Raw genomic sequence first — 42,345 nt, forward strand, 5'->3', positions numbered from 1 at the left:
TGGCCAGATCGCTCAGGAAGCCGATCACCTGCTCCGGGCTTTCCGCCATCTTGGTCGCCAGCGACTTGTCGGCGTAGGTGTCAAAGCCCAGCAGCTGAGCCAGCTCATGGCGCAGCGCCAGCGTTTCCGCCATCACTTCGCTGTTATCCCATTTGCCGGCGTTCGGCCCCTGATCGGAGGCGCGGGTGGCGAAGGCGCGGTACATCTCTTCGCGCAGCGCGCGGTTGTCGGCGTAGGTCAGCACCGGCAGGTAGCTCGGCATGTCCAGCGTCAGCAGCCAGCCGTCCTGCTCTTTGGCCTGCGCCATCGCCTGGGCCTGCGCCAGGGCGCTTTCCGGCAGGCCGCTCAGCTCGGCTTCGTCGGTAATCAGTTTGCTCCAGCCCATGGTGGCGTCGAGCACGTTGTTGCTGTAGGTAGAGCCCAGTTCGGACAGGCGCGCGACGATCTCGCCGTAGCGCTGCTGTTTGTCCGCCGACAGGCCGATGCCCGAGAGTTCGAAATCGCGCAGCGCGTTGTCCACCGCCTTGCGCTGCGGCACGCTCAGCGTCTCGAACGCCGCGCCCTCTTTCAGGCTGCGGTAGGCCTGGTACAGCCCTTCGTGCTGGCCGACCCAGGTGCCGTACTCGGACAGCAGCGGCAGCGCCTGCTCATAGGCGGCGCGCAGCTCCGGGCTGTTTTTCACCGAGTTCAGGTGCCCGATCGGCGACCAGATGCGCGACAGGCGATCGTCCGACTCCGCCAACGGCTGACACAAATTGTCCCAGGTGAACGGCCCCGGCTGCGCGACCACGCGCTCTACCGCGGCGCGGCAGTCCGCCAGCGCGGATTGCACCGCAGGCACGATATCTTCAGGGCGGATCGCCGAGAACGGCGGCAGGGAAAACGGGGTCAGCAACGGATTTGTCATAGGGCAGTCCTGATTAGCGTTGGGGCCCGCCGCGAGGGCGAGCCTTAAAATGCGTATGAATCTCTAACATGGAGCCGGACAACAGGAAAATCAATGCCCGGCGTTGATCGTTCGTGCCTTAAACGGCGCATTGGCGAATGCGGGCGGCCAGCGCCGCCAGCTGTTCGTCGTCGGCGCGCACGGCGTCGTGGGAGGAAATGTAGCCTTCGTAACGCGTGAAAAACTTCGGCGAGGTCGATTCGATCGGCCGCCACTGCTCCAGCGACGCAGTGCCGTGCAGCGGGATCAGTTTGGCGTGCACATGGTCGACGCCGTAGCCCTCGAACACCATGCCGCAGCGGCCGACGTCGTCGAACGCGCGATCCAGCTGCTTTGCTACCCGCTTGGTCGCCAGCATCAGCGCGCTCAACACCTCGTCCGGCAGGTCAAACGCGTAGCTCGGGTGGTGCGCCTTGGGGATCACCACGCTGAAACCGTCGGTGTTGGGAAAGATGGACAGGAACGCCAGATGGTCGTCGTCTTCCCAGATTTTATGGCACGGCGCCTTGCCCGCCACGATGTCGCAAAAAATGCAGCTCATCCTTTCTCCTTGTGATTCACAGCGTTTCAACCCGTTCGAATTCTTCGAATACCAGCCACATGTCCGGCGCAAAGCTCCCCTCGCGGGTAAAGAATGCCTGATGCCCCTCGCGCCAAAACGCCAGGCTTTTGTCGCCTTCGCCCTCTTTGGCCGCCATCTCGGCGGTCACCTGGTCGTAGCGCACCAGGCGCAGCGCCAGGGTTCTGATCACGCAGGCCGGTTCGCCGCGGCCATCGAGAACGATGCTGTAATCGCCGATCCTCGGGGTTTGTTCCCGACGATAGCTCGCATAGGAACTGCAGGTGGCGGTTTTATCCCCGCTCAGCACCAACCCCAGCAGTTCGTCGGCTAACGCGGGGCCGTCGCCGAACGCCCAGCGCGCCGCGTCGGGGTAATTCGCCAAAATCGCCTGTTTGCTCATCGTCCTGTCCCTTTCTGTTAACGTCTGCGGCAACGGAGTCCGGTTTTTCCCGGCCAGACAGTTTATACTGTGCAGATTATAAGCCTTATTGCATTGAATGCTCCGTCTGCGGAGCACAAGGAACCGCCACCCGTCATGTTAAGTTATCGCCACAGTTTCCACGCCGGCAACCACGCCGACGTGCTCAAACACACCGTTCAGAGCCTGATCATCGAGTCGCTGAAGGAAAAAGAGAAGCCGTTCCTGTATCTGGATACCCACTCGGGCGCGGGCCGTTATCAGCTCAGCGGCGAACACGCCGAGCGCACCGGCGAATACCTGGAAGGCATCGGCTTGCTGTGGCAACGCGACGATCTGCCCGAGGAGCTGGCGGCCTACATGAGCGTGGTGCACAACTTCAACCGTTCCGGCACGCTGCGCTACTACCCCGGTTCGCCGCTGATCGCCCGCCAGCTGCTGCGCCCTCAGGATAAAATTCACCTGACCGAGCTGCACCCGAGCGATTACCCGCTGCTGCGCAGCGAGTTCCAGAAAGACGAGCGCGCCAAAGTGCAGCGCGCCGACGGCTATCAGCAGCTGAAATCCCAGCTGCCGCCACCGTCGCGCCGCGGCCTGATCCTGATGGACCCGCCGTATGAAATGAAGACCGATTACCAGGACGTGGTCAAAGGCATTCAGGAAGGCTACAAGCGTTTCGCCACCGGCACCTACGCGCTGTGGTACCCGGTGGTGATGCGCCAGCAGATCAAACGCATGCTGCGCGATCTGGAAGCCACCGGCATTCGCCGCATCCTGCAGATCGAGCTGGCGGTGAAACCCGACAGCGATCAGCGCGGCATGACCGCCTCCGGCATGATCGTCATCAACCCGCCGTGGAAGCTGGAACAGCAGATGAAAAACGTGCTGCCGTGGCTGCACAAGGTGCTGGTGCCGTCGGGCATCGGCCACCATCTGGTCAACTGGGTGGTACCGGAATAATCCCCGGCAGGGCGCGGTTTACCGCGCCCTGCGTCCGCCTATCGCAGCCATCGACGCAATCTTTGCGACAAACCCCGGTCAGGCGTTAAACTCTTACCCTCTTCAAATTCACAACTCATGGAAATCCCAGATGACGAAACATTACGATTATCTAGCAATTGGCGGCGGCAGCGGCGGTATCGCATCGATCAACCGGGCAGCCATGTACGGCCAAAAGTGTGCGCTGATTGAAGCCAAAGAGCTGGGCGGCACCTGTGTAAACGTGGGTTGTGTACCGAAAAAAGTCATGTGGCACGCGGCGCAGATCGCCGAGGCCATCCATCAGTACGGCCCGGACTACGGCTTCGACACCACCGTCAACGCCTTCGACTGGAAAAAGCTGGTCGCCAACCGCACCGCCTATATCGACCGCATCCACAACTCCTACGATAACGTGCTGGGCAAGAACAAGGTTGACGTGATCAAAGGATTCGCGCGCTTCGTGGATGCGCACACCGTGGAGGTGAACGGCGAAACCATCACCGCCGATCACATCCTGATCGCCACCGGCGGCCGCCCAAGCCATCCGGCTATTCCGGGCGCGGAATACGGTATCGACTCCGACGGCTTCTTTGAGCTGGACGCCATGCCGAAACGCGTCGCCGTGGTGGGCGCCGGCTATATCGCCGTAGAGATCGCCGGCGTGCTGAACGCGCTGGGCGCGGAAACGCACCTGTTCGTGCGCAAGCACGCGCCGCTGCGCACCTTCGATCCGATGATCGTCGACACCCTGGTGGAAGTGATGAATACCGAGGGGCCAAGCCTGCACACCGAATCGGTGCCGAAAGCGATCGTCAAGAACGCCGACGGCAGCCTGACGCTGCAGCTGGAAAACGGCAAGGCATTCACCGTCGACTGCCTGATTTGGGCCATCGGCCGCGAACCGGCGACCGACAACCTGAACCTCGGCGTGACCGGGGTGAAAACCAATGAGAAAGGCTACATCGACGTCGATAAGTTCCAGAACACCAACGTCAAAGGCATCTACGCGGTGGGCGACAACACCGGCGCGGTAGAGCTGACCCCGGTCGCCGTGGCCGCCGGCCGCCGCCTGTCCGAGCGCCTGTTCAACAACAAGTCGGACGAGCACCTGGACTACAGCAACATCGCCACCGTGGTGTTCAGCCACCCGCCGATCGGCACCGTCGGCCTGACCGAGCCGGAAGCCATCGAGAAATTCGGCGCGGACAACGTGAAGGTGTACAAGTCCTCCTTCACCGCCATGTACAGCGCCGTGACGCAGCACCGCCAGCCGTGCCGCATGAAGCTGGTGTGCGCGGGTAAAGAAGAGAAAATCGTCGGCCTGCACGGCATCGGCTTCGGCATGGACGAGATCCTGCAGGGCTTCGCGGTGGCGGTGAAGATGGGCGCCACCAAGAAGGACTTCGACAACACCGTGGCTATCCACCCGACTGCGGCGGAAGAGTTCGTCACCATGCGCTAAGCGCTACGTTTATCCCACTCTCAGGCCGGGGTAAATACCGGCCTGTTCTTTTTGTGCGGTTTACTATTCCCTTCGCACCCGCCTGCTTTTTCTGCCATTATTCTGCCTGATAAATTAGCGGGACTGATACAAACCTCCCCGCGCCTCTGGAGAACGCCGATGCTGTTCAAACTATGCAAAACCCTTGCGATGGCCTGCGTGGCCCTGATTATCGCCCAGAGCAGCGCGCTCAGCTTTACCCTGGAAGTGGCGGGCAAGATCGACAACGTGACCGATCCGGTCAACAAAAGCTATCTGTTCACCGATAAACAGCTGTTGGCGATGCCGGTGCACAGCATCACGACCTCCACCTCCTGGACGCCGCAGAGGAAGTTTGAAGGGATTTCGGTGGCCGACATCCTGGAGCGCGTCGGCGCCAAGGGCGAGACGCTAACCTTCTACGCGCTGAACGATTATTACATCGACGTGCCGTTGTCCGACGTCAAGAAGTACAACATGATCCTGGCCTACAAGATGGACGGGGAGATGCTGAAGCTCAGAAACTTCGGCCCGCTGTTCCTGGTTTACCCGCGTGACGCCGCCGGGCCTGAGCTGAACTCGCCGTTGTACAACTCGCGCTTTATCTGGCAAGTCGACAGGATCGTGATCAAATGAAGCTGACGACCTTTAAGAACGGCAGCAGGCTGGCGATACCGGCCATCTTCGCCGCGCTGTTTCTGGTGGCTTCGACCGTCACGCTCTATTACTACAGCGCCACCCTGTCGAAGAAAGGGCTGTATGCCATCGCCGGCACGCAGGAGAACTACTCCTGGTCGATCGCCAAGTTCTCCATCAAGCTGGCGGAATTCGACACGTTCGTCGAGCAGCAGAGCCACGCGCCGCAGGTGGACAACGACAACCTGCGGCTGCGGTTCGAAATCCTCTATTCGCGCTTTTACGTGCTGGAAACCGTCTCCGAATCCACGCAACCGCTGTACGCCGAGCCGGGCTACCCGGAAGTGGTCAAGCAGATGCGCCTGCAGATGGATCGCATCGATAAACTGCTGGATAACCCGAAAATCGACTTCAATCAGGTTTTCGCGGCCATGAAGGCCATTAAGCCTTACGCCATCGAAATGGCCAACCTGACCGACCACGCCGAGGTGAAGCAGCGCACCGCCGCCTATGAGGACTACATCGAGAAACGGCACATCATTTTCTATGGGCTGGTGATTGTCATGTTCTCGGTGATCGCGCTGATCGCCATCACCCTGATCGTGTTCCGTCAGCAGCGGCTGACCATTCGCCAGCAGGCCAAGGCGATCGAGGCGGAGAAAGCGACCCGCACCAAAAACGCCTTCCTCGGCGCCATCGGCCACGAACTGCGCACCTCATTGCAGAGCGTGATGTCGGCCATCGACGTGCTGGTGAATACCCGGGTATCGGCGGAGCATGCGGACACCTTCCAGCGGCTGGAGACCGCCGCGCAGCAGATCGAAAGCCAAATGAAAGATCTGACCGACTACGCGCACCTCGACAGCGGCATGATGGAGCTGCGTATCGTGCCGTTCGACGCGCAGAAGCTGATCGCGGAGACCGCCAACGAAATCGCTACTTTGACCCGCAAAGAGCAGGTCAAGCTGAGCTGCGAGGTGGAGTGCAGCCACCTGTTGGTGCATTCCGACCCGCTGCGCATCCGGCAGATTATCGTCAACCTGCTGACCAACGCCTACAAATACACCGAAAGCGGCAGCATTACGCTGCACAGCTGTCTACGCCGTCAACCCGGCGGCAGTTCGTTGATTATCGAAGTGACCGACACCGGCATCGGTATCGAAAAAGACCAGCTCGATCAGATCTTCAAACCCTTTACCCAGTTGGATCAGTCGCATACCAAGCAATATGCCGGCGTGGGGATGGGGTTAGCGATCGTGCACGGCCTGGTGACGCTGCTCGACGGCACCATCACGGTGTACAGCGAAATCAAGAAGGGCAGCACCTTTATCGTCAGCATTCCGGTGCAGATCAGTGAAGAAGAACGCGCCGACGAGCCCGCCGCCGCCAATGCCTCTCTGCAGCAGAAACCGCAGCAGGTGCTGGTGGTGGATGACAACAAGTCGGTGGGTGACGCCTTTGCGGCGTTGCTGGATAAGCTGGGTTACCAGCACGAACTGTGCGACTCGCCGGAACGCGCGTTGCAGAAACTGCTCAGACGCCCTTACGACGCGCTGTTGCTGGATCTGCAGATGCCGGGCATCGACGGCGCCGCCCTGGCCAGGCAGCTGCGCAACCGTCGCGGCCCCAACCGCCATGTGCCGATCATCGGCATCAGCGCCTACACGCCGGAGCAACTCACGGCGGATCAGCGCGCGCTGTTCGACAACTACCTGATGAAGCCGGTTCGGCTGGATGCGCTGTCGAACGCGCTGGCCGAGGTGTTCCCCGCTAAAGATTAAAACAGCGTTGCAGTGCGGCTTCGATCACATGGAGCCGCACCGGTTTTTCATAAGGGCCGAGTACATCGTACTCGCGCATCGCCTGAGCGATTTCCGATTCGCGTCGATCGGTGCCCAGCTCACCGGTCAGCACCAGTACCGGCGCGTCCGGGTTGTCGGAGGCGCGGATGGTGGCGATACAGCGATCCGCCGTTTCTTCACCGATCAGCCAGTCCACCACGTAACCGTCGAACAGGCTTTGCTGCAACGCCTGACAGAAGCTGTCGACGTCGTAAAACGCCACCGCGTTGAAACCGCAGCCGCCAAGATACTTGGCCAACTCATCGGCCGCCTGATGCGAATCGTCCAATACCGCAATGCTCAGACGCTCGTCGTCGCCATAGCCGGGCCGGATTTCGATCAGCTCGACGCCATAACGCGGCCCTGCCGGCGCCTCATCGGCGCGATAGATATGCCATTGCCCCTCGATGCGCAGCGCCACAAATTCCGCCGGCCGCCCGGCGGGAAGCTCGTCGCCGATGTGCCCGACGCAAGGCATCGCGACCCCTGCCACAAAAAAGATGGCATCGCGCGCCATGTTCGGTTCGGCCGCCTCGTGTTCGGCGCTCAAATCGGCGATCGCCGCCGGCGTTTCTCCGAGCGCGGCCGCGACGCTGTTGATCTGTTCCAGCGTCCAGGGGCTTTGCCCTTTCAATTTGCGGTGCGCATGTGAAAAACTCAGATCCAAGATGCGGCTGAGCTCTCGGGCATGCTGACGTTTTCCAATCCCGTAATGTAAAAACAGCTCTCTGACCCGATTGGCAATCGACTGTGAATCGAATTTTTGGTGATTGTTATCCATTTGTTCCTTCGATTTTTTTTACTGATTTATCAGTCGTTTTGATTATTTCTGCTGAAAAAGCCACATCTAAAACTAGCATCCCATGCAATTATGCGTTAAAAACGTTGCTTGACATACCATGTTGCATCGTCAAACATGGTATCAAAAGAGACATACAGCAATACACTATAAAAAAACAACACCAGCACGTTTTTTAATAATAACCATAGTAACACCAGGGAAAATTTGTTCCGTTGCCGCTACTGAGACGATGTCCACATCGCTCGGACTGCATAAGCAAAACGGGGCTTGAGCCTTTAGCGCTAATCTGTTTTACCCACTTTTGAGCCGGGATCCGTCAGGGTCCCGGTTTTTTATTGTCCTGACGCCGCGCCATCATACGTTCTCCCCCCACCGCCGCAAATAAAAACGGAGCCGGCATGCCGGCTCCGTTGTCGTTGTAATGACCGCTGAATGTCAGAAGCGCCAGGTGAAGCCGGCGTTGACGCTGTTGTCCTGATGGTGCTGCGACAGCAGCCCGCCGTAGCCCAGCGACAGCGAGGCGTTTTCGTTCACCGCCACTTCCGCCCCCGCCTTCAGCACCATGCCGTCACGCGACACCGGCACGCTGTCCACCACGAACGGCGCGTTGCCGCCGTTGAACCGCAGCCCGGTGCCACGCGCCAGCCCGCCGTACTGGTGTTGCCATCCCAGCTCGCTACGCAGCGCCACCGTCGTGCCCGGGGTCACCTGCCACGCGGTGTCCGCACGCAGCCCCAGCGTCGACACCGTCGCATCCGTGTGCTGCTTGTCGCCGCGCAGCGCCGCCGCGCCGCCGCTTTCCGCGATGCCGTTGTTTTCGAAGTTCACGTACGCCAGGTTGACGAACGGCTCCAGGTTCAGCCACTCGCCCCGCACGCTGTAGCCCGCTTCCGCGAACAGCTGTTCGGTACGCGCGCTGTACTTCGCCGTGTCACGGTCCGACTGCATCCCGTAGTTCACCGACCGTTTGGTGTCGATGCGGTGCCAGGTGTAGCCCGCCCCGCCACGCAGCGCCAGCGCCCCGAACTGCTTGTCGCCGTACGCCGCCAGGTGGTAGTTGTCGCTGTCCGCCTTCGACCCGTAGCCGCCGTGCAGCGAGGTGCGGGTGTAGCCGGTCGCCACCCCCAGCCGCCAGTCGGCCGCCGCCGCCGAGTCCAGCCCCACCAGTACCCCGTAGGTCGAGGCCTGATAGCCGGTGGCGTTGGCGTCGCCCGACGCGTGGTCCCACGCCCCCAGCAGCTGCGCCCAGGCGCCGTCCTCGTCCGCCTTGATGGCCGACGAGCTCGCCAGCCCTTCCGCCTGACGCAGACGCCCGTTCAGCGCCTCACGCAGGTAGCGGCTGTCGTTCACCAGCGCCGACGCGATATCCGCATGGATTTGCCCCGACAGCTGACGGAACGCCTGCCGCGCCTCGCCCGCCGTGCCGCTGTTAAGAACGCTTTCGTACACCGGGTTGCCCGCCGCCAGCGCATCCGCCGCCGCCGCCACCGCCCGCTCGTTCGGCGTCTGCGCCACGCTGGCGAAGCTCGTGCCGTTGCGCCCGACGCTCAGCGTCACCCCGGCCGGCTGGTAGCTCAGCCCGGTGCCGAGGAACAGGTAGTTCGGCGCCACCGCGTCAAACTGCCCGCTCACCCCCTGCTGCGCGCTCAGGATGGTGTACTGCTGGCCCAGCAGGCTGCGCACCTCGCTTTGCGTCAGCAGGTTGGCGCTGTTCTCCAGCGTCACCGCCACCTCACCGCCGCCGATCGTCGCCGAGCCGCTGCTCTGGATCCGATCGCTCTGGCCGTTCGGCCCCACTTCCACCGCGTAGCGCGAACCCGGTTCGAAGCTGACGTTGCCCGCCACGTTCAAGGTGCCGATCGAGTTGCCCGGCGCCACGGTGCCGCCGCGGCGGGCGGTCAGCGAACCGACCGTGCCGCTGCCGCCGACGATGCCGCCGCTCTGCACGCTGACGTCCGAGGTGACCGAGCCGTTGATCGCCAGCCGCCCCTGATTGACCAGCGTCGGGCCGGAATAAGTGTTGTTACCGGTCAGCACCAGGGTGCCGATACCCTGCTTGGTCAGGCCGCCGTGGCCGGAGATATCGTTGCTCCAGACGTCCAGCCCGCACAGCACATCGCTGCAGACGCGCTCGGTCGGTTTGCCCTTGTCCAGCACCGCGCCGACGCCCGGCAGATCCACCACGAATTGGGTCGGGCCGTAGGCCACGCCCGTCGGATCCGGAATACGGAACTCCGCCGGAATATCCTCGGCGGTCACCAACATGCCTGGCCCGTTGATGGCCTTGCCCAGGTTGATCATCCCCCAGCCGTAGAGCGCATCGATGCCCGGCGCGCCCATGTCGGTGGCGGTGGTTTTCAGCACTTCCGCCACCTGTGCGCCGCTCAGATACGGGAAACGCTCCATCAGCACCGCAACGCTGCCGGCCACGTGCGGCGCCGCCATCGAGGTGCCGCTGTATTTGGCGTAGCCGGTCGTCAGATTCTCCACGCTGGTGCCTTCAATCACCGAGCTGTATACCCGGGTGCCCGGCGCCGAAACGCAGAAGCTGGCGGTGTAGCCGCAGCGGGAAGAGAAGGTGCTGATGCTGTAGTCGCCGCTATTAGAGGGGTCCTGCAAGCTGGCGACCGACAGCCAGTTCGGTGCAATCTCCGGCACGAAATAGGCCAGGCCGGCCATGGCGTCCGGGTTGTTGAGGTTGTAATCGTTACCGGCGGCGAAGATGGTGACCACGCCGCTGCGCGCCGCGTCGATCGCGCCCTGATAGGCGCCGCCGGGCTTGGTGCCCAGGATCTGTTTGATCTGATCGAACTGCTTTTGCGCATCGTTTACTGTGAAATGCGGATAAGCCGGGTCATAACCCCCCTCATCAAACTTTTCGGTAATGCCGATGCCCCAACTGTTATTGATGATGCGCGCGCCGCTGGCCACCAGCGCCTCCCAGCCGGCCTGGTAAACCGCGCCGTCGTTACCGAGCACAATGCCGTCCTCCGGGCCGGGGTCGCCGTTTTCTGCGCTGATGATCTGCGCGTTGAATGCCACCCCATGCATGGCGCCACCGTCGCGGCTGCCGGCGGCGATGCCGCCCACGTGGGTGCCGTGCGAGCCTAATTTGCCGCTGGAGTCGGTGCTTGGCGTACCGTCATAGCGGAAGTCATCGCCTTTTTTCACTGGAATATAGGGATCGGTGTATTCGCGAGTGCCATGGGTAACCAGATTGATCACCTTATCAGGGCCTGAAAATTCCGGGTGCTTGGCGTAGACTGGCTGATCGAAAATACCGAGTTTGATGCCTTTTCCGGTATAACCGGCGGCGTAGGCCTGGTCGGCGTGGATCGCCCCCAGCCCCCATTCCGCGTTGAACTCACTGCTGCGCCAGCTGGCCGGATCGCCCGCTTTGCCGTTCTCTATATAGCTGGAGGCCTGCGCGCCGCCGATCGCCGTCAGGCAGATCAGCATCGCGCTCCATTGTGCGCGATGAACTCCGATTTCAGGCCAGCCGAAGGCCGCCCGAGCGGATTTAACTCCTCTAAGTTTCTTCTCCATCCCAGATACCGTCCGTTGTTGTTTGCAAATGTTTTATAAGATTTTTTGTGTAACAGTTTGGTAACACCAAATAAATAAAGCACAACAATCTCAAGTGCGCTTAATGTGTCACTCGGCAGTTCGGTGGGCGGCGAGAACGTTTCAGGGATGAATCAGACGGGGGACGATAAGGAAAGAGAATGATCTCGCTCAGCGCTGAGGCGGCATTCATTCGCGGAGGATAATTAAATTAACACAATGATAAATAATGATATTTAATTAAAAGACAACCAAGGAAAGCGTCGCCTGAAAAGTGCTTAACAGGCGCTTTTTATCACTTTTAATTATAACTTTTTCCAATATTTACTCAGTGAATTATGCTGGTTTTTCACTCAGGCAGCGGCAAAAATTGGATTATCCTGCTGATGTTTTTTTGCTGTTCATCGCATCCTCTTCCGCCTGACGCAGGATGGCTTTGGCCATCCATTGCGTGACATCCTGGATACCCTCAAGCTCCAGCCCCCAGATATCTTTCAGCACCAGGAACACCTCAGAACCGTAAATCAGCGAGAAAGCATGAATCACTCTCTGTAAAGAATCTGGCGGCAGTTTACCCTGCAACGGCTCTACCGCCAGCGCCAGCAGCCGCTTGCGGTTGCCGCGCACGAACTTTTCGCCCGGCGTGGCGTGCGCCCACTGCTGCAAAGAGAGCTGCAATGCGGCGCGCAGCGCCCCTTCGTGTCGCTCCATCTGAGGATAGGCCAACGTCAGCAACTGCTGGATGCGCTTCAGGGCATCGTCGTCCTGCGGGCGCCACGCCAGAATAGGCCCCAGACTTTCCGCCACCACCGCAGTAATTAATGCGCTTTGGGTCGGGAAGTAGCGGTAGGCGGTCGCGCGCGATACCTGCGCATGCGCCGCCAGATCGGTGATCGATGGAAACGCGCCCTCGCCATACAGCGTCATTGCGCTGGCCAGCAACAAACGATGTGTTTTCGCCCGGGCGGAGGTCAGAGAAAGGTCGGACGGGGTGGGAAAAGCATTTATCGGCACTTAAACCTCATACATCTGTACACGCTTGCGCGACAGGCGAGACGCCACTGCCGACAGGTTGACGACAAAGGGTTGGCCGCGCAAAAAGCTCAAAAATGAGACAGGAGTCCCATTTTGCACTGAGCTGCCCTTGCAAAAATGATACTGCCGTCTCATTATATAAATACATTAATCAATTTAATTTAAATGCCAACACCAGGGCACCTAAAAAAATATAATACATTAATTTTTAAATAAAAATTAGAAACACCCCGGAAAAATCCATGAAAGATACTTCAAATTTTGTCTATATTGCTACCACAGCAGATACGAAAGGACAAGAGTTGGAGTATGTGCGGCGGCTGATTGCCAGCCTGAATTTACCCACGCGAACCGTCGATCTCTCCACCCGAAGCTTGCCGTTTGACTCCCCGGCCGATATCGGCCCAGAAGAGGTCGCTCGCCACCATCCGGCGGGCGCAGGCGCGGTCTTTCTAGCCAGCCGCGGCCAGGCAATCGCCGCCATGGCGACCGCTTTCGAACGTTTTATCCTGACGCGCCGCGATATCGCCGGCCTGCTTGGCCTGGGCGGCTCCGGTGGCACCGCCATCATCACGCCGGCAATGCAGCAGTTGCCGATTGGCCTGCCGAAATTGATGGTCTCGAGCATGGCGGCGGGAGACGTTTCCGCCTATGTCGGCGCCAGTGATATCAGCATGTTGTATTCGGTCACCGATCTCGCCGGCCTGAACCGTATCTCGCGCCGGGTGCTGGGCAATGCGGCGCGCCAGATAGCCGGCGCAGTCCGCTTCGCCGCCGTCGATCATCACGACGACAAGCCCGCAATCGGCCTGACGATGTTTGGCGTCACCACCCCCTGCATTCAGGCGCTGGTTGCCGATCTTGAGCCGCAATGGGACTGCCTGACGTTTCACGCGACCGGCAGCGGTGGCAGAGCGCTGGAAAAACTGATCGATAGCCGGCAACTGCACGGCGCCATCGATTTGACCACCACCGAAGTGACCGATTACCTGTTTGGCGGTGTGCTGCCCTGCAATGCAGATCGTTTCGGTGCTATCGCGCGTACCGGCATCCCGTGCGTACTCTCCTGCGGCGCGATCGACATGATCAACTTCGGCGCGCTGAATACGGTGCCGGCTCGCTACGCGAACCGCCTGCGCCATCATCACAATCCGCAAGTGACGCTGGTGCGCACCAGCCCGCGGGAAAATGCGCTAATCGGTCATTGGATTGGCGAGAAAATCAACGCCTGCGCGGGCGAAGTGCGCTTCGTGATACCGGCGGGCGGCGTGTCGGCGCTGGATGCCCCTGGGCAACCGTTCTGGGATCCCGCAGCGCTGGCCGCCTTTACGCAAACGCTGGAGGAGACGGTGCACGCCACCCATAAGCGCCGGTTAATAAAAACGCCTTACCATATTAACGATCCGCGCTTTGCGCAGGCCGTTGCCGAACAGTTCCGAAATATTGCCGCTGGGGAATGATAATCACTCGCTGCCGGGCCTGCCGGAGATAACGCCGAAAAAAAAGGCCAGACAAATAGTCTGGCCCTTTTTTATTTACCGCGAGCGTATATTACTGACCGGAGGACATCTGCTCCTTCATTTTATTCATATGGTCCATCATCTTTTGCTCACGTTTCTGATAATTCTCATTGTATTGTTTTTTCTGCTCAGGGGTCAGCAGGTTATACATTTTATTTTCCACCTTGGCGCGTTCCAGCATGCGTTCGGATTGCGCTTTGCCGATCGCGTCAATTTGCGCCTTCGCCTTCGCTTCATCGAAGCTGTCGGAAGCGACCAGATTATGCAGCGCCTGGCGTTCCTCTTTTATGCCCGGACCGCGTTTCGAGTGCGACTCTTTCATGATATCGCGCATTTGCTGGCGCTGCTGCTCGGTCAGGTTCAGCCCGGCGAACGGGCCGCCTTTACCTTCACCCTTGTGATGCATCATTTTCATCGGCGCCGCATCCGCAACCGGGGCCGCCGTCGTATCAGCGGCGAACGCCGCAGAAGCAGAACCCAGAGCCAGCGTGGAAGCAATAAATAAAGCCGTCAATTTACGCATAATCATTTCCTTAAAAATGTTTCTTCATCAGGAGCGCTGTACGTTAACAGGCTCATTCGTTCGTCGAAGATAATAATAGGCTGATAAAATTCAAGTAATGCGAGGGTGTGTAAACTTTTTAAAACCCGTCACGGGTTTATTCACCAATTATGAGAAAACTATGAAGAAGGCGTTTATTTGATGGAAATTTTAATTTCCCGGCAAAAATCTCCCCGACAGGGTTATTTTTCAGCCGCCCTCTCACCGCTATAATTTACTCGCCCACAAGACAACCTTGCATCAACCGTTTTTCGTTAGCGGGGAGGCCGGTACAAACTTCGCACGACCCGATGTTCTCCTCCTACACTTTAAGGCAACCGGTCGCCGGGTGGCGCGTACACCGCAAAACTAATCATTGCTTATAGAATAGTTTCCATTACCCGCCCCGCCTGTGAAAACCTGTTATATGATGCACAGACGCGCACGGCGACCACTTTCGGGCCCACAGGCCGCCAGCGGTTCTTCGTGCTGACCGGCCGCCCGTGCTCTTTTGAGGAATCATCATGTCCGCAGACCAAGGCCCTGAGCTTCTTAACGCCCACTTCGGCACCCAGAGCCCCCACTGGCGGCTGGCGTTTGACAGCAATGCCCTGGAGCTGTCCGCCGTTAAGGGCAAAGCCCACGTCGCGGTGGCGCTGAGCGCCATGGACGCGGCGAAAATTCGCCGTTTGACCGGCGTGACCGCCAGCCTTGAACTCACCATTACGCTGGCCGGCGAACCGCTGCATCTGCATCTGGTCGGGCGCCGCGTCAATAACCTCGAATGGGCGGGCACCGCGTCCGCGTTCAGCGATACCCAATCCGTGGCGCGCGATCTGGTGCATGGGCTCTCCTTCGCCGAGCAGGTGGTGTCCGAAGCCAACTCGGTGATCGTGATCGTCGACCAGCACGGCCGCATCCAGCGCTTCAATCGGCTGAGCGAGGAGTACACCGGGCTGCACGAACACGAGGTGATCGGCAAGAACGTTTTCCAGCTGTTTATGAGCCCGGAAGAAGCCGCCGCCTCGCGGCGCAACATCGCCGGCTTCTTCCGCAACGGCTCTTCGTATGAGGTGGAACGCTGGGTAAAGACGGTCAAGGGCGAGCGGCTGTTCCTGTTTCGCAATAAGTTCGTGCACAGCGGCAGCGGCAAGAACGAGGTGTTTCTGATCTGCTCCGGAACCGACATCACCGAAGAGCGTCGCGCTCAGGAACGGCTGCGGGTGCTGGCCAACACCGATATTATCACCGGCCTGCCGAACCGTAACGCCATCCAGGACAAGATCAACCACGCCATCGCCACGCGCGGCGAAGAGAGTTTCGGCCTGGTGTACCTCGATCTCGACAACTTCAAAAAGGTCAACGACGCCTACGGCCATATGTTCGGCGATCGGCTGCTGGTTGAGGTCTCGCTGGCGATCCTCGGCTGCCTGAGCCCGGATCAGGTGCTCGCCCGCCTCGGCGGCGACGAATTTTTGGTGCTGGCGCCTCAGACCGATCGCGAACGTTTGCAAACGCTGGCGCAGCGCATCATCGATCGGCTGAAGACCCCTTTCCGCATCGGCCTGATCGAAGTGTATACCGGCTGTTCGATCGGCATCGCGCTGTGCCCGGAGCACGGCAACGATCTCGACAGCCTGATCCGCAGCGCCGATACCGCCATGTACGTCGCCAAGGAGCACGGCAAACGCACCTATACCGTCTTCTCGCCGGAGATGAACAAGCGCGTCGCCGAATACATGTGGCTGGACACCAACCTGCGTAAAGGGCTGGAGCAAAATCAGCTGGTATTGTATTACCAGCCTAAAATCGACGCGCGCAGCGGTGAAGTGCACAGCGTGGAAGCGCTGGTGCGCTGGGATTCGCCGGAGCGCGGCCTGATCCCGCCGCTGCAGTTCATCTCCTACGCCGAGGAGTCCGGCCTGATCGGCCCGCTGGGCCAATGGGTGTTGCAGACCGCCGCCTGCCAGGCGGCGCAGTGGCGAGAGCGGGGATTGAATCTGCGGGTGGCGGTCAACCTCTCCGCCCGGCAGCTGGCAGACGACGGCATCGTCAACGATCTGCTCGGGGTGCTGCGCCGTCACCGCATGGCCCCTTGCCTGCTGGACTTCGAGTTGACTGAAAGCAGCCTGATTGAAGACGAAAACCGCGCGCGCGTGCTGATCACCCGGCTACGCGAGCTGGGCGCGCAGGTGCATCTCGACGACTTCGGCACCGGCTATTCGTCGCTGGCGCAGCTGGCGCGTATTCCGCTGGACGCCATCAAGCTGGATAAAAGCTTCGTGCGCGGGGTGAATTTCAACCCGGTTTCGCAATCGCTGGTGCGCGCGATCGTCGCGGCGGCGGAGGCGCTGGCCTTCCGCGTGATCGCCGAAGGGGTGGAGACCGAGAGCGAAAATCAGTTCCTCGACGAGGTCGGCGTGGACGAAAAGCAGGGCTTTCTGTTTGCGCGGCCAATGCTCCCGGAACAGCTGGAGCATTGGCTGCAGTCCTATCGCCCGCGCTCACCTTCCGCGTGAGGCGGGCGCGTTAACGTTAGCCGGCACGACGCAGGTTCAGGGTGTGGCGATCCTGCAACATCACCAGCCGCTCGATGTAGGCGCGATCTTTTTCCTCAATGGTGAAGGCCGAGTGCACCCAATCCTCGGTAATGTCCATCAGCTCGGAACGCGTCAGTTGCAGCACGCGCTGACGCGCCCGCAACATGGCGCGCATGCCGTTGAGCTTCGGCCGGATGGTATCGATGAAAGTGCGCGTCGCCATGTAGGCGTCGCCGGGCTGGAACAGCTGATCCACCAGCCCACGGCTCTCGAACCACTCTGCGGTGTGCGACTCGCCGCCCCAAATCAGTTCTTCGGCCAAGCGCATGCCCGCCTTGCGCGCCACCAGCGAGTAACCGCCCATGCCGGGAAACAGGTTGAACGCAATCTCCGGGAACCCCATGCGCGCATTGTTCTGCGCCAACACGAAATGGTGCGCCAGCGCCGCTTCAAAGCCGCCGCCCAGCGCGCTGCCTTCGACCATCGCAATGCTGACCGCGCCGGTATCGAAACCGCGCGCCGCCGCATGCACGCAGTCGATGCAGGCACGCGCGTAGGCCATCATCGCCTCGCGTTTGCGGTTCTTGATGGCTTCGGCGAAGAACTGCAGATCGCCGCCGACGTTAAACATGTTCGGCACCAGCGAGCCGGTGACCCAAAAATCGAACCGCAGCGAAGACTCTTTCGCCGCCTGCGCCAGCGTCATGATGTCTTCAATCAGCGCCTGATTAAAGCAAGGACGCGGCGCAGCGCGCAGCAGCATCCACATGATATGCCTCTCCTCTTCATAGTAGGCGGAAAGCTGCGACAGATTGCCCGCTTCGGTAAACGGACGGCAGGTGGGGTGATTAAGCAATTTCATAAGACCTTCCAGTTTTTCTGTTGATGACGGGTGAGACCGTTCCAGCCCCTACGGCTGCAGCGGAGCGGCGCTCGGCAACGCGTGGCGCCACATCATGAGTAAACGCTTTCTCGCCGACGAAACAGATAAAAATTGGAGGTAGGGAAGTGAAAAAAACCGAGGCGCGGCGGGGTTTTCATAGGAATTTTACCTATCGGCCGCCTCCTGGCATTTCATGCCGGGCGCTAACGCGTTAAGCTCGGAAAATGACCGTTTGCCGCCCCGGCGCTCAAAACGCCGCGGGGCTTTGGCTATAATCAACGCGGATACATGCCGTTTAACGTTAAGGAAATCGTGAAGTAATGCCTACAGGACCAGACCAGGAACGCCGCCAGCCCGCACAAGACACGCCGCCGAAGCCGCTTATCGCCATCAAGACCGGCCATGAAACGCTCGACCGCCGCATCAGCGGTTTTTCACGTCTGATTGAACGCATCAAAGCCTGGCCGAGCGTTGCGCACCTGCTGCGCGCCGCCGAACGCTTTAACGATCGGCTGGGCAGCCAGTTCGGCGCCGCCATCACCTATTTTTCATTCCTCTCGCTGATCCCGATCCTGATGGTGTCGTTCGCCGCCGCCGGTTTCGTGCTGGCTTCCAACCCGGATCTGCTGGCCCGTTTGATCAACCGGATCGTCGGCAGCATCAGCGATCCGACGCTGGCCAGCACGCTGAAGAACACCGTCAACACCGCCATTCAGCAGCGCACCACCGTGGGATTGACCGGCCTGGCGCTGGCGCTCTATTCCGGCATCAGTTGGATGGGCAACCTGCGCGAAGCGATCCGCGCGCAATCGCGTGACGTCTGGGAGCGCAATCCGCAGGATCAGGAGAAAATCTATTTCAAGTACACCCGCGACTTCATCTCGCTGACCGGCCTGGTGGTCGCACTGATTATCACGCTGTCGCTGACCTCGGTCGCCGGCTCGGCGCAGGCGGCGATCGTCAACGCGCTGGGGCTGGACGGCATCGAATGGCTGCGGCCGGCGCTGACGACGATCGCGCTGTCGATCTCGATTTTCGCCAACTATCTGCTGTTCCTGTGGATTTTCTGGATGCTGCCGCGCCACAAACCGAAGAAAAAAGCGCTGCTGCGCGGCACCTTGCTTGCGGCTATCGGCTTTGAGGTGATCAAGTTCGTGATGACGATGACGCTGCCGCAGGTGGCGAAATCGCCTTCCGGCGCGGCCTTCGGCTCGGTGATCGGGCTGATGGCGTTCTTCTACTTCTTCGCCCGCCTGACGCTGTTTTGCGCCGCCTGGATCGCAACGGCCGACTACAAAGGCGACAAAGCCTTGCCGGAACGCGAGCCGCCGGCGCGCTGAAGCCATGCAATCGTGCCGGTGTTATCGCACGCGCCGGCACTTTCCTCTGGTTAATGAGCAAAAAACCAGTCAATCCCTCTAAATCATGCGGCATGGCATTCGAAAAACCAGCATAACAAACTACCCAGTCACTTTTCTTTCCCGTTTTTACAGCCATTCACACTGTATGAACCCCATTTCTCAACGTTTAACGCTACAGAAAAGAAGTCAGGTAAAACATTAGTCTTTTTAACCGGTTAGCGGCGGAGCAGCCCAGAGTTCCAGCGTTGAAAAGGCGGAATGCTGTCACTAAGATGGATTTTTACCCCCTCCAACAATAAGAAATTGATATGCAAGCCACCATCGCACCCCCACTCGACGCCGACGACGCGTCTACACCGGTGAATTCCCGCGGGAAAGTCATCGTCGCCTCGCTGGTCGGCACCGCCATCGAGTTCTTCGACTTTTACATCTACGCCACCGCCGCGGTGATCGTGTTCCCGCACATCTTCTTCCCGCAGGGCGACCCGACCACCGCGACGCTGCAGTCGCTGGCCACCTTCGCCGTCGCCTTTGTCGCGCGCCCTATCGGCTCTGCGCTGTTCGGCCACTTCGGCGATCGCGTGGGGCGCAAGGTGACGCTGGTCGCCTCGCTGCTGACCATGGGGATTTCCACCGTGCTGATCGGCCTGCTGCCGAGCTATGAAACCATCGGCATCTTCGCCCCTATCCTGCTGGCGCTGGCGCGCTTTGGCCAGGGGCTGGGGCTGGGCGGCGAATGGGGCGGCGCCGCCTTGCTGGCGACGGAGAACGCGCCGGCCAAAAAACGTGCGCTGTACGGCTCCTTCCCCCAGTTGGGCGCCCCGATCGGCTTCTTCTTCGCCAACGGCACCTTCCTGCTGCTCTCGTGGCTGCTGAGCGACCAGCAATTTATGGAATGGGGCTGGCGCGTGCCGTTCATCCTCTCCGCCGCATTGGTGCTGATTGGCCTGTACGTCCGGGTGTCATTGCATGAAACGCCGGTGTTCGCCAAAGCGGCCAAGGCCGGCAAACAGGTGAAAGTGCCGCTCGGCACGCTGCTGAGCAAGCATCTGAAAGCCACCATCCTCGGCACCTTCATCATGCTGGCGACCTACACGCTGTTTTATCTGATGACGGTCTATTCGATGACCTACGGCACTGCGCCGCAGCCGCTGGGGCTCGGTTACTCCCGCAACAGCTTCCTGTGGATGCTGATGGTGGCGGTGATCGGTTTCGGCGTGATGGTGCCCATCGCCGGCCTGCTGGCGGACGCGTTCGGCCGTCGCAAGACCATGATCGCCATTACCCTGCTGATGATCGGCTTCGCGTTCCTGTTCCCGACCCTGCTGGGTTCCGGCAACCAGGCGCTGGTGATGGGCTTCCTGCTGTGCGGCCTGAGCATCATGGGGCTGACCTTTGGCCCGATGGGCGCGCTGCTGCCGGAGCTGTTCCCCACCGAAGTGCGCTATACCGGCGCATCGTTCTCCTACAACGTCGCGTCGATTCTCGGCGCGTCCGTGGCGCCTTACATCGCCACCTGGCTGGCGGCCCACTACGGGCTGTTTTACGTCGGCATGTACCTGGCGGCGATGGCCGGGCTGACGCTGCTGGCCCTCCTGCTGATGAAAGAAACCCGCCACCAGTCGCTGTGATTCTCTGCGGCCCCCTCACTGCGGGGGGCCGCACGCGTTGTTCGTTTCCTGTCATAAAACCGGGCTATGCTGGACGTTTCTCTCGGTAACAGGATCGGCCGATGTCTCTGCGTCGTGGGGTATTTGTCTGCGTAGCGCTGCTGGCGGCTCTCGCCATCGCGCTCTATTACGGGTTGAAACCCGACCATCCCGATGCGCTGTGGCGCATCGTCAGCCAGCAATGTCTGCCCAATCAGCAGGCGCATGACAACCCGGCGCCCTGCGCGCAGGTGGATGTGCAGGCCGGTTTCGTGGTGTTTAAAGATCACAACGGGCCGCTGCAATACCTGCTGATGCCCAGCGCCAAAATCACCGGTATCGAAAGCCCGGCGGTGCTGGACGCCGCCACGCCGAATTTCTTCGCCCAGGCCTGGCGCGCGCGCCACGTGATGGCGGAACGCTATGGCAAACCGATCGACGACGGCGATATTTCATTGGCGATCAATTCGGAATATGGCCGCACGCAAAACCAGCTGCACATTCATATCTCCTGCCTACTGCCGGCGGTAAAACAGCGGCTGGCGCAGATCGGCCCCCATTTCATCGAGCAATGGCAACCGCTGCCCGGCGGCCTGTTGGAGCATGACTATCTGGGGCGGCGGGTGACCCCCGCCGAACTGGAACAACAGGGCGCCTTCCGCCTGCTGGCCTCCGGCCTGCCGCGCGCCGACGGGCGCATGGGCAGCTTCGGCCTGGCGATGACCGCGCTGCCGGACGGGGATTTCCTGCTGCTGGCAACCGAGCGCAGCCTGCTGCCGTTCACCCTGGCCTCGGCGGAAGAGATCCAGGATCACGACTGCCGGCTGCTCACGCCGCCGCCGCGCACCTGATTATTTTTTGCCTTTCATCTCCCGCAGGATCTGCCCGCACTGGTTCTCCTCGCCGCCTTCACTGGGCGAGACCAGCGCCAGCAGCGCCGCCGCCGGCGTCAGCACCGCCCCCAACGCCACCGCCGCCGCGCCGCGCGCGATCAGCGGCCCGGCTTTGACCCCGGCGTTTGGATGCTTGAAGGTGCCTTTCACGTACAGCGGCGATCGCAGGGTCAGCACGCGCATGCCCTTGCTTTCCGGATCGATGGATAAATCCAGCCGTTCGGTGGCGAGGTTGGTGTTGCCGGTGATGTTGATCACCGCGTTTTCGGTGTCGAACACGAACAGTCGCGGCGCGGCGACGCCGCTGCGGATGCCGACGTCCGCCGCCGCGCAGTTGATGCCCACCACGTCGTCACCGAACAGCTGCGCCACCAGATAGTTACCGACGTTCAGACCGAGGATCTCCATCAGGCTACGGCTGATCACCCCGTTATTGATCAGCAGGCGCAGATCGCCGTTGCTGGTCGCCAGCAGCTCGGCCACCGAATTGCCGCTGCCCGTCAGCCTGGCGTCGCCGTTCATCTGCCCGAGGCTGCGCTTCATCGCCTCCACGTTCGGCAACAGCTGTTTAAGCTGAAGTTTGCGTGCATGCATATCCACCTGCCCGCGCATCGGCTTTTTGCCGCCGTCGAGGCGCACGACGGCGTTCAGGCTGCCGCCCGCCATGCCGAAGCGCAGCGGATCCAGGCGCAGTTCGCCATTGTTCAGCTTCAGGTGCGTGGCCAGATCGCTCAGCGGCAAATCGCTGCCGCGTTCAATGCGCGCGGCGGCAAACTTCACGTCCGCATCCATCTTGCTCCAGCTTTGCGTATCGAACTGTTCGACCGGCAGCACCTTATCCGCAGGCTGACGGCTTTTCTCGCCGCGCCCGGCTTTGGCGGCGTTGGAGTCGGCGCCGATCAGCGGCGCCAGATCCGCCAACCTCAGCTGCCGGGAGTTCACCGCGCCGCTCAGCGTGGGCCGCGGTTTACCGGCAACGTACTTCAAGCTGCCGTGAATGTCGCTGTCGCCGATTTTTCCGTCGAATTTCTGGTACTCAAACACCGCGCCGCCCGGCTGATGCAGACGGGCGGTCAGATGGCCATCGGTCGCATACGGCGGGGTATTCGGCAACAACACGCCGGTCAGGCCATAGAGGTTGCTCAGGCTTTCACCGGAAAATTTCAGCTGTACATCCAGGCCGCCGAGGTTCAGCGGATCGGACAAGGTGCCCGCGACCACCACCCGGGTGCTGCCGGAGCGCACATCGGCCTGCAGCGGGAACGGCAAATCGGCGCTCTGCAGCGACAGCATGCCGCCAATCTTGCCGCTGCCGCTCAACGGTTCGCCGTTATATTTGCCCTTCACCTGCCAGCCGAAAACGTAATCGGGGGTCGCGGCCTTGTCGCCGCCCTGTTTGCCGATCACTTCACTGAACGGCAACGGCTTGCCGAGCGGATCGACGACGGCGCGGAAATCCGCCTTCAGCGTGGCGTCTTTAAAGGCGATCTGCCCCTTGTCGAATACGATGTCGTGAACGGTGAACGACCAGTCGGAAGGCGGCTGCTTGGGATCCTGGCCGGCGGCCAGGTCAAACGTCCAGTTGTTGTCGCCGTTGGCCAGACGTTGCAACGAAGCATTCGGCTGCTTCAGCCAGATGCGCGGGATCAGCAGCTCTTTACCCAGCAGCGCCAGCGGCGCAATGCTGGCGTCGACGCGCTGCAGCGTCACCATGCTGTCGCCGGGCATGTTTTTCGGGTTACCCAGCCACACGTCTTCGGCGTGAATATGCGGCCAGGGCACCCAGGCGCGCCAGCCGCCCTCATCCGGATTGCGCGACCAGTCGACGCCCAGATCGCCGCGAATGGCGAACGGTCGCCGCAGTTCGGCCGACACTTTGTCGTTGATGGTGGGCTTGAGTCGATTCCAGTCGAAGGTAGCAATGAAGATCGCCAGCGCGACGATCAGCAGCAGCACAATGCCGCCCAGCCAGCTGAAAACCTTTCCTGTTCTTGTCATAGCGGCTCCCTCAGCGCATAAATCGGGCTGCCGAATGAAAGGAAAAGGAGTTAGCAGCCCCGTTTAAGCCTAGCTGAGGATAGGCCGGAGTTCACGCCGCGCGCCGGGCGCGGCGAACAGCGTCGGCACGCTGTGCAGAGTTTCAAAGCACGCCGGGCGGGAAAGGTAGTAGCCCTGAGCGGCCAACGCGCCGGAACGCTGCACCAGCCGCCACTCTTGTTCGGTTTCCACGCCCTCGACGATCACCCCGTCGCTGTGCTGGTTCATCATCTTGATCAGGGTGCCGAGCAGCTGGACGCCCTCTTCCGACTGTTTGAGCAAGGTAAACAATTCGCGCGCCACCTTGATGTATTGATAACGCCAGGCGCCGACGGCGGAGAAGTTGGCCAGCCCGCTGCCGAAATCGTCCAGCCACAGCCGCTCGCCGCCGACGATCTGCTGCAGCGGACGGTTTGACGCCGTTTCGGCGTGCTCCACCAGCTCGAAGCGCAGATAGGGCATCTCGGCGATCTGCCGTTGCAACGCGCTATGGCGCTGCAACGCTTGCAGCGCGATGCCGTCGATATTGACCGACACCATCACCGCGTGACGAATGAACAATGCCTGCCAGCGCTGCAACAGCGCCAGCTGTTCCTGGATCACCTGCAAACGCTGGGCGACGCCGAGCGAGGAAAAATAATGCTCCGGGGATTGCCGCTTGTCCGGCTCATTCGGGTGATACACCGCCGTCAGCAGTTCCACCGCCAGCAGCGCGCCGCTGGTGCGATAAATCGGCTGGAAGGTATACAAGCGCCGGCATTGCCGCCAGTAGCGCCGCGATTTGGCGCAGGCATAGAGGGCAAAACAAGGCGCCAGCAGACCAGAGATCAGATTGGTTATCATCGGTACTATCGCCGTGGCGGGGAAATGAGAGCGCTGCCGCTGTTTCTTTACCCAGCTTATCGGCAACGCGGCGTAAAACTTTAAGCCGAATTGCCGCCCGTTTCTCCTCCGTCCTGCCCGCGTTCGCCGATCGCGATCATAAAAAATTAAAACGCCGTTTTAATTTATTGACTCTCTGACCGCCTTGCGTGGAGACTGGCGGCTATTGCTTCTTCTTTAGCCAGGGCTTATTGACGATGACTATCCGAAATCTCGCCGTGATCGGCGAATGCATGATCGAGCTGTCGCAGCAGGGCGCACAGCTGACGCGCGGCTTTGGTGGCGATACCCTCAACACCGCCGTCTACCTCGCCCGCCAAATGCCGGAACAGACGCTACGGGTGCATTATGTCACCGCACTCGGCACCGACAGTTTCAGCGGCGACATGCTGCAGGCCTGGCGGCAGGAGAAGATCGAGACCGGGTTGATTCAGCAATTCGACAACAAGCTGCCGGGCCTGTACCTCATCGAAACCGACGCCGCCGGCGAACGTACTTTCTACTACTGGCGCAATGACGCCGCCGCCCGGTATTGGCTTGCGGGACCGCAGGCCGACGCACTGTGCGAACGGCTGGCGCAGTTCGATTACTTGTACCTCAGCGGCATTAGCCTGGCGATCCTCGCGCCTGCCGATCGCATGAAACTGCTGGCGCTGCTGCGCCGCTGTCGCGCCAACGGCGGCAAGGTGATCTTCGACAACAATTACCGTCCGCGTCTGTGGCAAAGCCGTGAGGAAACGCAGCAGGCCTACCGCGAGGTGCTGGCCTGTACCGACATCGCTTTTCTGACGCTGGATGACGAAGAGTTGCTGTGGGGAGCGCAGCCTATCGAACAGGCGGTAGCTCGCACGCAGGCGCTCGGCGTCGGCGAGATCGTCATCAAACGCGGCGCGCACGCCTGTCTGGTGTTCAGTATGGCAGGGGAGAAGCTTGAGGTGCCGGCGATCGCGCTGCCGCCAGAGCGTGTCGTCGACACCACCGCAGCGGGCGATTCTTTCAGCGCCGGTTACCTGGCGGCCCGCCTGAACGGCGGCAGCGCCCAACGGGCGGCGCAGCGCGGCCATCTGCTGGCCGCTACGGTGATCCAGCATCGAGGCGCCATCATTCCCGCCGCAATGATGCCGGAGGCATAAAAAAAGCCGGCATCGCTGCCGGCTCTTTCTCTTTGTGCTTTGCCTTGCGGAAAATCAGCCCGCGACGGCGATGCGTTTCATATCGGTCATGTAGCCGCGCAGTTTACGGCCGACGGTTTCGATAGGGTGGCTGCGCACCGCTTCGTTCACGTCGCGCAGCTGCGCATTGTCCACCGCCGTACCCGCCACAGCTTTGCCCAAATCGCCCGCCTGCAGGGTGGTCATGAAGTCCTTCAGCAGCGGCACCGCCGCGTTGGCGAACAGGTAGTTGCCGTACTCTGCGGTATCGGAGATGACCACGTTCATTTCATACAGACGCTTACGCGCAATGGTGTTGGCGATCAGCGGCAGCTCGTGCAGCGACTCGTAGTAAGCCGACTCTTCGATGATGCCGGCATCGACCATGGTTTCGAACGCCAGCTCTACGCCCGCTTTCACCATCGCCACCATCAGCACGCCGTGATCGAAGTACTCTTGCTCGCTGATTTTGCCTTCAAACTGCGGTGCATTCTCGAATGCGGTTTTGCCGGTCTCTTCGCGCCAGGTCAGCAGTTTCACGTCGTCTTCCGCCCAGTCGGCCATCATGCCGCTGGAGAACGCGCCGGAGATGATGTCGTCCATGTGCTTCTGGAACAGCGGCGCCATGATGGTTTTCAGCTGTTCGGACAGCGCATAGGCGCGCAGCTTGGCCGGGTTGGACAGGCGATCCATCATCAGGGTGATGCCGCCCTGCTTCAGCGCTTCGGTGATGGTTTCCCAGCCGAACTGAATCAGTTTCTCGGCGTAAGCCGGATCGGTGCCCTCAGCAACCAGCTTGTCGAAGCACAGCAGCGAACCCGCCTGCAGCATGCCGCACAGAATGGTCTGCTCGCCCATCAAATCGGATTTCACTTCGGCGACGAAGGAAGACTCCAGCACGCCGGCGCGGTGGCCGCCGGTCGCCGCCGCCCAAGCCTTGGCGATCGCCATGCCTTCGCCTTTCGGATCGTTTTCCGGGTGAACCGCAATCAGGGTCGGCACGCCGAAGCCGCGCTTGTACTCTTCACGCACTTCGGTGCCCGGGCATTTCGGCGCGACCATCACCACGGTGATGTCTTTACGCACCTGCTCACCCACTTCAACGATGTTGAAGCCGTGGGAGTAACCCAGCGCCGCGCCGTCTTTCATCAGCGGCTGCACCGCGCGCACCACGGAAGAGTGCTGCTTGTCCGGCGTCAGGTTGACTACCAGATCCGCCTGCGGGATCAGGTCTTCGTAGGTGCCGACCTTGAAGCCGTTTTCGGTCGCCTTGCGCCAGGAAGCGCGCTTCTCGTCGATCGCTTCTTTGCGCAGGGCATAGGCGACATCCAGACCGGAATCGCGCATGTTCAGACCCTGGTTCAGCCCCTGGGCGCCACAGCCGACAATCACCACTTTTTTACCTTTCAGGTAGCCGGCTTCGTCAGCAAATTCGTCGCGCGCCATAAAGCGGCATTTACCCAATTGCGCCAACTGCTGACGCAGGTTCAATGTGTTGAAATAGTTAGCCATGGTGGTACTCCGGTTTGATGTTGTCTTGCATTGTTATTTTCATTCCCCGCCCTGTCTGTGCGGAGATTCGTTAAACTCAATGTATAACAGGAAATGCGTTGCTTAAATTGATATATTGAGAACGTGATATTGCAATTTTTGCAACACTCTCACTGCGAGCGTATCGATATGGATTTACGTGATTTAAAGCTGTTCCTGCATCTGGCCGAAAGCCATCACTTCGGGCGCACCGCCAAGGCGATGCACGTCAGCCCGTCGACGCTCTCCCGCCAGATCCAGCGGCTGGAAGAGATCCTCGGGCAGCCGCTGTTCCTGCGCGATAACCGCACCGTGCAGCTCACCGACGCCGGCGAACAGCTGAAAGAATTCGCCCAGCAAACGCTGCTGCAATATCAGCAGCTGAAGCACTCGCTCGGCCAGCACGGCCCTTCGCTGAGCGGCGAACTGCGGCTGTTCTGCTCGGTGACCGCCGCGTACAGCCACCTGCCGCCGATCCTCGACCGCTTCCGCGCGCAGCACCCACTGGTAGAGATCAAGCTGACCACCGGCGACGCCGCCGACGCGGTCGACAAGGTGCAGTCTAACGAGGCCGATCTCGGCATCGCCGCGGCCGGAAACGCTGCCCGCCAGCGTGGCGTTCACCAAAATCGGCGAAATTCCGCTGGTGCTGATCGCGCCGGCGCTGCCCTGCGCGGTGCGCAGCCAGGCGTTCGCCGACAAGCCCGACTGGGCCGAGATCCCCTTCATCTTGCCGGAGCACGGCCCTTCGCGAAAACGCATCGAACTGTGGTTCCGCCGTCACCGCATCAGCAATCCGCTGATTTACGCCACCGTCGGCGGCCACGAAGCCATCGTGTCGATGGTGGCCCTGGGCTGCGGCATCGCGCTGATCCCGAGCGTGGTGGTGGACAACAGCCCGGAACCGGTGCGCAACCGCATCTCGCAGCTGGATAACATCTCGATGGTCGAACCGTTCGAGTTGGGGGTCTGCGTCCAGAAAAAACGCCTCAGCGATCCGCTGATCGACGCCTTTTGGCGATTGCTGCATCCCCGCTGACGCGGGGTTTTACAGGTCGGCCGGATCGACCTGCTTCATCGCCTCCACCTGCATCAGCCAGTGATAGAGCGGCTCAAGCTGCAAAAATGCCCCGGCCAGCAGCGGCGCCAGATCGGCGTTGAACAGCTTTTCCACCGCGCTGTCGCTGACCATCACCGCGAACGATTTGCGGTTGTACCAGGTGGCGATCTCCGCCGCCTGCTCCTTGACCAGCGGACGCTTGTAGCTCTCGCCCACCAGCTCGAACGGCGGCCGGCAACAGGCGGCCACCTCCAGGAAAGGCTGCGGCCGCTGTTTCAGCGTATGGCGGAACAGATCCATGGTCGGCTTGTTGGCGCTGTAGTAACCGAGCCCATAGCGCAGCATGTCCGGCCCCAGTTCGAAAAAGTAGACCGGCGCATCTTTCCAGTCTTTGCTCGGGCGCTTGAACGTCAGCCACATGCGGCTGCGGTAGCGCGACTTGTCGTGAGAAAACCGTGTATCGCGATGAATGCGCGACAGCGTTTTGCCGATCGCCGGGCGAGTCTCGAACTGCGGATCGATCGCCAGCATGCTGGGAGCAAGCTGCTCCACCAGCGCGCGAAACGGCGCCAGCAGCTCGCGATCGTAGATGTCGCGGTTGCCGTCGAACCACGCCTTATCGTTCTCGATCCGCACCTGCTGCAGGAAATTCAGACCCTGCTGGCTAAAGCCGGAGAAAGGTTGCGTCATAAGTTTTTCCGTTCTGACGGTTTATCGGGTATTGCGCAGATCTTCCCTCTGCCAACGGCGTTTGATAAACACGCGCCGACGCGTGCGGAAATAGGCGACATACAGGTAGAACGCCGCCCGGTTGCTGAACAGCGCCCCGCCAACCGCGCCCCCCAGCAGCAGGGCGCCGGTGGCGATGCCGGTCATGCCCGCCGCCCACGCCGCCGCGCCGCCGAGGCAACACAGACCGAGCATGCCAAGGTAATATTGCAGCAATACCACCCCGCTGTTTTTACCCTGCACCAGTTGGAACAGGATCAGCGTCATCCACACCGCCACGATCGCGCCGCTGCCCATCAACACGGCGGCGGAGGTCTTGCCGCTCCAGGCGGCCGCCACATCCGTGACCAGACCCATCACGCCCGCCAGGCCCAGCATCAGGCACACCATCAGCAGCATGACGTTGCCGACGCCCGGTGGTGACAGCCGCTGGCCCGGCGTCAGGAAATGCTGCTCGAGCTGCGCATCCACGCCGGCGAAAAGCGCGCGATCGCGCGCCGCGATTTGGCTTTCCATCTCCCGGCCCTGCACGATCAGGCGTTTAATCATCCAGTCCGCCATTACCTCACCATCTGCGGCAATTTCTGCATAATGCCCACAAAATACTGCCCGGTGGTTTTCACATTCACCGGCGCAGACAGGGTGCCGCTGATGCCGCTGCCCACGAACGTCAATGAATTATTGAGCGCCGAATGCAATTGCTGACGCAGCCCGTTTTGGATCGCTTCCGTCGGATAGCGCTTCGGGTATAAACCGTTCTTCACCATCTCTTTCAAGACGTTATTGGAAATCCCCGGGTTTTCCGCCCGAATGATGTTTTCGGTCAGCCGCTTCCTTTCGCTGCGGGGCATGCTTTTCAGCCATTCCGTCGCCTTGCGCGCCGAAATGCGGCGCATGGCGCGGTAGGTCATCGTCGCTTCCTTCAGGGCGGCCCCCGCGCTGGCCAGCGAGATCACATCGAGTACGGTGCTGGTGGCGATATACCACTGCTCTGAATCGAGCTGAGCCAATTCATCCCCTTTCCCGTCATAAAGCTTGTTGACGCGGTACAGCCCATTGCCGCACTGCAGCGCGCTGGCGGCCATGCCGGCATAGCCCAGATAAGCCACCGCTGAGCTGGTGCCGCCGGTAAACGGCACGGCGACGCTGCCCGACGCCAGTAAAAATACCGATACCAGCAGCGTTCCGCACGACAGCGTGGCCGAGGCCAGCTCTTTGCTGACGCTCGGTTTGCTCAGCGCTTCCGACAGCGTATTGGTTGCGGCAACGCGCGAAGTATGAGCCACCGTTTTGCTGATGACCACATGAGTGACCTGCGAAGCGTTTGAGTAACCGGTGTGCTGCGTCGGACGAACTAAAAATGAGTTTTGCCCGTCGGAAAAAATAATCCCCACGCCATGAAAGGCGAGGCTGCAGTCCAGAGAGTCCTGCAGGGCTTGCAGATTAATATCGCGATAGAATTCTTGTACGCCGGTATTGCCCAACAGGCGGGCAAACTCGGCGTTGGTCAAATCATCTTCGGGAGAACCGAACGGCGTAGAAAAAGCAGTTTTCATTGTCGTGCATCCCTATACGTCAGAAGTCTTGGCAGTATAAAAATGCACGACAAAATCACAACCGCGCAACCCATAAACTGACTAATGCGTCACGGTTACTTATCAATCCGGCTCACCCCTGCAAAAAGAAGCGGAACGCCGGGTTGTCGGTTTCGTCGTGGCAATCGTAGCCCAGCGCCTGCAGGTGCCGCTCGAATTCCGGCTCGCTTTGCGCCAGTTCAAAGGCCGCCAGCACCCGGCCGAAGTCGGTGCCGTGGCTGCGATAGTGGAACAGCGAGATGTTCCAGTGCGTGCCCAGCGTTTGCAGGAACTTCAGCAGCGCGCCCGGCGACTCCGGAAACTCAAAGCTGTACAGCCGTTCGCGCAGCGGCTTCGACGGACGCCCGCCCACCATGTAGCGCACGTGCAGCTTGGCCATCTCATCGTCCGACAGATCCACCACCTGATAACCGCCGGCGTTGAGTTCGTCGATGATCTCCCGCCGTTCGGCGTGGCCGCGCGTCAGACGCACGCCGACGAAAATGCAGGCGTTGTCGGCATCGGCGTAGCGGTAGTTGAATTCGGTCACCGAGCGCCCGCCCAGCAGTTGGCAGAACTTGAGGAAGCTGCCCTGCTGTTCCGGAATGGTCACCGCCAGCAGCGCTTCGCGTTGTTCGCCCAGTTCGCAGCGCTCGGAAACGTAGCGCAGCCCGTGGAAGTTGAGGTTGGCGCCGGACAGCACGTGCGCCAGACGCTCGCCCTGAATGTTGTGCTGCTGGACGTACTTTTTCAGCCCCGCCAGCGCCAGCGCGCCGGAAGGTTCGGCGATGGCGCGCACGTCCTCGAACAGATCTTTGACCGCCGCGCAGATGGCGTCGCTGTCCACGGTGATCACGTCGTCCAGATACTCACGGCACAGGCGGAAGGTTTCGTCGCCGATGCGTTTCACCGCCACGCCTTCGGCGAACAGCCCGACGCGCGCCAGATCCACCGGATGGCCGGCATCCAGCGCCGCGCGCAGGCAGGCGGAGTCTTCCGCTTCGACGCCGATCACTTTGATCTGCGGCATCAGCTGTTTGATCAGCACCGCCACCCCGGCGGCCAAGCCGCCGCCGCCGACCGGCACGAAAACCCGATCCAGATGCGCGTCTTGCTGCAGCAGCTCCATCGCCAGCGTGCCCTGCCCGGCGATCACCGTCGGGTGATCGAACGGCGGCACAAAGGTCATGCCCTGCTGTTGGGAAAGCTCGATCGCCTTCGCTTTTGCCTCGTCGAAATTGGCGCCGTGCAGCAACACTTCACCGCCGAAGCCGCGCACCGCATCCACCTTGATGTCCGCGGTGGACACCGGCATCACGATCAGCGTTTTGATCCCCAGCCGTTTACCGGAGAAGGCGACGCCCTGCGCGTGGTTGCCGGCTGAAGCCGTCACGACGCCGCGCGCCTTCTGCTCTTCGTCCAGCCCGGCGATCATCGCATAGGCGCCGCGCAGCTTGAAGCTGTGCACCGGCTGGCGATCTTCGCGCTTCACCAAAATGGTGTTGCCGAGACGCGAAGAGATTTTGCTCATGACCTGCAACGGGGTGACTTGCGCCACCTCGTAAACCGGCGAGCGCAATACCGCTCGCAGATATTCCGCGCCGCAGGGGGCGCTGGGTAGGGGTTGAGAGACCGCCATGCTGCTTATCCCCCCAGTTTGCTCTTGTCGCGCACCGCGCCTTTGTCGGCGCTGGTGGCCAACGAGGCGTAGGCGCGCAGCGCGAAGGACACCTGACGTTCACGATTTTTCGGCGTCCAGGCCGCGTCGCCGCGCGCCAGTTCCGCCTCATGCCGCGCCGCCAACTCCTGCTCGCTGACATCCAGCTGGATGCCGCGATGAGGAATGTCGATCGCGATCATGTCGCCGTCCTGCACCAGGGCGATCAGGCCGCCGTTAGCCGCTTCCGGCGAAGCGTGGCCGATGGACAACCCGGAGGTGCCGCCGGAGAAACGCCCGTCGGTGATCAGCGCGCACGCCTTGCCCAGCCCCATCGATTTCAGGTAGGTGGTTGGGTAAAGCATTTCCTGCATGCCCGGCCCGCCTTTCGGCCCTTCGTAGCGAATCACCACTACGTCGCCCGCTACCACTTTGCCGCCGAGGATCGCTTCTACCGCGTCGTCCTGGCTTTCATACACTTTGGCCGGGCCGCGAAAGGTGAGGATTTCCTTGTCGACGCCGGCGGTTTTGACGATGCAGCCGTTTTCCGCCAGGTTGCCGTACAGCACCGCCAATCCGCCGTCCTGACTGTAAGCGTGCTCACGGGTGCGGATGCAACCTTCCTTGCGGTCGGTGTCCAGCGAATCCCAACGGCAATCCTGGGAGAATGCCTGCGTGGTGCGGATACCGGCCGGCCCGGCGGAGTACATTTTCTTGACGCTTTCGTCGCGGGTCAGCATCACGTCGTAGGCTTCCAGCGTCTGCGGCAGGGTCAGCCCCAATACGTTGTTCACCTCGCGGTTCAGCAAGCCGGCGCGATCCAACTCGCCGAGGATGCCGATCACGCCGCCGGCGCGGTGTACGTCTTCCATGTGATATTTCTGCGTGCTCGGCGCCACCTTGCACAGGTGCGGCACTTTTCGCGACAGGCGATCGATGTCTTCCATGGTGAAGTCCACCTCGCCTTCCTGCGCCGAAGCCAACAGGTGCAGCACGGTGTTGGTCGAACCGCCCATGGCGATATCCAGCGTCATGGCGTTTTCGAACGCCGCCTTGTTGGCGATATTGCGCGGCAGCGCGCTTTCGTCATCCTGCTCGTAATAACGTTTGGTCAGCTCGACGATGCGCTTGCCGGCGTTGAGGAACAGTTCCTTGCGATCGGCGTGGGTGGCCAGCAGCGAACCGTTGCCCGGCTGCGACAGGCCCAGCGCTTCGGTCAGGCAGTTCATCGAGTTGGCGGTGAACATGCCGGAGCAGGAACCGCAGGTCGGGCAGGCGGAACGCTCGATCTGCTCGCTGTCGGCGTCGCTGACGTTCGGGTTCGCGCCCTGGATCATCGCGTCCACCAGATCCAGCTTGATGATCTGGTTGGAGAGTTTGGTCTTGCCGGCTTCCATCGGGCCGCCGGAAACGAAGATCACCGGAATGTTCAGGCGCAACGCCGCCATCAGCATGCCCGGGGTGATTTTGTCGCAGTTGGAGATGCACACCATCGCGTCGGCGCAGTGGGCGTTCACCATGTATTCGACCGAGTCGGCGATCAGCTCGCGCGACGGCAGGGAATAGAGCATGCCGCCGTGGCCCATGGCGATGCCGTCATCCACCGCGATGGTGTTGAACTCTTTGGCCACGCCGCCGGAGGCTTCGATCTGTTCGGCGACCAGTTTGCCCAGATCGCGCAGATGCACGTGGCCCGGCACGAACTGGGTAAAGGAGTTGACCACGGCGATGATCGGCTTGCCGAAATCGGCGTCGGTCATCCCGGTCGCGCGCCACAATGCGCGGGCACCCGCCATATTGCGGCCGTGGGTGGTGGTGGCGGAACGGTACTTAGGCATGCTCTTTTCACTCCAAATGTATTTATGGCAGGCGGCGAACGAACCGCCTGGATATTTCTTATCTTGTCTGTCTTGTCGTCCGCCACGCTGCGCGGCGAGCCTTGTCGTTACGGGTTTACCGGATCCAGCCACCCGTATTTGTCTTCGGTCTTGCCGCTGAACAGGCCGAAGAACGCCTGTTGGATCTGTTTGGTCACCGGGCCGCATTTGCCGATGCCGACCTGAATGCCGTCCACGCTGCGCACCGGCGTGATTTCCGCCGCGGTGCCGGACATGAACACTTCGTCGGCCAGGTACAGCGATTCGCGCGACAGCACCTGCTCGCGCACGTCGAAGCCCATGTCTTTCGCCAGCTTAATGATCGCGTCGCGGGTGATGCCCGGCAGCGCCGACGAGGTGAACGGCGGGGTATAGAGCACGCCGTCTTTCACTTCAAACAGGTTCTCGCCCGCCCCTTCGGAAATGTAGCCGTGCACGTCGAGCGCGATGCCTTCCTGATAGCCGTGGCGGCGCGCTTCGCTGCCCACCAGCAGGGAGGAAAGATAGTTGCCGCCGGCCTTGGCCGCAGTGGGGATCGTGTTTGGTGCGACGCGGTGCCAGGAGGAGACCATCGCATCGATGCCTTGATCCAGCGCTTCTTCACCCAAATAAGCGCCCCAAGGAAACGCCGCGATAATCACGTCCGTTTTATAACCGGCCGGCGGGTTGACGCCCATGCCGACATCGCCGACGAACACCAGCGGACGAATGTACGCGCTGACCAGGTTGTTCTTGCGCAGCGTAGCGCGGCAGGCTTCCATCAGCTCGTCGACGCTTTGCGACACCGGCATGCGGTAGATTTTCGCCGAATCGTGCAGGCGCTGCATATGCTCGCGATGACGGAATACCACCGGCCCCAAGTGCGAGTCATAGCAGCGTACGCCTTCAAACACCGACGTGCCGTAATGCAACGCGTGCGACATCACGTGCACTTTGGCCTCGGCCCAAGGAACCATCTCACCATTGAACCAAATGTAATCGGCTTTCTTTGTCATTGTTATTTATCCTTCTCGGCGCCTCAGGCGCGTATTTGTTGTGATGTTGGCTGCTGGATCTCGACGCAGGAGACGTCCATCAGTTTGCTTAATTGAGATGACAACAGGGCGACCGGACGCGGGCTGGCAACGGTCAATTCGATATTGATGCTGTCGGCGTTGGCCGGGGAAACCATATTCATAGCACAAACCTGAAAGCCGCGATGACGCACGACCCGCAATACGCGCTCTAACATTTCGGGGCGAAAACGCGCCTGGATCGAGAGTTGATGCTGCATCATGATATTTCCTCCAACATGGTTTCGTTGCCGGCGCCCGGCGGCACCAGCGGCCAGACGTTTTCGAGTTCGTCGATAGAGACCTGCAGCAGATAAGGGCCTTCGGTGTTGAACAGCGCCTCGAGCGCGCCCTCCACCTGATCCTTGCGGCTGATGCGCTGGCCGGGAATGCCGAAGGCGGCGGCCAGCATCAGGAAGTCGGGGTTATCGGACAGGTTGGTTTCGCTGTAGCGGCCGTCGAAGAACAGCTGCTGCCATTGGCGCACCATTCCGAGGCGCTGGTTGTCCAGCAGCACGATCTTCAGCGGCAGCTGTTTGCGCTTAATGGTGCCCAGTTCTTGCACGTTCATCATGAAGGAGCCATCGCCCGAGACGCAGATCACCGTATCTTGCGGACGCGCGATCTGGGCCCCGACCGCCGCCGGCACGCCGAACCCCATGGTGCCGAGGCCACTGGAGGTGATGAAATTCTCCGGGCGCTCGAACGTCATGTGCTGCGCGCTCCACATCTGGTGCTGGCCGACGTCGGTGGTCACCACGCTGTTGGCCGGCTTGCGGGCGGACAGCTGGCGCAAGAACAGCGGCGCGTAAATCGGCTGGCCGGGATGATCGTAGCGGCAGGCGTGCTCGGCTTTCAGCGCCGTCACCTGCTGCTGCCAGGCGGCGATGTTCAGCGGGCGCTGCAACGCCGGCAGCAACGTTTTCAAATCGCCCTGCAGGGCCACATGCGCCTGGCGCAGCTTGCTCATTTCCGCCGGGTCGATATCCATGTGGATCACTTTGGCGTGCGGCGCGAAGGCGTTCAGCTTGCCGGTCACGCGGTCATCGAAACGCGCGCCGACGGCAATCAGCAAATCGCACTCCTGCACCGCCAGGTTAGCGGCCTTGGTGCCGTGCATGCCCAGCATGCCGAGGTACATCGGATCTTGCGCATCCGGCGCGCCCAGCCCCTTCAGGGTGGCGACGTTCGGCATGCGGGTCACGGCGATGAACTCGCGCAGCGCCGGCACCGCCTGCGCCATGCCCACGCCGCCGCCGACGTACAGCATCGGTTTATGCGCCTGCGCCAGCAGCTCAGCCGCCTCGGCCAACGCCGCCGTCGGTAATGCCGGCGCTTCATCGACCGGCATCAAATGCGGATGCAGGTCGCCTTGCGCCAGCTGGATGTCTTTCGGGATATCGATCAGCACCGGGCCAGGACGGCCGCCGGCGGCGATGGCGAAAGCTTCCGCCATGATGCCCGGCAAGGCATCCAGCGATTCCACCAGGAAGCTGTGCTTGGTGCAGGCCAGAGACAGGCCGAGAACATCGATCTCCTGAAAGGCATCGGTGCCGATCAGCGCGGACCCCACCTGACCGGTGATGGCGACAACGGGAACGGAATCGAGCAGCGCATCCGCCAGCCCGGTGATCAGGTTGGTGGCGCCGGGACCGGAAGTGGCGATACAGACACCGACTTTGCCGGTGGCGCGGGCGTAACCGATGGCGGCCATGGCGGCGCCCTGTTCATGGCGGCACAGCAGGTGTTCCACGCCGCCGTCGTACAGCGCATCGTACACCGGCATGATTGCCCCGCCCGGATAGCCGAATACGGTATCCACACCCTGCGCACGCAACGCTTGAACTACCCACTGAGCGCCATTCATAGTTATTTCCCCGCCTTACTTCGACAACTGCAGGATTTTGTTCTGTTTTTCATGCTCTGCCCCTTGCTCCACTTTTCTCTTGCCAATAAAAAACCCCCGGACCTGACGGTGCGGGGGTTCTCTTGCGATTCCGGCTTGTTTGCTAAGCCTTTCTTCGTCCAAGTGCAGCCCCGCACGGTGGGATAATAATCACCACCACGCTAATCACGACTAGGCTAATCACTTGGGCAAAGGCTTTCATAATGGGTTTGTTCACTGTGCTCATTCAGAACTAATGCTTACAGAGGTACCACAGCCGCGCGCGACATGACAACACTTTTTTTGCGTTATTATTCGGCGCAATCTGGTCATACCTCACGCGAATCGCCCGGATTTCACACGTTGGCGCGCATACCTGGATTTTTCACCGCGCCGGTGATGGCCTTGCCGCGCGTATCCTTGCCGAAGAACACCAACAGAGCGATCGCCACCGCCACCGTCCCGGCAACCATGGCCATCGCCAGGCCGTAATTATGCCCATGATGCTCGGCCAGGGTGGCTTGCAGCGTGGCGTTGACCGAAGCGATCAGGTTGCCCAGCTGATACACGAACCCCGGCAGCACCGCGCGGGTGTTGGCCGGCACCAGCTCGGTCAGGTAGGTCGGCACCACGCCCCAGGCGCCCTGCACCATGAATTGCATCAGGAAAGCGCCGATCCCGAGCATCAGCGAACCGCTGGAAAACGCCCACAGCGGGATCACCGGTAACGCCAACAATGCGGCGATGATAATCGCTTTTTTGCGGCCGATTTTTTCCGATAACGAACCGAAGAAAACGCCGCCGATAATTGACGCGATATTGTAGCTAATGGCGATGATGCTGACGGTTTTCGGATCGAAACCGTGCTGAACTTTCAGAAATACCGGATACAGATCCTGCGTGCCGTGAGAGAAGAAATTGAACGCCGCCATCAGCAGCACCAGATAGCAGCACAGCTTCCAGTGGCTCTTCAACACCGGCAGCAAGGCGCTGCTTTCTTTACGTTCACGCGCCGCCAGCCACACCGGCGACTCCTGCACGCAATAATAAATAAACGGCAGCAGCAGGATCGGCGCCGCGCCGATGACGAACATGCCGCGCCAGCCGACCGTTTCGAACAGCAGGCCGTACACCACCGCCGCCAGCAGATAACCGAACGGATAGCCGGCTTGGAAAATGCCCGACATCAAGCCGCGCGAGCGGTCCGGTATGGTTTCCATCGCCAATGATGAAGCCACGCCCCAGATACCGCCCATCGCAACGCCGTACAACACTCGTAACAGCAAGAAGACCGTCAGCGAGGGCGCGGCGGCGGAGAGCAGCTCAAACACCGAGAAGAAGACGATATTCAGCATCAGGATCGGTTTGCGGCCATATTTTTCCGCAGCGCGCCCGAAGATCAGCGCGCCGATCGGCCGCACCGCCAGCGTGAGCAGAATCGCCAACGTGACCTGTTCCAGGCCGACGTGAAAGGATTGTGCGATGTCGCTGAGTAAGAATACCAGTACGAAAAAATCGAAAGCGTCGAGCGTCCAGCTTGAAAAACTGGCGATTGCCGCATTGCGTTGCAGCGGGGTCCAACCAAACATAGTGTTATCCCTACCGTAGAGTACGAAGTCAGGAGATTTAGCGGCTGCCGGGCAGACTGCCGCGGCGGTCGGAGTGTGTTAAAGAAGTGATTTTTCTTTTAATCAATTGTTAAATACACCCATCAAGCCTATGGCTGCAATGCGTACAGGCCGCTAATGTGTTGCAGGCTTCAGCGAATTGTTAATGGGTATTGCCACAGGCTGCGAGGCGGTTCGCACAATCTTTTTCAATTCGATGAAAATCAGTGATTATGCTGCGAGTTTCATGGAAAAAATGCCAAGAACGCCGCGCGGCACCTGGATAAATCGCGCATCATGCCGCCCTCAGCAAGGAGAGCGATATGTCACTGGCGGTAATCTATAGCCGCGCCATCATCGGCGTTCAGGCCCCTTCCGTAACGGTAGAGGTGCATATCAGCAATGGCCTGCCCGGCCTGACGCTGGTTGGCCTGCCGGAAACCACGGTAAAAGAGGCGCGCGATCGGGTGCGCAGCGCCCTGATCAACAACGGTTTCACCTTTCCCGCCCGCCGCATCACCGTCAATTTGGCGCCGGCCGATCTGCCGAAAGAAGGCGGGCGCTACGATCTGCCGATTGCGCTGGCGATCCTCGCCGCCTCCGAGCAACTGCCCCTCGCCCCGTTGGCACGCTACGAGTTTCTTGGCGAACTGGCGCTGTCCGGCGCGCTGCGCGCGGTCAGAGGCGCCATCCCGGCGGCGCTGGCGGCGGCTGACGCCGGGCGACAATTGGTCCTCTCGACGGACAACGCCGCCGAGGTCGGCCTGATTGCGCAGTCACAATCCCATACAGCCCAACACCTGTTGGAGGTCTGTGCCTTTTTGCTCGGCCAGGGCGAGCTGCCGGTAGCCATCACGCCTCCCGCGGCAGACAACCCGCATGAAAACGCCGATCTGCGCGACATCATCGGCCAAGAGCAGGCCAAGCGGGCATTAGAGATCGCTGCCGCCGGCGGGCATAACCTATTGTTGATTGGGCCGCCGGGCACCGGTAAAACCATGCTGGCCAGTCGACTGACTGGCTTACTGCCGCCGCTGACGGAACCTGAGGCGCTGGAAAGCCTGGCGGTCGCCAGCTTGCAGCATCCTGTTCTCACCGCTTTGCCATGGCGCCAGAGGCCATTTCGCGCACCGCATCACAGCGCATCGATGGCGGCGTTGGTCGGCGGCGGCTCACTGCCGCGCCCGGGTGAGATATCTATGGCGCATAACGGCGTGCTGTTTCTGGATGAGCTGCCGGAATTCGAGCGTAAGGTGCTGGATGCGCTGCGTGAACCGCTGGAATCCGGCGAGATCGTGATTTCACGCGCCAACGCCAAGGTCTGCTTCCCGGCCAAGGTGCAATTGATCGCGGCGATGAATCCCAGCCCAACCGGGCATTACCAGGGTATGCATAATCGCGCCTCGCCGCAGCAGGTGCTGCGCTACCTGGCCCGGCTGTCAGGGCCTTTTCTCGACCGTTTCGATCTGTCTATCGAAGTGCCGCTGTTACCTCCAGGTACGCTCAGTAAGCGGCAAACTCAGGGAGAAAGCAGCGAGCAGGTGCGGGAAAGAGTGCGACAGGCACGCACCCGGCAGCTCGAACGCGCCGGTAAAATCAACGCGCTGTTAAACAACCGTGAAGTGGAACGGGATTGCGTGTTGCAGGCGGCAGACGCCGAGTTTTTGGAAGCGACATTAAACGCGTTGGGGTTATCGGTCCGCGCCTGGCAGCGCATCTTGAAAGTGGCGCGCACGCTGGCGGATTTGGCGGGGGATGCCGAGATCGGCAGGCGCCACCTGAGCGAAGCGCTGAGCTATCGCAGTATGGACCGTCTGCTGTTACAACTGCATCGTAGTCTGGAATAGAAAATGGGGCCCGAAGGCCCCATCGTCTTTAGTCTTCGCTGTCGCTGTAATCTTCTACTGCGTCAGCCTGCGGCTTACCGCCGGACAACGTATGGAATTTCTTCGGGCGACGTGTGCGCGCCAGATATTTAGCCCATACTTTTTCCTGCTCGGTAGCCGCTTCGCGCTCACCGCGGCACACTGCGACGAACAGCTGTTCTTCTTCAGTGGCCGGCTGGCGTTTGCCCGAGTCCAGCTCGTTAAACGCGTAGCCGAAGCGCTCTAGCAATTGCGCCTCTTTAATGGTGAAATCGCCGTGACGGGAGAACCCGCGAGGGTAATGTTTATTATCAAAAAAACGATTGGTCGTGGTGAAGCTATCCGCCATCTGACACGCTCCTAATTCTCTTATGGCCGTGCTGTTTATGGCGCGGAGTATTAGATAGGCTTGACAGCGTGTAAAACAAAACATTTAAATCTTAACGACAAATTTTTTTGGAGATAGGTGTGGATACCGAATTACTGAAAACCTTTTTGGAGGTCAGTAGAACGCGTCACTTTGGCAGAGCCGCAGAATCTTTGTACTTAACGCAGTCCGCGGTCAGTTTCCGCATCCGTCAGTTAGAAAACCAGTTGGGCGCAAATTTATTTACCCGTCATCGCAATAACATCCGCCTGACGCCTGCCGGCGAGCGGCTTCTGCCCTATGCCGAAAGCCTGATGAACACCTGGCAGTTGGCGAAGAAAGAGGTCGTGCGTTCACTGCAACATACCGAGCTGTCGATCGGCGCGACTGCCTCGTTGTGGGAGGCTTATTTGACCCCCTGGTTGCAATCTCTCTATCAACAAAGAGAGGCGCTGCAGCTCGAAGCCAGGGTGGCCTTAAGGCATTCTTTGGTAAAGCAACTGCATGAAAGGCAGCTCGATTTACTGATCACCACTGAGCCGCCAAAGATGGACGAACTGGCCAGCCAGCAGCTGGGCAATTTCTCATTACGCCTGTTCTCATCCGCGCGTCGTGACAAGCAATCCCCCATGCCGTACATCAAGCTGGAATGGGGGGCCGACTTCCACCAACAGGAAAACCGCATGTTGGAAGGTGATAACGTGCCGGTACTCACGACCACCTCGGCACACCTGACGCGTCAGTTGCTGGAAACCACAGGCGGATGCGCTTTCCTGCCCAGCCAGTGGGAAAAAGAGTATCCGCAGTTGCTTGCCGCCGCCGAGATCCCGCCGATTGTCCGCCCACTGTATGCCGTCTGGTTGCAAAACAGCGATCAACAGCCTTTGATTCGGCAATTACTTAAAATACCTTTAAATACCGCAGCCTAAAGCGCTATGGCGGCCTTAAAAGCCGCCGCCGTGGTCATGGCTGTCTATCATGCCAAAAACCGCCCATCGCCTTCTGAGAGAAGAAAATGCAAAATGGTAGGAGAATCAGGAGGTCTGCGGGGGTAAAGATCGAAAGATCATAAGGCAACTCGGATCAGATAGACATCAGCATAGAGCAGCTAATGCGCTCTTTTCCAAAGCGGGAATGCTCCAAGGGAAGGGATAGTAGGTAAAAAAAAACCCTTTGCTTTCGCAAAGGGTTCTTAATATGGCAGGGGCGGAGAGACTCGAACTCGCGACACCCGGTTTTGGAGACCGGTGCTCTACCAACTGAGCTACGCCCCTAAATCTCGCTTAACATTATGCCTGCTAAAAAAGCAGGCATAATTAAATAAGTGGCGGAACGGACGGGGCTCGAACCCGCGACCCCCTGCGTGACAGGCAGGTATTCTAACCAACTGAACTACCGCTCCACCGATTCTTTTACGTTG

General features: G+C 60.5%; 34 protein-coding genes, 2 tRNA genes and 1 pseudogene (1 of these 37 only partly in view). 13 read left to right on the top strand and 24 right to left on the bottom strand.

Going from position 1 to position 42,345, the window contains the following annotated elements:
* The 3 genes from prlC to ITX55_RS19185 all read right to left on the bottom strand — a co-directional run.
* Nucleotides 1-907: the 5' end (the start) of an oligopeptidase A gene (gene prlC / locus ITX55_RS19175; RefSeq protein ID WP_033645356.1), read on the bottom strand. The gene continues 1,136 nt to the left of window position 1, outside the view; only the first 907 of its 2,043 coding nucleotides appear in the window; it begins with the start codon at nucleotides 905-907; its stop codon lies beyond the left edge, outside the window.
* Nucleotides 908-1,025: 118 nt separating this feature from the next.
* Nucleotides 1,026-1,487 (bottom strand): HIT family protein, encoded by a 462-nt coding sequence (locus ITX55_RS19180; protein ID WP_108682179.1) that lies wholly within the window; start codon nucleotides 1,485-1,487, stop codon nucleotides 1,026-1,028.
* Nucleotides 1,488-1,503: 16 nt separating this feature from the next.
* Complete coding sequence (locus ITX55_RS19185; protein ID WP_025304616.1) at nucleotides 1,504-1,908, bottom strand: ASCH domain-containing protein; 405 nt, start codon at nucleotides 1,906-1,908, stop codon at nucleotides 1,504-1,506.
* 135 nt (nucleotides 1,909-2,043) lie between these two features.
* On the opposite strand from ITX55_RS19185, the gene ITX55_RS19190 reads away from it, so the two are divergent.
* From ITX55_RS19190 to ITX55_RS19205, 4 genes are all read left to right on the top strand, one after another.
* Nucleotides 2,044-2,886 (top strand): 23S rRNA (adenine(2030)-N(6))-methyltransferase RlmJ, encoded by an 843-nt coding sequence (locus ITX55_RS19190; RefSeq protein ID WP_033636386.1) that lies wholly within the window; start codon nucleotides 2,044-2,046, stop codon nucleotides 2,884-2,886.
* A 130-nt stretch (nucleotides 2,887-3,016) separates the two neighbouring features.
* A complete protein-coding gene (gene gorA, locus ITX55_RS19195) occupies nucleotides 3,017-4,369 on the top strand; it encodes a glutathione-disulfide reductase (protein WP_108682181.1) in 1,353 nt (450 codons plus the stop codon).
* A gap of 159 nt (nucleotides 4,370-4,528) precedes the next feature.
* Nucleotides 4,529-5,023 (top strand): molybdopterin-dependent oxidoreductase, encoded by a 495-nt coding sequence (locus ITX55_RS19200; RefSeq protein ID WP_049202894.1) that lies wholly within the window; start codon nucleotides 4,529-4,531, stop codon nucleotides 5,021-5,023.
* Nucleotides 5,020-6,804: an ATP-binding protein gene (locus tag ITX55_RS19205; RefSeq protein WP_033651793.1), complete on the top strand. Its 1,785-nt coding sequence runs from the start codon at nucleotides 5,020-5,022 to the stop codon at nucleotides 6,802-6,804. The genes ITX55_RS19200 and ITX55_RS19205 overlap by 4 nt, the downstream gene beginning before the upstream one ends.
* On the opposite strand, the gene ITX55_RS19210 is transcribed toward ITX55_RS19205, so the two are convergent.
* The 3 genes from ITX55_RS19210 to ITX55_RS19220 form a co-directional block, all read right to left on the bottom strand.
* A complete protein-coding gene (locus ITX55_RS19210) occupies nucleotides 6,794-7,645 on the bottom strand; it encodes a helix-turn-helix domain-containing protein (RefSeq protein WP_033645361.1) in 852 nt (283 codons plus the stop codon). The genes ITX55_RS19205 and ITX55_RS19210 overlap by 11 nt on opposite strands.
* Before the next feature lie 456 nt (nucleotides 7,646-8,101).
* Nucleotides 8,102-11,125: an autotransporter serine protease gene (locus ITX55_RS19215; RefSeq protein WP_108682185.1), complete on the bottom strand. Its 3,024-nt coding sequence runs from the start codon at nucleotides 11,123-11,125 to the stop codon at nucleotides 8,102-8,104.
* A gap of 480 nt (nucleotides 11,126-11,605) precedes the next feature.
* Nucleotides 11,606-12,244 (bottom strand): TetR/AcrR family transcriptional regulator, encoded by a 639-nt coding sequence (locus ITX55_RS19220; protein ID WP_033645365.1) that lies wholly within the window; start codon nucleotides 12,242-12,244, stop codon nucleotides 11,606-11,608.
* A gap of 263 nt (nucleotides 12,245-12,507) precedes the next feature.
* On the opposite strand from ITX55_RS19220, the gene ITX55_RS19225 reads away from it, so the two are divergent.
* The gene (locus ITX55_RS19225; RefSeq protein WP_197756226.1) at nucleotides 12,508-13,725 is read left to right on the top strand and encodes a Tm-1-like ATP-binding domain-containing protein; all 1,218 of its coding nucleotides are present in this window, start codon (nucleotides 12,508-12,510) and stop codon (nucleotides 13,723-13,725) included.
* 91 nt (nucleotides 13,726-13,816) lie between these two features.
* On the opposite strand, the gene spy is transcribed toward ITX55_RS19225, so the two are convergent.
* Nucleotides 13,817-14,308 (bottom strand): ATP-independent periplasmic protein-refolding chaperone Spy, encoded by a 492-nt coding sequence (gene spy / locus ITX55_RS19230; protein WP_147838435.1) that lies wholly within the window; start codon nucleotides 14,306-14,308, stop codon nucleotides 13,817-13,819.
* Between the two features lie 542 nt (nucleotides 14,309-14,850).
* Between spy and pdeR the strand changes: the two genes are divergently transcribed.
* Entirely contained in the window at nucleotides 14,851-16,845 is a 1,995-nt protein-coding gene (pdeR, locus tag ITX55_RS19235) for a cyclic di-GMP phosphodiesterase (RefSeq protein WP_033645368.1), read from the top strand.
* A 16-nt stretch (nucleotides 16,846-16,861) separates the two neighbouring features.
* On the opposite strand, the gene ITX55_RS19240 is transcribed toward pdeR, so the two are convergent.
* Nucleotides 16,862-17,728: a crotonase/enoyl-CoA hydratase family protein gene (locus tag ITX55_RS19240; RefSeq protein WP_033652699.1), complete on the bottom strand. Its 867-nt coding sequence runs from the start codon at nucleotides 17,726-17,728 to the stop codon at nucleotides 16,862-16,864.
* 341 nt (nucleotides 17,729-18,069) lie between these two features.
* On the opposite strand from ITX55_RS19240, the gene yhjD reads away from it, so the two are divergent.
* From yhjD to ITX55_RS19255, 3 genes are all read left to right on the top strand, one after another.
* Nucleotides 18,070-19,089 (top strand): inner membrane protein YhjD, encoded by a 1,020-nt coding sequence (gene yhjD, locus ITX55_RS19245; protein ID WP_021505224.1) that lies wholly within the window; start codon nucleotides 18,070-18,072, stop codon nucleotides 19,087-19,089.
* 329 nt (nucleotides 19,090-19,418) lie between these two features.
* The gene (locus tag ITX55_RS19250) at nucleotides 19,419-20,741 is read left to right on the top strand and encodes an MFS transporter (RefSeq protein WP_016930463.1); all 1,323 of its coding nucleotides are present in this window, start codon (nucleotides 19,419-19,421) and stop codon (nucleotides 20,739-20,741) included.
* A 101-nt stretch (nucleotides 20,742-20,842) separates the two neighbouring features.
* Nucleotides 20,843-21,610, top strand: coding sequence for a CDP-diacylglycerol diphosphatase (locus ITX55_RS19255; RefSeq protein WP_223085288.1), 768 nt, complete (start codon nucleotides 20,843-20,845; stop codon nucleotides 21,608-21,610).
* Here the strand turns inward: ITX55_RS19255 and ITX55_RS19260 are convergent, their stop codons facing one another.
* Nucleotides 21,611-23,650 (bottom strand): AsmA family protein, encoded by a 2,040-nt coding sequence (locus ITX55_RS19260; RefSeq protein ID WP_223085291.1) that lies wholly within the window; start codon nucleotides 23,648-23,650, stop codon nucleotides 21,611-21,613.
* 69 nt (nucleotides 23,651-23,719) lie between these two features.
* Nucleotides 23,720-24,532, bottom strand: coding sequence for a cyclic-guanylate-specific phosphodiesterase (pdeH, locus tag ITX55_RS19265; protein WP_223085293.1), 813 nt, complete (start codon nucleotides 24,530-24,532; stop codon nucleotides 23,720-23,722).
* Nucleotides 24,533-24,768: 236 nt separating this feature from the next.
* Here pdeH and ITX55_RS19270 point away from each other — a divergent pair, with 236 nt between their 5' ends.
* Nucleotides 24,769-25,704, top strand: a complete 936-nt coding sequence (locus ITX55_RS19270; protein ID WP_033645373.1) for a sugar kinase — start codon at nucleotides 24,769-24,771, stop codon at nucleotides 25,702-25,704.
* A gap of 54 nt (nucleotides 25,705-25,758) precedes the next feature.
* Here the strand turns inward: ITX55_RS19270 and ilvC are convergent, their stop codons facing one another.
* Nucleotides 25,759-27,234 carry a ketol-acid reductoisomerase gene (gene ilvC / locus ITX55_RS19275; protein WP_033636408.1) on the bottom strand — a complete coding sequence of 492 codons (1,476 nt, stop codon included), beginning with the start codon at nucleotides 27,232-27,234 and terminating at the stop codon, nucleotides 25,759-25,761.
* A 168-nt stretch (nucleotides 27,235-27,402) separates the two neighbouring features.
* Here ilvC and ilvY point away from each other — a divergent pair.
* A pseudogene (ilvY, locus tag ITX55_RS19280) lies at nucleotides 27,403-28,291 on the top strand (HTH-type transcriptional activator IlvY).
* Between the two features lie 9 nt (nucleotides 28,292-28,300).
* On the opposite strand, the gene ITX55_RS19285 reads toward ilvY, so the two are convergent.
* The 10 genes from ITX55_RS19285 to ITX55_RS19330 form a co-directional block, all read right to left on the bottom strand.
* Nucleotides 28,301-29,002, bottom strand: coding sequence for a DUF2461 domain-containing protein (locus ITX55_RS19285; RefSeq protein WP_033652695.1), 702 nt, complete (start codon nucleotides 29,000-29,002; stop codon nucleotides 28,301-28,303).
* Between the two features lie 21 nt (nucleotides 29,003-29,023).
* The gene (locus tag ITX55_RS19290; protein WP_047026530.1) at nucleotides 29,024-29,602 is read right to left on the bottom strand and encodes a hypothetical protein; all 579 of its coding nucleotides are present in this window, start codon (nucleotides 29,600-29,602) and stop codon (nucleotides 29,024-29,026) included.
* A complete protein-coding gene (locus ITX55_RS19295; protein WP_047026531.1) occupies nucleotides 29,602-30,597 on the bottom strand; it encodes a hypothetical protein in 996 nt (331 codons plus the stop codon). Before ITX55_RS19295 ends, ITX55_RS19290 begins: the two co-directional genes overlap by 1 nt.
* A gap of 112 nt (nucleotides 30,598-30,709) precedes the next feature.
* A complete protein-coding gene (ilvA, locus tag ITX55_RS19300) occupies nucleotides 30,710-32,254 on the bottom strand; it encodes a threonine ammonia-lyase, biosynthetic (RefSeq protein WP_108682187.1) in 1,545 nt (514 codons plus the stop codon).
* A gap of 5 nt (nucleotides 32,255-32,259) precedes the next feature.
* Nucleotides 32,260-34,110 carry a dihydroxy-acid dehydratase gene (ilvD, locus tag ITX55_RS19305; RefSeq protein WP_015379395.1) on the bottom strand — a complete coding sequence of 617 codons (1,851 nt, stop codon included), beginning with the start codon at nucleotides 34,108-34,110 and terminating at the stop codon, nucleotides 32,260-32,262.
* Nucleotides 34,111-34,217: 107 nt separating this feature from the next.
* Complete coding sequence (locus tag ITX55_RS19310) at nucleotides 34,218-35,144, bottom strand: branched-chain amino acid transaminase (RefSeq protein ID WP_033645378.1); 927 nt, start codon at nucleotides 35,142-35,144, stop codon at nucleotides 34,218-34,220.
* Nucleotides 35,145-35,167: 23 nt separating this feature from the next.
* Entirely contained in the window at nucleotides 35,168-35,425 is a 258-nt protein-coding gene (ilvM, locus tag ITX55_RS19315) for an acetolactate synthase 2 small subunit (protein WP_004929955.1), read from the bottom strand.
* A complete protein-coding gene (gene ilvG, locus ITX55_RS19320) occupies nucleotides 35,422-37,068 on the bottom strand; it encodes an acetolactate synthase 2 catalytic subunit (RefSeq protein WP_197666834.1) in 1,647 nt (548 codons plus the stop codon). Before ilvG ends, ilvM begins: the two co-directional genes overlap by 4 nt.
* 142 nt (nucleotides 37,069-37,210) lie before the next feature.
* Nucleotides 37,211-37,309, bottom strand: coding sequence for an ilv operon leader peptide (gene ilvL, locus ITX55_RS19325; RefSeq protein ID WP_013814970.1), 99 nt, complete (start codon nucleotides 37,307-37,309; stop codon nucleotides 37,211-37,213).
* Nucleotides 37,310-37,442: 133 nt separating this feature from the next.
* Entirely contained in the window at nucleotides 37,443-38,675 is a 1,233-nt protein-coding gene (locus tag ITX55_RS19330; protein WP_033645380.1) for an MFS transporter, read from the bottom strand.
* 341 nt (nucleotides 38,676-39,016) lie between these two features.
* On the opposite strand from ITX55_RS19330, the gene ITX55_RS19335 reads away from it, so the two are divergent.
* Nucleotides 39,017-40,540, top strand: coding sequence for a YifB family Mg chelatase-like AAA ATPase (locus ITX55_RS19335; RefSeq protein WP_108682189.1), 1,524 nt, complete (start codon nucleotides 39,017-39,019; stop codon nucleotides 40,538-40,540).
* Between the two features lie 28 nt (nucleotides 40,541-40,568).
* On the opposite strand, the gene ITX55_RS19340 is transcribed toward ITX55_RS19335, so the two are convergent.
* Nucleotides 40,569-40,907, bottom strand: a complete 339-nt coding sequence (locus ITX55_RS19340) for a DUF413 domain-containing protein (RefSeq protein ID WP_004929946.1) — start codon at nucleotides 40,905-40,907, stop codon at nucleotides 40,569-40,571.
* A gap of 119 nt (nucleotides 40,908-41,026) precedes the next feature.
* Here ITX55_RS19340 and hdfR point away from each other — a divergent pair, with 119 nt between their 5' ends.
* The gene (hdfR, locus tag ITX55_RS19345) at nucleotides 41,027-41,854 is read left to right on the top strand and encodes an HTH-type transcriptional regulator HdfR (protein ID WP_033645382.1); all 828 of its coding nucleotides are present in this window, start codon (nucleotides 41,027-41,029) and stop codon (nucleotides 41,852-41,854) included.
* Between the two features lie 269 nt (nucleotides 41,855-42,123).
* Here hdfR and ITX55_RS19350 read toward each other — a convergent pair.
* Together ITX55_RS19350 and ITX55_RS19355 are read right to left on the bottom strand one after the other, a co-directional pair.
* Nucleotides 42,124-42,199: transfer RNA gene (locus tag ITX55_RS19350), tRNA-Trp, on the bottom strand.
* Nucleotides 42,200-42,250: 51 nt separating this feature from the next.
* Nucleotides 42,251-42,327, bottom strand: a tRNA-Asp gene (locus tag ITX55_RS19355).
* Between the last annotated feature and the right edge of the window lie 18 nt (nucleotides 42,328-42,345).

This window comes from Serratia sp. EWG9, from assembly GCF_019913725.1.
Lineage (GTDB): Bacteria > Pseudomonadota > Gammaproteobacteria > Enterobacterales > Enterobacteriaceae > Serratia > Serratia ureilytica.

Excerpts from the sequence above, each read along its gene's own strand:
- ITX55_RS19335 (WP_108682189.1), top strand. The coding sequence starts at position 39,017 with ATGTCACTGGCGGTAATCTATAGCCGCGCCATCATCGGCGTTCAGGCC.
- ITX55_RS19225 (WP_197756226.1), top strand. The coding sequence starts at position 12,508 with ATGAAAGATACTTCAAATTTTGTCTATATTGCTACCACAGCAGATACG.
- ITX55_RS19200 (WP_049202894.1), top strand. The coding sequence starts at position 4,529 with ATGCTGTTCAAACTATGCAAAACCCTTGCGATGGCCTGCGTGGCCCTG.
- ITX55_RS19255 (WP_223085288.1), top strand. The coding sequence starts at position 20,843 with ATGTCTCTGCGTCGTGGGGTATTTGTCTGCGTAGCGCTGCTGGCGGCT.
- spy (WP_147838435.1), bottom strand. The coding sequence starts at position 14,308 with ATGCGTAAATTGACGGCTTTATTTATTGCTTCCACGCTGGCTCTGGGT.
- ITX55_RS19180 (WP_108682179.1), bottom strand. The coding sequence starts at position 1,487 with ATGAGCTGCATTTTTTGCGACATCGTGGCGGGCAAGGCGCCGTGCCAT.
- ilvL (WP_013814970.1), bottom strand. The coding sequence starts at position 37,309 with ATGAAAGCCTTTGCCCAAGTGATTAGCCTAGTCGTGATTAGCGTGGTG.
- yhjD (WP_021505224.1), top strand. The coding sequence starts at position 18,070 with ATGCCTACAGGACCAGACCAGGAACGCCGCCAGCCCGCACAAGACACG.
- ITX55_RS19330 (WP_033645380.1), bottom strand. The coding sequence starts at position 38,675 with ATGTTTGGTTGGACCCCGCTGCAACGCAATGCGGCAATCGCCAGTTTT.
- ITX55_RS19240 (WP_033652699.1), bottom strand. The coding sequence starts at position 17,728 with ATGAAATTGCTTAATCACCCCACCTGCCGTCCGTTTACCGAAGCGGGC.
- ITX55_RS19210 (WP_033645361.1), bottom strand. The coding sequence starts at position 7,645 with ATGGATAACAATCACCAAAAATTCGATTCACAGTCGATTGCCAATCGG.
- ITX55_RS19205 (WP_033651793.1), top strand. The coding sequence starts at position 5,020 with ATGAAGCTGACGACCTTTAAGAACGGCAGCAGGCTGGCGATACCGGCC.
- pdeR (WP_033645368.1), top strand. The coding sequence starts at position 14,851 with ATGTCCGCAGACCAAGGCCCTGAGCTTCTTAACGCCCACTTCGGCACC.
- ilvA (WP_108682187.1), bottom strand. The coding sequence starts at position 32,254 with ATGGCGGTCTCTCAACCCCTACCCAGCGCCCCCTGCGGCGCGGAATAT.
- ITX55_RS19270 (WP_033645373.1), top strand. The coding sequence starts at position 24,769 with ATGACTATCCGAAATCTCGCCGTGATCGGCGAATGCATGATCGAGCTG.
- ITX55_RS19340 (WP_004929946.1), bottom strand. The coding sequence starts at position 40,907 with ATGGCGGATAGCTTCACCACGACCAATCGTTTTTTTGATAATAAACAT.
- ilvC (WP_033636408.1), bottom strand. The coding sequence starts at position 27,234 with ATGGCTAACTATTTCAACACATTGAACCTGCGTCAGCAGTTGGCGCAA.
- gorA (WP_108682181.1), top strand. The coding sequence starts at position 3,017 with ATGACGAAACATTACGATTATCTAGCAATTGGCGGCGGCAGCGGCGGT.
- ITX55_RS19215 (WP_108682185.1), bottom strand. The coding sequence starts at position 11,125 with ATGCTGATCTGCCTGACGGCGATCGGCGGCGCGCAGGCCTCCAGCTAT.
- ilvD (WP_015379395.1), bottom strand. The coding sequence starts at position 34,110 with ATGCCTAAGTACCGTTCCGCCACCACCACCCACGGCCGCAATATGGCG.
- ITX55_RS19260 (WP_223085291.1), bottom strand. The coding sequence starts at position 23,650 with ATGACAAGAACAGGAAAGGTTTTCAGCTGGCTGGGCGGCATTGTGCTG.
- ITX55_RS19295 (WP_047026531.1), bottom strand. The coding sequence starts at position 30,597 with ATGAAAACTGCTTTTTCTACGCCGTTCGGTTCTCCCGAAGATGATTTG.
- ITX55_RS19250 (WP_016930463.1), top strand. The coding sequence starts at position 19,419 with ATGCAAGCCACCATCGCACCCCCACTCGACGCCGACGACGCGTCTACA.
- ITX55_RS19285 (WP_033652695.1), bottom strand. The coding sequence starts at position 29,002 with ATGACGCAACCTTTCTCCGGCTTTAGCCAGCAGGGTCTGAATTTCCTG.
- ITX55_RS19190 (WP_033636386.1), top strand. The coding sequence starts at position 2,044 with ATGTTAAGTTATCGCCACAGTTTCCACGCCGGCAACCACGCCGACGTG.
- ITX55_RS19310 (WP_033645378.1), bottom strand. The coding sequence starts at position 35,144 with ATGACAAAGAAAGCCGATTACATTTGGTTCAATGGTGAGATGGTTCCT.
- ITX55_RS19185 (WP_025304616.1), bottom strand. The coding sequence starts at position 1,908 with ATGAGCAAACAGGCGATTTTGGCGAATTACCCCGACGCGGCGCGCTGG.
- ITX55_RS19290 (WP_047026530.1), bottom strand. The coding sequence starts at position 29,602 with ATGGCGGACTGGATGATTAAACGCCTGATCGTGCAGGGCCGGGAGATG.
- ilvM (WP_004929955.1), bottom strand. The coding sequence starts at position 35,425 with ATGATGCAGCATCAACTCTCGATCCAGGCGCGTTTTCGCCCCGAAATG.
- ilvG (WP_197666834.1), bottom strand. The coding sequence starts at position 37,068 with ATGAATGGCGCTCAGTGGGTAGTTCAAGCGTTGCGTGCGCAGGGTGTG.
- pdeH (WP_223085293.1), bottom strand. The coding sequence starts at position 24,532 with ATGATAACCAATCTGATCTCTGGTCTGCTGGCGCCTTGTTTTGCCCTC.